The sequence below is a fragment of the Rahnella sp. ATs2 genome (assembly GCF_051851855.1).
GTDB lineage: Bacteria > Pseudomonadota > Gammaproteobacteria > Enterobacterales > Enterobacteriaceae > Rahnella > Rahnella variigena.
In genome coordinates this window covers 57,672-115,342 of record NZ_JBLYPL010000011.1, presented here as the reverse complement: position 1 = coordinate 115,342, position 57,671 = coordinate 57,672, and the positions used below count along the sequence as shown (strand labels likewise).

Here is a 57,671-nt window from a genome sequence, read left to right as displayed (position 1 = left end):
CTATCGGGCAACTGCCGGTGGCCGAAATCGGTGGAAAACCGGTAATTGATGCAGTGAATTATTACCCTGAACGCGACGGGCAGATTGCTGAACTTGATGATCAGACGACGACTACCAGCGAATATCTCGCAGGGTTTCTGCCACACGCCCAAATCACCAAAGCATTCAATGCGATTCAGATGACGGATCTCGAAAGCGACGGTTTGCCCGCTGGCGACCCGCAACGTCGTGCGCTGCCCGTCGCCGGTGATGATGGAGAAACGAAAAAGGCAGTGATGGCGCTGTATGACGCCTTTGGTTTTAACGCTGTTGACGTCGGCGCACTTTCAGAAGGCTGGCGCTTCCAGAAAGGCATGCCGGCTTATTGTGTGCGGATGACGGAGAATGAATTAAAGGCAGCGCTGGAAAGGGCGGTAAGACCGGAACCCGCAGGAAGATAAAAGCAGGGCTTTACCTTGCTCGTCCCGCTTAGCAGGGGGACGAGCTGATCGCGCTGTCAGTTGTCAGCGACGGTAACAACCCGAGTGGTCAGCGCAATCCCGGCGCTGATCAGCGTAACCAACGCGATGGTCCACGCCATCGTCCACGGCGTGCCATCACCCGCCAGCGCCAGTAATAATGAAGAAATAATCCCGCTGCCGTATTGCAACGAACCCATCAGTGCAGACGCTGAACCGGCAACATTCGGTACGGCGTCCAGCGCGGCCGCCGCCGATGTTGCCGCTATCACGCCGTTCATTGAGAAGAAGATAAACACCGTCACGACGATCAGAACCACACCGCCTGTGTGCATCCTTACGCCCAATGCCAGTACCAGTGCGGCGAGTGCGGCAACAGTTACGGCGCATTTTAGCAAAGTCTCCAGCGGGTAACGATGCACCAGCCGTCGGTTGACCACACTTACTGCCATCAGCCCGACAATATTGACCGCGAACAGCCAGCCGTAATGTTGTGGATCGACGCCGAAATAGCTGATGTAAACAAAAGGTGAGCCGGTGATAAATGCGTAAGCGGCGATGTAATAGAACGTCAGGCACAGCGTAAATCGCATATACCGCGCATTGGACAGCAGGGTGTAATAGTTTCGAAACGCGCCCGCTAACGAGGCTTTTTCACGTTTTTCTTCCGGCAGGGTTTCCGGCAACCAGATTAAAGAGATCAGCATCAGGGTGCCGATCACCGTCAGCAGCCAGAATATGCTGTGCCATGATGTTATTTTGATCATCTGCCCGCCCAGCAGCGGACCGGCGATTGGCGCGATAGCCATGATGATCATCAGCGTTGAAAGCATCTGTGCGGCACGAGTCCGGCTGAACAAATCACGGATCATTGCCCGCCCAAGCATCGGGCCAGTACAGGCACCGAGTGCCTGGAAGACCCGCCAGAAAACAATTTGTCCGATATTTTCTGACAGCGCGCAACCGACTGAACCGACAATAAACAGCACCATTCCGGCGAACAGCGGCAGGCGACGACCGAAGTGATCGCTGACCGGCCCCCAGATCAGCTGGGCAATACAAAAACCGATTAAAAAGCCGGTGATGGTCAGTTCCGCATCACCGTGTAAATCTTTTGCCATTACGGGCATCGCAGGTAAATAAATGTCGGTTGATAAGGACGTAAATGCCATTAACGCGCTGAGGATGAGGATAAAACTAAGGCCCGTTGTGTTGCGCGCAGCGCCCGGAGTCTGCGACTGAGAATCAATCATGATTTTTCTTATGAAGATAATGAAGAAAAGCGATGTTACCGGTAAATGGGCGGGGAATAATCAGGTGTAAAGGCATAAACGTTATGAATAAAATTCATGAATATACTTACTGTATTTATACAAAAATATTTTATTCTTTTACAGACATGAAAACTGTGTCGTGAGAAAAAATATCTGTTCAATATTATTGTCGTGCAGTCACTTCGAAGACGCCCCCCTTTGACTCTGCCTTCTTGAACGTCAGCGATGGTATTCATCAACGAAATATCATTGTGAAAAATATCTGGCTAGTGAATTAAATTGGTTAGTGACTTTACTTAAAGCGAATAAAAAGAGAGTGCCGCTTTACTCTCTTAAAGAGTATAATCACATTTTTATTTAGTGCGGAACTCTAGAAATAATGCATTTTGAAACAAAAAGAGACATCCTCAACGCGCATATTAAAATAATATTTGACTCACTTATTCCCTATTCAACGAAACTTTCAGTGATGGATGGTAGTGATTTTTTTATACTGATGAGCAAAATATTTCATTTGTCTATTTAGTGAAGTCTGGACATTTTCTCGTCAAAGACCTCTCTGCGGGAATGAGCATTAAAACGGTATCAGCACCTTATATTTTTGGTATGGCACAAGTGTTATATCCGGAAAAAATGGGTCTTTTGGCCATTGAGCATATTTCAGATGGTGTGATTTATCGGTTAGAAAGTCAGCGGGCCATTGAAATAATTTCCAAAAAACAATGCTGGAGTTCTCTGGCGCATTTTCTGGCATTTCAGGTCGGTTTCCTGTCCAGTCGGTACTATGATATTTCGCATAGAAGTAGCTATCTGGTGATTAAGTCATTATTGCTCGAAATGAACAATGAGCCTGATGAAATAATCCAAAATTACAGTATTGAAAAATATATCTCAGAAAGATGTTACCTTGGCAGAAGTGGAATAATGAAGATTCTCTCTGATCTGCGTAAGGGCGGATATATTGAAATAAAAAGAGGAAGGTTGATAAAAATAAATAAACTCCCTGAAAAATACTGATGACTTATGAGGGAGTCACCGATGACTCCCTCATAAACGTATTAGTCGTAGCGTATATTAAATGTCGCTTTACCATTGGCTTTACCCGCAACCACATTATCCATTATCTGGTAGTATTCAACACTGAATAATAACGAGGTTGTCCCCATCACGTCTGATGTGAAGGGGATATCTTTCCTCAACTCAACTGGCTGACTGTTATGCTTGATTCTTAGACTGATCCCTTCGGCACTGCCTGAGGTTTTATCTAATGCAATCAGTCCATTGGAAGACTTTGCTTCCGGCTCTGTGCCGTCAAATACAATACTGTATTGCATTTGGGCATCACAATTGAGATCAATTCTGAAATTTCGCTCGCCTACGCTGCTACCCGGCCCTTTAAAATCTTTAACATCAAAGCGCCCTAAATCAACGTGAATATTTTCATCGGAAAGTGTACACGCAGAGGGCGCGATTATGGTACTGCCAATATTAATGTGAGTAATATCACTCCCGCCGTCAGTCATTAATTTAGCATAACGCCCTGCGGATAAAACGCCTGCCGTTGTTTTTCGGTCATTAGTTTTAATCAACTCAAGTTTGTATTGTGTATTGACCGGAATATCACGTTGGCAAATCGTATTGTTACATTTTAAATCAAGATCCCAGGGGAATGGGTGTTCAGTTAATGATAAACGATATCCGACCCCCGGAATATTTGTACTGTAAATATTGTTTTTTAATAAATTCCCCAGATTAATCCTGGCGTTTATTTTCCCGCCCCCCTGACAGTTGAGTATCTTACTGGTTCCTCCACTGGAAGGGTCCGTCAATACCTGTTCATAAAGCACGTAACCCGCCGGACGATTGTGCGGGATCACGATATGTCCGGGTGTAAATGTTAATTCCCGCGCTTGCTCAGTCGATGTGCATTGTGCATGGCCTTGTGCGGAAAAAAAGAAAAGAAAAAATACCCCTGTAGTCGTGAGTAATCGTGACCTTTTAGTCACTGGCTTTCTTGCTGTTCCTGGCTGTAACATTATTTATCTCCTAAACACATAATCCATTAACTTCTACCATTGAGAATTTTTTTACTTTACTGTCTTTGGGAAGATCGGGAAGTTCAAACGCTGCCTTACATTGCTCATCCTCTTCATCTCCCCATTTTACGGTCACGATTCCTTTTTTTGGCATACCAATTAAATACACCAAGCCATTATCCGCAACAATACTATTGCTGCTGTTTTCACCTGCTGTTGCTGTCGCGCCGAAAGGAATTTCATGATTGTCAGGGCGCGATAATGTCATTAATACACGTTCTCCTGTTCGGACATTAAAGTCAGCTAAAACTAATGCACCATCCGTAGGGATGACATTATTCATCGTTGTGGCAATCTCTAAATTACTTCCCAGAGAATCAGTGTCGAGCCCAATTGCGTTGACACGGTAGGGCTGTATATTTGGCACGACGGCATATCCCCGGCTGTCGGTTTTAATTCCGATACCATTTGTAATCGAAATATTTTCCTGGTCAGGTATTCTGACTAATGCAATAGGCGCATCGGAAGATAATGGCTGGGAGAGTGTTACACCATAAGGATGTGCCAGTATTGCCCCCCGGATACCATAACTTAAGCGTCGGTTTGATAAAGACTCGCTGTAATTGCTGGTCAGTTCAGCAGATGCTCCTTTATAGACCGCATTAATGCTGCCGCCATCACTATCGTTTCCCACAGTGGAATTGATACCATAATTCAGGTTGTTGTCTTCAAGAAGGGTGCCATTGATTCCTGCCGTCTGGGTAATGTGGTTGGAACTGTCTGATGTCATGGAATATGTTGCCCAGGTTTGCGGCAATAAACTTTCTAAAGGTACCTGTAGATTTAAGGCGAGTTGTTTATCCGGCTTGCCGTTTTCGCTCTGTGTATAGTTATAGTTAATGCTTAGCGTCGTAGCCCCATAGCTACCGCTATAGGAAACAGAAAAATAATTATCGGGTTCCTGATCCCAATAGTTTTGTCTGTATGCATAGACTGAAATGGAACCATAATCTTTCAGAGGTTGGCTGAAACTTACTTCATAGCGGTTATGTTTTTGGTCAGATGAAGAATTTGAATCATTACTGATAATATCCAGCGCATCTTCAAAAGAGTAATAGTCTTTATCCGGGAAAAGGATAGCAGATAAATTAATTTGTGTTCCCGTGCTGTTAAGAGATTTCGCATACTTTAAACGGTATGACTCTCCTGAAAAAACTTTACCGTCAGTGCGCGTTTCAGAATGTGTTGCATCAACAGACACAGAACCGAAAGACCCCAATCCGAGGCCATAGCCAAGCTGTTGCGCTGTATATTTTTCGCTGTTGGTTATGCCACCGTATACGGTCATGTCATGTGGCAAGCCATAAAGCCCGGTAATTAAAGCAACATTTGGGTCTTGAGACGAACTACTGTCATTGTTATATTTACCCGCCATCACTTCGTATTTCAGATGTCCTTCCCGCTGCATGACAGGGACTGAACCGAAACTTTGCGTAAATTTGCGTTCACTACCGTCAGCTTCCTTAACGGTGACGTCAAGGTCTCCACCTCCCGTACTGGGAAATAAATCAGTGATCTCAAACGGACCCGCGGGGACATAGGCCTGATAAACCACATAGCCACCCTGACTGACTGTGACCTGAGCATTTGCGGTATTCGCTATGCCGCGAATAACAGGCGCAAAACCACTTTCTCTGCTTGACATCATTCTGTCTTCCGAGGCAATTTCCACCCCACGGAAGGCTAAACTATCAAAAACATCACTCTGGGTTGAATCGTCACCCAGTGTTAATTTACCTTTTATTTTTGCAATATCCTTTTGCAGGTAAGTATTGATATTATTCCATTTATCGCCACTGGAATTATGACTCCAGGTTGTGTAATTTCTTAATCGCCATGCTCCCAGATTTACACCATTACGTAAATTAAGGTACTGATCACCTTCTTCAGAACCGATATTTTTATCATGGGTTTGAGCACCGCTAAAGTCATAGCTGGTAAAAACAGTTGTCAGCCCCTGACTCCATTGTTCGGGATCAATGTAATCGGAAGGGATATTTTTCATTAAGATTTGTGGGATATTAATCATAACGCGTTGTTGTTTGAAATTAAACTTAGCGTATGCTCCTTCAATTTTCTTATCAAGATCTACAATGATGCTGTCGTCTTTAGTGTCTGCAAATGCAGGAATTTCATCAATTTTAACACCTGCTTTACGGTATTGGCTGAATGGGATCTCTGGTTCTAATTCTCCTTTTTCATTCTCTACAAAATTAATTTCATGTTGTCCGATGCTTTGTTCATTTATGTATATTTCGACGTGATATATACCAGGTAACTGTTTACCCGGCGTATTGAATCGAGACAGGTCTACCTGCTGTTCACCTTCTGGGCCATCTAATTCGAGTGCGCTTGCGTCATAATATTTTTCTGCGCTTAAGGCTAACGTCGGGTTCAGGATGATCAATAATTCAGCACACGTTATGCAGGCTATTTTACTCCAGGAATATTTTGGCCTTTTTGCGGCTTTTAGGTAGAACAATTTTGACATGATCAATCCTTTAATCTTACAGCTGCGCCTTCCTGCGATATGAATAAAAAGGGAGCAATTCTGACGTCTTGTCAGCGAGACTTCTTAAGTAAAAACACAAAAAACAAAATGCCGTCCTCATCAGTAAATGCGGACGGCATAAAAAATTAACTGAAAAATCAGAGCTTCGATGTTTCTGCCGGTGTTGTCTGGCCTTGATCGCCCAGCGTTGTCCATGAAACCGTCGCTGTGCTTGACGAATTTCCTAATTCATAAGTCATTGATGAAACAGGCGCGAGCATTGCTTTGTTTTTAATCACCAGTTCTTTGCCATCAACTTTGACTGAGGAAAATGTCAGATAATAGGGAGTTGGATTCGTGGCAACGAGTTGGTTTCCCTGCTTTTTAAACGTGATTTTTTGATAAGCGCGGGTGGCTTTATCCCCGGAGAGCGCTTCAGGACGATAAATAAGTTTCAACGTTGACTTGACTGAAAAAACCATCGTGTTCGAGTCTTTCTTTTCCGTCTCAGGTATGGACTTAATATTCAGCCAAAAGACGGACTCGTGATCAGCGGGCAGAGCGGCACCATTATGAATAATACGCAACACATTTTCTTCGCCTGCAGAAAGGCTGAAGAGGGGAGGAGTAACGATAAAAGGAGATTTAACTTTCGATTTTGATTTTTTCTTTATGGCATCTGTTGCAGATGGGGCGTCTGATAATGATTCAACCCAAGATTGGATCAGATAATTGTTGGTTTTGTCTGGGTTTGATATCTTTATGACGGAATCCTGTCTCTGTTCCTCATAAATAACACGTGTCGCACCGATTTGTATACCCGCGAAAACGAATGATGATTGGGTTAATAAAATGAGAGGCAACAGGGCCTTTTTAACAAATGACATAAAGAGATCCACAAATTGAAAAAAATAGTGAGCCTTATTTTATGAGACACCCTTTTCAGGTTGTCTCATAAAGGACTATTGTTTACGGCTATCTGTTATTCGTACAAAACAGAAATATTGGTAGCCATAACAAACTGACCCACTGCGGCATCACCTTTGGTAGAGCGAATATTTGCAGTGAAAGGCAGTTCTATTCTTGTATCACTACTGGCCGGTGCAGCCACCTGGATCGGTGTGTTAGGTGATATCTGGGTGCCATGGCTATCTTTCAGCTCAATAACGACACCGTCATCCTGTCCATGCGATACAGCAAAGTCGCCGGTTGAACCATATTCATCACCAGAAAACTGGAACTGAAAGCTGGAATAACCTGACGGGCAACCTGTCATATTGACTTTGAAGTTGACGGCCGGAGATGTTGCACCCACGGCTTTGAGAGCATTAGCATCGATATTACCCAGTTCGATAATGCTATTGTCTGTACCCGTATTATTGACATCAATTGTACAGATACTGCCTGCTAAATTTCCTTTAAAATTAACGGTACCGGTTGCCGAGGCGGTTTCCATTAAACCCAGAGTAAGTAAGATACTCAAAGGAAGTGCGATAATTTTTTTGTTCATAATATATCCGTATATTGGTGATGTTTATTAACGTTAATTATTTATGCGTAGTGGGAAAGTGTGCATCAAACATCATTCATAATGAACATTTATACCATTAGCCATAACGAAACTACCTTGATTAACCAATTCGTTTACTGCCAATAAGTTTACAGTGAAATGCATGTTAGCAGACTGTTCATCTTTAGAGATATTAGCTGCAATTAACTCTTTAGATTTGACGTTCCGACCTTCGCTGTCTTTGATTTCATAGAATACACCGGAACCCATTGACTCCGGAGCAAGGTAGTAATTGTCATTGAAAGATGAGCTGGTGCCAGCAAATTCAATTGAATAATTTGAACCACCGGTACAATTCTTAAGGCTTATAGTGAATGGAACGGCAGCTGAAGTTGCGACACTATTAGCGGTCAGCGCACTAACCGAAATGCTGCCCATATCGACATCGCCTACTGTAGAACCACTGTTATTCACATCAAGGACGCAACTACTCGCCCCTATTGTACCGGTGAAAAGTATAGAAGCAGCAGAGGCAGTATTCATACCGCCAATCATCATTAAAGCTGCAATGGATACAGGAAGTAATTTTTTGTTCATATTTAATCCTTTAATTTACGAGTAATGCCCGACGTATCTATCCGTATAAGGAATGTTTACCTACCTAAATATAATAAATACATATTATATAGAGCTTGCTAACTATAAAGACAGATTGATGTTATAGCTATAGCAATTTTCTAATTGTCCAAATTCGGATTTTAAAAAAGAATTAAATAAAACTAAGGAAAAGTTGTAATGAGACAACAGGGAAGGGGCGTGAATATTAAGCTTATTAATTAGATGAAGAGAGGTGAAACCCATCTTCCGCAATGCCATTTAATAATAAGGCGGTGCTGCAAAAGATGGGACAGAACAGTGTATTATTTAATCTCAGTCACGAAGTTCTCCCGGCTGCGGCGAACTTTTTTCAGGTTCACAAGCCAGTCGCCTTCGTGAGCACGGTAGCCCAACGGCAGCATTACTACGCTGCGTAAGTTTTTCTCTTTCAGACCGAGAATTTCATCCACGGCGGCAGGATCAAAGCCTTCCATCGGGGTGGCATCGACTTCTTCAAAGGCGGCAGCAATCAGCGCGGCGCCCAGACCGATATAGGCCTGACGTGCAGCGGCCTGATAATTTGCCTCGGTACCGCGTTCTGCCACGATGCCCAGCAGCATCTGGCGGTAGTTTTCCCAGCCTTCGTTTTTAAAACCACGGATATCATTGGTCAGGTCAAACATCATGTTGACGCGTTCCGGCGTGATGTCGTCCCATGCAGCGAATACCAGCAGGTGAGAACAGTCAGTGACCTGCGCCTGATCCCAGGACACAGTACGGATTTTGGCGCGGATATCCGGATTGGTAACTACAAACAGTTCGAAGGGTTGCAGTCCGCTGGATGTCGGTGCCAGACGAACGGCTTCGAGAATGCGTTCCAGTTTTTCAGTTTCTACCGTTTTGCTGGCATCAAATTTCTTGGTGGCATAGCGCCACTCCAGGCGTTCATTCAAGGTCGTCATATTTCATTTCCTTTGAGGTGTGTAAGGCGTGAATATTCGCATGAACCCGCACCGCAGTTTTATGGATTTGAGCCCTGCGCAGTACTTATAAGGGCTGATAAATCGCGTTCATATTCAATAGGGTTTAGGCGTATTCGTGAGCTTCGCCAGTTCTTCCATGAAGTGCTCAGAAAAAGCGGACACCAGTGGTGCAGGGCGGTTAGGCAGCCTGAGCAGGTGCATTGGTCTGGATACCGGCGCGTAATCAGGCAACACGCGACACAGCCTTCCGGCATCGATGTCTTCCTGTAACACCACGCACGAATGCATGACGATCCCAAGCCCCGATAATGCCGCCTGACGGATAGCTTCACCAGAATCGACGGTGAGTCTCGGGGAAACCTGTGCATCGACCAGCCCCTGCGGTCCGTTAAGTGGCCAGAGATGATCAGCACGCCATTGGCTGAAACTGATGCAGTTATGAGCGGACAAATCAGCCGGAGTCACGGGCGTGCCGTGTTTATCCAGATATGCAGGCGATGCCGCCAGCAGCATTTCATACGCAGGAAGCGGCACGGCGATATAGCCTTCATCCTGCAAGCTGCCAATCCGGATGGCTACCTGGAAGCGTTCCTCAATCATATCCACCCGCCGGTCGCTCAGCACCAGACAGGCATTCACGGCGGGATAGCGCTGTAAAAAGGTCGACAAGATCGGCGTCAGGATCCGCTGTCCGAACGAAACCGGTGCGCTGATACGCAACAGACCGGTGACTTCTTCGTTGAGATGCCGCGCCAGTGAATCCGCATCTTCCACAGTCGCGAGGATCTGCACGCCGTACAAATAAAAACGATGCCCGGCTTCTGTCAGTCCCTGACGCCGTGTCGTGCGGTTGATCAGCACGCAACCTGTACGCTTTTCCAGCATCTGAATATGTTTGCCCACCATCGCTGGTGTAATGCCCAGCTTATCGGCGGCTGCGGTAAAACTGCCGGACTCTGTCGCGCTGATAAAGGATTCAATGCACTTTAAGTAATCCATTGTTTCGTCCGGTGAGAATAAAGAATCACATTATAAATTTTTATTATCGAATTAATAAAGCAGACGTCACTTTATCTGCGCTATCCACATGCCGATAATCGCCGCCATACCCGTAAAATTCTATTTTAAGGAACGGCAATGCAGGCACTGGTTTTTGAAAGTACAGGTACGGCAGAGGTATTACACATGCATGAAGCGCCAGATCCGGTGCCGGCCGCCGATGAACTGCTGGTGGAGGTGACCGCTGCCGGACTGAATTTCGCCGATATTTATCGCCGTCAGGGACGTTATCCGCTGGCAGGCAATTCACCGTATATCGCCGGTTATGAAGGTGCCGGGCAGGTGATTGCCGTCGGAGAAAACGTGAAAGGCTGGAAAGCCGGAGACCGCGTCGGTTTCGCTGATGTCCCTCTGGCACATGCCAGTCATATCCGTGTCCCCGTTGAACACGCTATCCGCCTGCCGGAATGGTTGTCAGAATCCGATGCCGCAGCCGTGTTATTACAGGGGCTGACTGCCGATTATTTGCTGCACGATGTATTACCTCTGCGTGCAGGAATGCACGTCGCGGTACTGGCGGCGGCGGGGGGCGTTGGCCGCTTGTTGTTGCAGATGTTGAAACATCAGGGCATACATGCGTTTGCTGTTGCGTCGAATCAGGACAAGCAGTCTGCCTGTGTTGAACTCGGCGCAGAAGCCGCGGCCGGTTACAATACCTGGCCTGCAAAGGTGCGGGAATGGCAGGGCGCGGGCCTTGACGTGGTGTTTGATTCTGTCGGTACAACGCTGACAGAAAGTCTTGATTCGCTCAAAGACGGCGGGCGGGTGGTGTTGTTCGGTATGTCAGGCGGCGCGCTTTCTGCATTTGATCCCTCACGTCTTCAGCTAAATTCGCACGGTATATTGGGTGCCGATCTCTGGACTTATCTGGTATCCGGTGAAGAGCGCCAGCGTCGCGCAGACCGTCTTTTCGCCCTGATAAAAGACGGAAAGGTGATATTGCCGCCGGTCACTGAGTTCGCATTATCTTCCGGTGCAAAGGCTCACCGTTTGCTCGAAACCCGCAGTTTCAGTGGCAAAATTATTCTTAAGCCATAAAAGACTGCTGCGGAGAGTATTGTTAACACCAGTTGTCTCATGATAAGAAAAATCCATGCATTGCGTGGATTTTTTGTCTGTGCTCGAGCGCCTATTTTTTCTGAAAAAGTGTTCTAGAATTGAAGCACAACTTGTCTGGTAAATAGCTTCTTACTTTCTGATAAGACTTACTTAAAAGAACAATTATTCTCAAACATAAGTGGGTGCTGTTTATGGTTACGCGGCGTGACTTGATTACCTATACTTCATTTTCAATGGTGCTCTCCGCGCTGGGTTTCACGCCAGCCGTCTTTGCAGCACAAGGTTTAAAACTGGGAACTGATACACCTTTTAGCTTCGAAGGGCTCATCCAACAGGCAAAAGAAAGCGTCAAAAGTCCTTATGTTGCGCCCCAACAGGTGCCCGACAGTGCAGTGGCCAGCATCAATTACGACATCTACAGCAAGGTCATGTATAAGCCGGAATATGCGCTTTTCAATGAGGGCGTCAGTCGTTTTCCGGTGACCTTCTTTAGCGTCAGCAATTTGCATAAATTGCCGGTAAAAATGGCGGTGGTTGAAAACAAACGCGCCCGTGAGATCATCCAGAATGCGGATTATTTTATCTTCCCGGATAATAGTCAGGGTGCGCTGTCCGCTGTGAAAGGTAACGTTTTCAGTGGCTTTCGCGTGCTGGAACATCGGCAACCCCTTAACAAGCCGCCAGTGAAAGACTGGGTATCATTTCTGGGGGCATCCTATTTCCGTGCTGTGGGCGAACTCGGCCAGTTTGGGGTGTCTGCACGCGGCGTGGCAATTAACACCGTTTTTGGCGACACCAAAGAAGAGTTCCCCGACTTCACGCAGTTCTGGTTCGAATCTCCGGAGAAAGACAGCGATCGTCTGGTGGTTTATGCACTGCTGGATGGGCCGAGTGTCTGTGGTGCCTACCGTTTTGACCTGCAGCGCACCCAGGGCGTGGTGATGGATGTCGACTGCGTCCTGTTTTTACGCCGTGACGTGGGGCGTTTGGGTATCGCCCCGCAAACCTCGATGTTTTGGTTTTCCGAAATGGCGAAAGGATCCGCTTCCGACTGGCGACCTGAAGTCCATGATTCCGACGGTTTAGCGGTCCTGACCGGCAGTGACGAACATATCTGGCGGCCACTGAACAATCCCTTGCAAATCAGAGTCTCAGCATTTAGTGACAATAATCCGCGGGGTTTTGGCCTCATGCAGAAACAACGCGATCCTGAAAGCTATCTTGGCTCAGCGGGATATGAGCGGCGCCCGGATTTGTGGGTTGAACCGAAAGGTGACTGGGGCAAAGGCTCAGTACAGCTGATAGAAATCCCTACTGACGACGAGATTTTCGATAACATTGTTGCGATGTGGGTACCTGAGCAGGAAGCCAAAGCCGGCAGTGAACATCAGTTTAGTTATCGTATGCACTGGCTGGCCGATGAGCCTTATCCCTCAACACTGGCGCGCTGTGGGATAACCCGGCTGGGAAGAGGGGGCAATCCCGGCGCTTATACCGATCCTGCGGCACGCAAATTTATGGTTGAATTCCACGGCGACGTACTGGAGCAACTGCCCGCAGATGTACATATTGATGCGGTGGTCAGCGCATCACGCGGTACGCTGAAAGATATTAAGGTGAACAAACTCCCTTCAGGTAAAGGCCACTGGCGGACGTTTTTTGATTTGCACGTCGACGGCAAAGAACCGGTTGAGCTCCGGCTCTACCTCAAATCTGGCGACAAAACGCTGTCAGAAACCTGGATGTACCAGTATCTGCCGTTTACCTCGTCACCGAAACCGTTACAGGGAGTATGAAGGCTAAACCTGCATAAAAAACGGGGATGCAAATTGCATCCCCGTTGTTCATTACGCTCAGGATCAGAAGTCGTAAGTCATGGAGACTTTCAGAGAACGCGGATCACCCTGATAGATATAGGTGCCGGTACTGTCGATATTTGACCAGTATTTTTCGTTGGTCACGTTATCCACCCCAGCACGCCAGACCATATCGTTCTGGTTGATTTTAGTCCGGTAACGCACGCCGAGATCCAGAACGGTGTACGAGTCAATTTTCTTCGTGTTAGCAGAATCAGCCCATTGGGAGCCGGAATGATTAATTAGCGCGGTTGCCGTCAGACCTTCCACCGGTTTGATGTCATATTCTGCACCCAGCACCAGATTGTATCGCGGCACACCAATCGCATCTTTGCCGTTGTATGTGTCATCTTCAGTTTTGGTCATCTTCGGATCAATCCAGGTCGCGCTGCCGTTCAGGCGCAGGCCGAGCACCGGTTCGCCAAATACGTTCAGCTCGACGCCACGGTTACGTTGTTCACCGTCCATGCCGTAATAGCCATCACTGTTCAGGATGCCGGAAGGTTTTTTGATTTCAAATAACGCCAGTGAACCTCCGATGCGACCAAAATCTGTTTTTACGCCCACTTCATTCTGTTTTGAATGCGCAATCCCGGTGGTTGTACCGTAGTTTTTCGCGGTATCCGGTGCGACATCGCCCGGCTGCAAAGACTCGGTATGGTTGGCGTAGAGGGAAAGTACCTGCCACGGTTTATAAACCACGCCGTACGTCGGCATCCAGCGACTGTCGTCGTAACGCGATGAAACATCTTCTGCGCCGGTCTTATTGCTGTAGTTACGCACGACTACTTCCTGATGACGGGCACCGACGGTGAACAACACGGTGTCATCGAGCACACCCAACGTATCGCTGAGTAAATAGCCCTGAGTGCGGTTACGTCCGGTCGTCAGCGGATCGTTGTAATTGCCGCCTGACAGATTAGGTGTCGGGTTCGGGACATTCGGGGTGTCATAAATATTGGTGTTTTCTGCATTGGCACCGTAAGCCATACGCCAGGCGGTGTTATTGCGTGACGTCAGTGCGGAATAACCGAAGTTCACTTTGTGAGTGATAAATGCAGTTTCGAAATTGCCGCGAATGCCCGCCATACCGCTGAAGTTGTTGATGATGCGGTTAGTGTCCAGACGGCCAATCGTCGCCGTTCCGTCTTCATCTTTCAGGGCAGGGGACGCGTAGTCGCCAGTTTCATGCGAATGCTGTGCGCCAACGCCGCCATAGACGGTCCAGTTATCGGTGACATCGTATTCCGCTTTGGCCATCCCGAACTCAGATTCAATGTTGCTGTAAATCCAGTCCTGACTGTAGTTGTGGCTGTTGGACGGCACTTTCGGAATGAAATCCACTCCGCTGATATTCACGCCAAGACGGGCGTCGTGGAAGGTCTTCTTCTGATAGCCCATGTCCAGAGAAGTGCGAAGACGATCGCCGCGATAATCGAGCCCGAGTGACGCTGCCGTGGTACGTTTTTTCTCACCATCAATATCGGTTTCACCTTCACGGTTAACCGCATTGAGACGGACACCAAACTGATTATCATCACCAAAACGACGCCCCAGATCCAGCGTGCCGCCAACCTGTGAGGACGACGTGTAATCAACACCGACGCGGGTCAGTGGCGTGTCATCCGCATGTTTCGGTTCGAGGTTGATCATGCCGCCGACGCCGGTCGCTGCCGCGCCGTTCATCAATCCGTTGGCACCTTTAAAAATTTCCACACGGTCGATTAACGAGGCATCCATCACCTGACGGGGAACGACGCCCGGCAGTCCGCCATAGGTCATGTCATCGCCATCGAGTTCAAAACCACGGATGCGGTAGGTTTCAGCAAAGTTGCCGTATCCCTGCACGTTCTGGACGGTGGCATCATTACGCACTACATCAGCGATGGTTTTTGCCTGCTGATCCTGCACCAGTTTTGAGGTGAAGCTCATCACGTTGAACGGCACATCCATGGCGTTTTGTTCGCCGAGCATACCGAGACGGCCGCCGTGCGCCACCTGTCCATCGAGATACGCCGGAACCAGATCATTTCCGCCTGGTTTGAATTCATTATCTGGCGCGCTGACGATGGTCATGGTATCGCCTGACGCTGCTGTCGAAGAGGTCGCCGGAGCAGTCGCCGCCATCGCCGGTATACAGGTGACGCTGACAAAGAGTGCCAGCAGGCTCGGTTTGAACCCTGTGAATGTAACTGAATCGCGCATAATGTCACCCTGATATAAAAAGGACTGAGAATCATTATTATTTGGATTTGCGATTATGCTTACGACAATTTGGGATGCAAGGAAAATCTTAGGGGACTAACTTTTTTGGCTGGAATCGCCCCGTACATCATAAAAAAATCCACGGCATCGCGTGGATTTTGGTTAATGCCGAGGTTTTTAGTTTTGCCGAAGGAGCGTAATTGAATCTATTTCTTCTTATTCAGCATCGCCTGTAAATCAGCAAACGGATTATAGGTGGCAGCGCCGACATCATCTTGTGCATCCTCACCGGCTACAACCGTTGAACCGTACTGGTCGGCTTCGGTGTATTTCGAGTGCTCATGGTCATGGCAATACAGACACAATAACTCCCAGTTACTGCCATCTGCCGGGTTATTGGTATGGTCGTGATCGATATGGTGAACCGTCAGTTCACGCAGGTTTGAATACACAAACTCCCGCGAACAGCGTCCGCACACCCACGGATAGATTTTGAGCGCTTTCTCACGATAGCCGCTTTCCAGCCGCTGGTAGTTTTTTGGGATCAGTGCCATTGAGATGTTACCTGTTACGAAGAGAAAATTTTATGAGAATGCCTCTAATATATCGCGTAATGAGGGAGAGGCGAAATGAAAGAGGGAGTCGGGCGCCAGCAGCCTGATCATAAAAAGAAAAACCCACGACAATGCGTGGGTTTTAAGTTAATGCAGAAACTGAAGTGCGGTTTAGACGTTGAACAGGAAGTTCATCACGTCGCCATCTTTAACGATGTAGTCTTTACCTTCAGAACGCATTTTGCCGGCTTCTTTCGCGCCTTGCTCACCTTTGTAGGTGATGAAGTCTTCGAACGCGATGGTTTGTGCGCGGATGAAGCCTTTCTCGAAGTCGGTGTGGATTTTACCGGCAGCTTGTGGCGCGGTGGCACCCACTGGGATGGTCCATGCGCGGACTTCTTTCACACCAGCGGTGAAGTAAGTTTGCAGGTTCAGCAGTTCGTAACCGGCGCGGATCACGCGGTTCAGGCCCGGCTCTTCAATGCCCAGTTCAGCCATGAACTCTTCGCGGTCAGCATCTTCCAGCTCAGCAATATCAGACTCAACCGCTGCACAGACGGCCACAACCACAGAGCCTTCGGCGTCTGCGATTTTACGCACCACGTCGAGGTAAGGGTTGTTTTCGAAACCGTCTTCGTTGACGTTCGCGATGTACATGGTTGGTTTCAGCGTCAGGAAGCTCAGGTAACGGATGGCCGCTTTGTCTTCTTCGGTCAGGTCCAGCGCACGCAGCATACCGGCGTTTTCAAGCTGTGGCAGGCATTTTTCCAGCGCAGCCAGTTCTGCTTTGGCATCTTTATCGCCACCTTTAGCGCGTTTCTGCACACGGTGAATGGCGCGCTCACAGGTATCGAGGTCAGATAACGCCAGTTCGGTGTTGATGACATCGATGTCGTCAGCCGGATCCACTTTGTTGTTAACGTGGATGATGTTGTCGTTTTCGAAACAACGTACAACGTGGCCGATCGCTTCGGTTTCACGGATGTTGGTCAGAAACTGGTTACCCAGGCCTTCACCTTTAGATGCGCCTTTTACCAGACCTGCGATATCCACGAATTCCATGGTAGTTGGCAGAATGCGCTGCGGTTTTACAATCTCGGCCAGCTTGTCGAGACGCGGATCAGGCATTGGCACCACACCGGTATTCGGTTCGATGGTGCAGAACGGGAAGTTTGCTGCTTCGATACCCGCTTTGGTCAGCGCATTGAACAGAGTAGATTTACCGACGTTCGGCAGGCCCACGATACCGCATTTGAATCCCATGTTTTTCTCACCTTAATAGCTTAGTTATCAAGCGATTAACTCTAACCGCACGATGTAATGTCCATAATTCTCCGCATTATACACGTAAACGACATTTATCTCGATCCGCTTGTGATCCCACGTGGTGCAGGCTGCGGATTAAACCTTGCCTCAGTTCCGTCATTTTTAGATACTTGTCACAATTTTTTAACTGAGCTGGAAATATACCGGATGTCTTATGTTTAGCCTGCGTGGTTTGAAGTTGTCAGAAGTGAAGAATGAAACGCTGGCCGGATTTGTGGTGGCGGTGTCGATGATCCCGGAAGCGGTGGGGTTCTCGCTGGTGGCTGGATTGTCGCCGATTGTCGGTCTGCACACGGCGTTTATTATCGGGCTGGTGACCGCGCTGTTCGGCGGCAAACCGGGCATGGTTTCCGGCGCGGCAGGTTCTATTGTGGTGGTGCTGATGAGTCTGGCGGCACAGCACGGCATGGGATACGTCCTGTGGGCGACGATTTTTGCCGGGATCATTCAGATCCTGATTGGCGTTTTCCGCCTCGGTAAATTTATCCGTCTGGTGCCGTTGCCCGCGGTTCACGGCTTTGTGAACGGGCTGGCGATTGTCATTATGCTGGCGCAGTTACACATGATTGCCGGGCAGGGACCGCTGATGTACGGGCTGGTTCTGCTGGCGATTCTGGTGGTGGTGCTGTTCCCTAAACTGACCAAAATCATTCCGTCTTCGCTGGCTGCGCTGATTGTGGTCTCCGCCGTCGCGATTGGCTTTAATCTGCATACTTTACGTGTGGGAGATCTCGCGGATATTTCCGGCGCGTTGCCGCATTTCAGCCTGCCGGTCGCTCCGTTCAATGCTGAAATGCTGAAAGTCGTGTTGCCTTATGCGGTCGTCATCGCGCTGGTCGGTTTGATTGAATCGCTGCTGACCATGACTGTGCTCGATGAAATGGGCAATAAGAAAGGTAACGGTAACCGCGAAAGTATTGCGCAGGGTGCTGGAAATACGATTTGCGGATTGTTTGGCTGTTTCGCCGGTTGTGCAATGATCGGGCAGTCGATCATTAACTTCACGTCCGGCGGTCGCGGACGCATTTCCGGTACGGTGGGCGCTATTTTGCTGATCTTGTTCGTGGTCAGTCTCTCCGGATATATCGGTCTGCTGCCGGTTGCCGCGCTGGCCGGGATTATGCTGGTTGTCTGCTACAACACCTTTGAGTGGAGTTCGTTGCGCCGCTTGCGCCGTATGCCGAAAGCCGATGTGCTGGTGATGCTGATTGTTACCGTCATTACCATTTTCACCGATCTGGCTGTGGCGGTGATCAGCGGTGTGATTATCTCGGCGCTGGTTTTCGCCTGGCAGCAGGCGCGTATCCGTATTCGTGAGCACAAAACCAAAGGCGACCTAGCGGTATATAAACTGGACGGGCCGCTGTTCTTTGGCTCTGCCGCAACCTTTGCTGAGCTGTTTAATCCTGAAAACGATCCGCAAAACGTGGTGCTGGATTTTGCCGGTACGCGGGTGATGGATTCGAGCGGGGTGGAGGCGATTGATAAGCTGACGACGCGTTATCTTGAAGCCGGTAAAAGCATCCGCCTGCGCCATCTGAGTCATGACTGCATAAGTCTGCTTAAGAAAGCCGGACCATTCTGCTCGCATGAACTCGACGATCCGCAATATTATGTCGCGGAAGATACTCTCTGAAATCCTCATGGTGTCGCCATGAAAATGGCGCACCTCTTATGTGACTTTCCTTTGACTTTACTTATAAAAACGGCTGGCAGAAAACCAATCTGCCGGACGTCCCGCCTTGCTGATAAATGCTTACAATTCGTGGCAAAAAAACGGCCAAATTCATATCGCTGAAAATTCTGTAATGTTATACGGTTACGCTCATCTGACTGCGTAATTGCTGGCTCCGTGCCCGCGTCGCGGGTTATTTTTTCTCTGCCGGAGCAGACATGAGCACAAACAAGGCATCCGGGGCTGATGACGCCGGTAAACCTCTGCGTTTTCAGGTGGCCGCCTCCCACATACGCTGGCTGACCGGGCTTATCAACGGCATTATGGTGATCAGCAGCGTGCTGTATCTGATATTGCTGATGCTGTATATGGTTTCCCCTGACTCAGTCTGGCCTTGGGTGACCGGCAATATTATGGCTGCCCTGTGGGTTTGCGCCGCCTCCCTGCAATGTGCGCGACGCATTACCCGCTGGCGCGGGCATCAGTTTGCATCTCCGGCTGAACCCGTTTTGCCGGAAAAACCTTCCGCTTTTCTCCATCGTCTCACTGCTTCAGCCCGCGTGCGCCCGCTGTTGCGTTATGTCGATGCGCACGTGTTCTTTCAGGCACTTCCAGCATTAGCCGCATTACTGCTCATCTTTCTTTTGTGGCAACTGCCTTTACCCGCTAACGAAGCAGGGGATGCGGGATATTTTGCCGGATCATTCTTCATTCTTTGCGCATTTGCGGTGCTGGTGCTTGAACGTCACTGGACGTTAAAAAATCCGCAGGAATGGCCGGAAGCCGCAAGACTGGCACCACTGCTGCGCATGCTGATTGGCGTTTTGCTACTGAGTGCCGCCGGCGTGATGTTTGCCCGTGGCACGGCGGTCTGGCCCGCGCATTTGCTGATGCTCACGGGAATTTTGCCGGCGCTGGTGGCGCTGGAACTTTTCCTGCGCGCGCTGATGGCGCTGTTTTCGCCACCGCGTGAGGACAAAGAGCCGGAGTTTATCGCGGGCAGCCTGCTGGCAGCACAAATTTGCTGGCCGCCGCGTCCGCTGCAGTTTGTGCAGAACGAATTGCATCAGCATTTCGGCATCGATCTGCGCCAGATCTGGGCATTCCATTTTATCCGCCGCGCGCTGTTGCCGCTGGCCGCATTCTTACTGCTGACGGGCTGGCTGCTGACCGGTGTCAGTGAAGTCCCGCTGACGCAGCGTGGGATTTATGAATCTTTCGGGAAACCGGTCGCGGTCAGGCAACCTGGTTTGCATCTCGGTCTGCCGTGGCCTTTCGGGCATACGCAAAGGGTCGACAACGGCGAAGTGCATGAACTTACCACCGGCGCGGAAGAACCGGCGACGGCATCGCCGGTTGAGGTTGCCGATACCGCCGAAGGCCCCGCGCCGGAAAGCGCCAACCGGTTATGGGATTCCAGCCACAGCAGCGACAAATCACAAATTATCGCCAGCGCGGGCAATGACCGGCAGAGCTTTCAAATCATGGATATGGACGTGCGGTTTGTGTACCGCATCGGCATGAACGATGACGCAGCAATGGCGAGTTTGTATCACACCGAAAATATGCCGGTGCTGATCCGCAGTATCGCCAATCAGGTGCTGGTGCATGATTTCTCCTCCCGAACGCTCGACAATCTGCTGGGCAGCGAACAGACCCGCCTTGCCGCCGATATCGGCCAGAAAGTGCAACGCCAGCTGGATAATCTCCACAGCGGTGTGGAACTGCTGGCGACGGTGATTGAATCCATCCATCCGCCAGCAGGGGCAGCGGATGCTTATCATGGCGTACAGGCCGCGCAGATCCTGGCACAAAGCGCGATTGCCGGTGAGAAAGGACAGGCCGCGCAGCAGCTGAATGCCGCGCAGCAATTTTCCCGTCTGGCGCTGGATGCTGCCACGGCACAAAGTCATGAAAATCTCGATCAGGCGCAGGTGATGACCTTGCGGTTTAACGCGGAAAATCAGGCGTATCAGGCTGGCGGGCAGTCGTTCCTGAATGAGCGTTATTTCAGCCAGCTGACGCTGGCGATGCAACAACATCCAAAAGTTTTGATTGTCGACAGCCGTATTGGTGGCGAAACGCCGCCGGTTCTGGATCTGAGAAATTTCACCCTGCCATTTACGCCCGGTGCGGATAAAGCGGCGCATTCTGTTAAAGCGGAGACTACCCGGTGAGTGATCCCCAACATACTCAATCCCACGACCATGACCACGATGCCCAACACGTGCATCATCACGGTGGCGGACATCACCATCATCATCACGCGCATTCCGGACCCGCTGCGCCGAAATTCTGGCGGCGCGCGTCGGTTGCCATCGTGCTGGTGGCGCTGATTGCCGCGTCTGCCTGTCTGGTACAGGTGCGTTCCGGCGAAGCGATGGTGATCACCCGATTTGGTGATCCGGTACGGGTGCTGCTGAATCCCGGGCTGGCATGGCATCTGCCGGTGCCGCTGGAAACTGCCATTCCGGTAGATTTACGCATTCGTACCACGTCGAGCGGTTTGCAGGATGTCGGCACGCGCGACGGCCTGCGGATCATCGTGCAGGCGTATACCGTCTGGCAGGTGAAAAACGATCCTCAGCATGTGCAGCGTTTTATACGTGCGGTACAAAACCAGCCGGATATGGCTGCCGCGCAGATACGCACGTTTATCGGCTCGGCGCTGGAAACCACCACCAGCGGTTTTGCGCTGGCTGATCTGGTGAATACCGACGCCAGCAAAATTCGTCTTTCCGGTTTTGAACAGCATCTGCATGACCAGATTGCCCGCCAGTTACTCGACAGCTACGGCATCGAACTGGTGCAGGTTGGCGTTGAGCGCCTGACGCTGCCTTCCGTGACACTGGATGCAACCGTAGATCGTATGCGTGCTGAACGCGAAACCATCGCCACCCAGCGCTCTGCTGAAGGCAAACGTCAGGCGGCCGAAATCCGGTCTTCCGCCGAGCGCGATGCCCGCGTGATTAAGGCCGATGCGTCGGTTAACGCCGCCAATATTGAAGCGCAGGCGCAGGTACAAAGTGCGGTGATTTACGCCAAAGCGTGGGCCGGTAATCCCCCGTTGTACGATTTGCTGCGCTCGCTCGATACGCTCAACAGCGTGATCACGTCCGGCACACAGCTTGTATTGCGTACCGATGCCGCACCGTTCAGACAGCTGGTCGAAGGCCCGCCGGTTTTACCCGCCGCCAATAACGAACCACATCCATGAATCCGCTGGCCCGTTTTCAGGGCAATGCCTGGTTTCAGGCGGGAAGGATGGCGTATCTGGCCTTATTTGCCATAACGCTGATTGCCGCCGCCAGCTGGCTGTTCTCCAATGTCCGCCAGATTGAGCCGGACAAACGCGCGGTGGTGATGCGCTTCGGTGCCGTATCACGCACGGCAGGTGCCGGTCTGCTGCTGGCGTGGCCCGAACCGCTGGAGCAGGTGGAAATATTACCCGCCGCCGACAGGGTGATCGAACACCATGTTACAGCCTTGCTGAGAAAAGACATTGTGCCCGCGTGGACCAATACCGGCGGCGAGAAAAGTGACGCGGTTGCCGGTGCAGGATATTTGCTGACCGGTGATTCCGGCGTGGTCCAGCTGGATGTGCAGGTGTATTACGTCATCACGGATCCGGTGGCGTTTGTGTTACAGGGCGGGCATGTATTACCGGCGCTGGATCGCTTAACCGAACACGCGGCGGTGGCGATTTGTGCCTCACGCGACCTCGACACGATTCTGGTCGCACGACCAGAAATGGTGGGTAACAGTAGCAATATCGCCGAACGACGCGAGCGGCTGCGCGGTGATTTGCGTCAGGGCATCAATCAGCAACTCGCCGCGCTGAATGCGGCGGGCAGCAGCACCGGTATTGAAGTCATGCGTGTTGATGTGCAGTCTTCTTTGCCGCCCGCGGCGGTTGATGCTTTTAATGCCGTTCTGACTGCCAGTCAGCAGGCGGAGCAAAACATCGCCAGCGCCACTAATGAGGCGGCTCGTGTGCATCAGGACGCTGTTCAGTCGGCAGATCGCGCCTTACAGGTTTCACAGGCCAAAGCCAGTGAACAGATTGCGCGGGCTTCCACCGATACCGCGACGATTGTGCAACTGGCAAACGATCATTCTCCTGAATTGTTGTGGCGTTTATGGCGCGAGCGGATGCCTGCGATCCTGGCTCATGCCGGCAGCGTGACGGCGGTTGACCCCCATGACGACGCGCATCTGATCCTGCCGGGGCCAGACCGTCCATCCTCTCAACCCTGAGGTATTTGCCCTGTGACTTCTTTTACTTCTGAAGAACCGGCAGCGAAAAGCGTGCTGCTGACGCGTCATGAACAGCGGAGCCTGTCGGCGCAGCTGCTTCTGGCGATGACCGCGTTCGGTTTGCTCCTGTGCGGCTGGATCTGGCAGTGGCTGTTCCCGCAGCAAAGCGATGTCGGGCAGATTCTGTTCGGCGTAGCGTCTTTGCTGGTGGCGGTGCCGGTATTGCGTTCGGCGATTTACAGCTTGCGCAGCCCGAGTTTGCACGGTGTTACCGATCAGCTGATTGCACTGGCGATGCTCGGCGCGTGGGCGACCGGCGACCTGATGACCGCCGCATTGCTGCCGGGCATTATGATTTTTGGTCATATTCTGGAAGAACGTAGTGTGATCGGTTCGCAGGAAGCCATTGATGCGCTCAGCCGTCTGACCCGCAGCCGCGCACGGCGGATTTTGCCCGATGGTGAGATTGAAGAGATCGACAACCATCAGCTGCGAACCGGCGACCGGGTTGAAGTCCGCGCTGGCGACCGGCTGCCCGCCGACGGGCGTGTCATCTCCGGCAGTGCCAGTCTGGATACCGCACCTATCACTGGCGAATCCGTGCCACAGGAAGCCCGTGCAGGAGACGATGTTTTTGGTGGTGCCATTAATCTCGACGGATTGCTGTCTGTTGAAGTCACGCGAACCGGCGCGGATGCCACGCTGGGTAAAGTGATTGCGCTGATGCAAAAAGCTGAACATGCCAAACCGCCGATCACCCGTCTGCTCGAGCGTTATGCCGGGCAATATCTGGTGCTGATTTTGCTGATCGCGGCGGCGACCTGGTTCATCACGCGCGATGTCCACGCCATGCTGGCCGTGCTGGTGGCGGCCTGTCCGTGTGCGCTGGTGCTTTCCGCACCCGCGACCGCAATTGCCGGTATTGCTGTCGCGGCCCGTCACGGGATCCTGATCCGCAGCTCTGCTTTTCTGGAAGAACTGGCCGATCTCAACGCCATTGTGGTGGATAAAACCGGCACGCTGACGCACGGCGAACTGCATCTGCAACAAACGGTGCTGGAGGAAAACGAATCCCCGGATGCAGTGCTTGTTCTGACGGCCAGTCTCGGCGCGGCCAGCAGCCATCCGGTCAGCCGCGCGCTGGCGAAGTTATTTCCCCGCGAACAATATTTACCACTGGAAGAGTTTTCAGAACAGCAGGGCATGGGCGTGCGGGCGCAAACTGCGCAGGGCGAGGCATTGCTGGGTCGTCCGGCGTTTTTCAGCCAGAACAACGTCGCGGTGAGTGATGTCCCTGAGCATGACGGGCCGCTGGTCGGTCTGGCGCTGAACGGGCGTTTTCTTGGCTGGTTGCTGCTGGCAGATTCTTTACGGCCTGAAGCGCAGACTGCGTTAGCCGAACTGCGTCAGCTGGGGCTGCAACGACAGCTTTTACTGACCGGCGACCGCGCCAGTGTGGCGCATCGTATTGCCGGTGAACTGGGCATCATTGATGTGGTCGCTCAGGCTTTACCTGAAGATAAACTGCATCAGGTCTCCGCTGAAATTGCCCAGGGCTACCGCCCGATGGTGGTCGGTGACGGCATCAATGATTCTCTGGCGCTGAAGGCTGGCGTGGTGGGGATTGCGATGGGCGCAGGCGGCAGTGATATCGCGCTGGCCTCTGCCGATGTGGTGCTGATAGGCAGCGATTTACGTCGTCTCGGCACGTGTGTCCGCCTGAGCCGCGCGTGCCGCCGGACGCTGAAAATCAACGTATTCATCGGACTGGGCTGGACGCTGGTGGTGATGGCTGCTGCTGCAATGGGATTGCTCGGCGTGGCGGGCGTACTGATCGCCGCATTGCTGCATAATCTGAGCACGTTGCTGGTGCTGGGTAATGCCGGACGTTTACTGCGTTTCGACGAGCCGCTCTGAACGTCTGGATTTTGTTGTTCTGTTCATATAAAGAAAACGGGCGCAAATTTGCGCCCGCGTTTCATCTTGCTTGCCGGAAATGCGCGTTAAAGCTCGGCTTTAAAGGTATGCAGACGACGCATGGTTTTTTCCAGACCTTCCTTCATCAGCAATTCAGTGCAGCGCAATGACTCATCAATTGCATCATCAATCAGCTTCTGTTCACTGGCTGGAGGCTTGCCCAGCACAAATCCCACTACTTTGCTTTTATCGCCCGGATGGCCGATTCCGATACGCAAACGGTAGAAATTCGGGTTGTTACCGAATTTGCTCTGAATATCTTTCAGACCGTTGTGACCGCCGTTACCGCCGCCAAGTTTGATTTTCGCCATGCCCGGAGGGATATCCAGCTCATCATGCGCGACCAGAATCTCGTCCGGCTCGATGCGGTAGAACTGCGCCATCGCCAGAACCGCTTTGCCGCTGAGGTTCATAAAGGTGGTCGGCACCAGCAGACGGACGTCCTGACCGGCCAGCGACAGACGCGCGGTGTAACCAAAAAACTTACTTTCTTCTTTCAGCTGCTGGTTGTGCTGACGGGCGAGAAGATCAACATACCAGGCCCCTGCGTTATGGCGGGTCTGGGCGTATTCTGCGCCGGGATTGGCCAGTCCAACGATCAATTTAATGCTGCTCACGATTTTCGCTTCTTTATCCGGTGAGGTTTAGCGGGCTAGTTTACCTGTCGCGTTTCACTGTGCCAAACATCACAAAGAATAATTCGTGCCAGTTACGCAAAATATTGAATAGTTCATTGTGCTGACTATTAACCTTTCAAACCTATATATCTGGAAAACGTAAAGATTTGTCGTTCAATGTTCTCTCTCTGTGATCGCTGCCGCAAAGTGAACCGGATGGGACGTCTATAGTTAAAGGCAGGAAAAGACAAGACAGCAATGATGCTAAGACTATCGACAACTGGAGGTGACTTATGAAACGTAAAACCGCACGAATGATCGGCAATGGCCTGATGGGACTCGGTTTACTCACAATGGTCGGTGGTGTTGGTTATTCGATTTTGAACCAGATGCCTGAACTCGGGTTGCCGCAATTCCTGGCTCATGGCGCGATCGGCAGTATTTTCGTCGGCGCCATTTTATGGGTGGCAGGAGCGAGAGTCGGCGGGCATGAACGCGTCGCAGACCGTTACTGGTGGGTTCGCCACTTTGATTCCCGCTGCGCGAACAGCAAATCGCATCGCCATTCCTGAGTCTCTTAAACAAAGTTAACAAAGTTTTATAAACAGTGTTTTATAAACAATAAAAAACCGTTGTCGCTCGCGCGATAACGGTTTTTGCATTTCTGTTCATGGCAAAACGCATTCAGGCAAAACAAAACGCCCCTGAAACAGGGGCGTAATGATTAATGCTCGAACATCGCAGAAATGGATTCTTCGTTGCTGATGCGGCGGATAGCCTCAGCCAGCATGCCTGACAGGGTCAGGGTACGCACTTTTTTCAGTGCGCGGATTTCTGCGGACAGTGGAATGGTGTCGCACACAATCACTTCGTCGATGACGGAGTTCTTGATGTTTTCCACTGCATTGCCGGAGAAAATCGGGTGGGTAGCGTAAGCGAATACGCGTTTAGCACCGCGTTCTTTCAGTGCTTCAGCGGCTTTACACAGCGTACCACCGGTGTCGATCATATCATCGACCAGTACGCAGTCACGGCCAGCTACGTCACCGATAATGTGCATCACCTGAGAAACGTTTGCGCGTGGACGACGTTTATCAATGATAGCCATGTCGGTATCGTTCAGCAGTTTTGCCACAGCACGGGCACGAACAACACCACCGATATCCGGAGAAACCACAATCGGGTTTTCCAGGTTTTGTTGCAGCATGTCTTCGAGCAGAATAGGGCTGCCGAACACGTTATCTACAGGTACATCGAAGAAGCCCTGAATCTGCTCTGCATGCAGGTCTACAGTCAGAACACGGTCCACGCCGACGCTGGACAGGAAGTCAGCAACAACTTTAGCCGTGATGGGCACACGGGCAGAACGCACCCGGCGATCCTGACGTGCATAGCCGAAGTAAGGAATAACGGCTGTGATACGACCAGCGGAGGCGCGGCGTAAGGCATCAACCATCACGACCAGTTCCATCAGGTTATCGTTAGTAGGCGCGCAGGTGGACTGGATAATGAAAATATCTCCGCCACGTACATTTTCGTTAATTTGCACGCTTACTTCACCGTCGCTGAAACGACTGACGGCGGCGTCACCAAGGCTGGTGTATAAACGGTTGGCAATACGTTGTGCTAGTTCCGGGGTGGCGTTACCAGCAAAAAGCTTCATATCAGGCACGAGAAGAACCTCAGGCTTGCGTCCAGGGAAGACATTGGCTTTTGGTACCACCGGGCGGTGAGCGGTACCAAAGCATTATGCTCACGATACTTCTAAATCTTACTACTTAAATCTGTTGAATAATTGGCTGGCAAAGAACAGACACAAAACTGCTGTGACTCTCTACGCTTTGCCCGCAGTTCTCAACCAGACTTCGCGAAAACGGTGCAACGGCGAGATATTAACACCTTGCGCGACAAAACCCCGACTCCACGATGGCATTTTGTCCAAAACCTGACGGGCGGCAAACTCAGTGTCGAATTCTGCAAACACACAAGCACCTGTCCCGGTCAGTCGCGACGGCGCGTATTCTAACAGCCAAGAAAGTAGCTGTTCAACCTCGTAAAAACGTTTTCTCGCAATCGGTTCGCAATCATTTGCGTAAGGCGTGTCCAAAAGCACATTAACAGGGCGTTTTGGTGTATTTCTGGTCAGCTCGGGATCGCCGAAAATCACCGGCGTTGGAATACTGACGCCCGGATGTGCGATCAGATACCATTTTTCCGCTGGTTCGACCGGCTGTAAAATCTCGCCAATCCCTTCGGCGAAGGCGGCATGGCCCATCACAAATACCGGCACATCTGCGCCCAGCGTTACACCCAGTTGCGCCAGTTCAGTATCGGAAAGCCCGCAATTCCAGATCGTATTCAGCGCCACCAGCACGGTCGCAGCGTTAGAAGAACCGCCGCCCAGACCGCCGCCCATCGGAATACGTTTTTGCAGCGCAATGTCTGCTCCCTGAGGCGTGCCCGTATGCTGCTGCAATAAACGCGCGGCGCGCACCACCAGATTATCTTCGGCAGCCACACCCTCAACCGGGGTGGTCAGGACGATGTCGCCGTCGTCACGAACGTTAAAACTCAGGCTGTCACCGTAATCGACAAACTGAAACAGCGTCTGCAAATCATGGTAGCCATTCGGGCGCTGCCCGGTGATATAAAGGAACAAATTGAGTTTAGCCGGAGAAGGCCACAATTGCTGCGTCATCTCAGTTTAGCGTCCAGTTATCCATTTTCAGTTTGATACGCTGTTCGCCCTGAGTCATTTCCAGACGCTGCGGCAGGGAGGGTTTGGCGTCATCGTCATAGCTCTGATAGACCACGGTGCCCGCTTTGCCGTTCTGCGTGAATTTAACCTGAGACAGACGGTACTGGCTGTCGAGCGTGAAATCGGTGCCATCGCCTGGCAGGCCAAGCATCCAAAGACGCAGATTAGCCAGCGGGATCGACATGCCGGTCAGCTTCTGGATCATGTCATCAGGATTATCACTGGTATAGCGTTTGCCTTCATTATTGGTCAGCTGCGCAATACCGCTTTGCACTTTAAGCTCCATTTCGGTGCTGCCCAGCGGATTGGTCAGCAATAAACGGTAGCTGTCCGGGGAATATTGTTGCCAGAAGAAGCGGGCATAGACTTTCTGTTTATCGGAAAGATAAGCGAAAGAACCGCGGGTCTGATAATGCTCGAGCTGTTTAACCTGAGCTTCATGTTCACGCCACTGCGGAGAAGTCGGGCTGGTCGCCGGGCCTTTCGGCGCGTTAATCGAACAGGCGGCAAGCACTAAGCTTGCAAGAGGAAGAAGGCGGACAAAGTGTGCTTTACGCATTGGCATAACAGATAAAATCCTTTGTGCTTTGGCGAAATGGGATGCCATGGCAAATGTGGCGTGCGTCAGTTTAGCACAGCAGAAGCGTTGGATGATCTCAACCCTGCGCAGATGATCGGCGATCAATTCGTTTTGGGACAATGCTGATGTGTAAAAGGATTTAACCGAAGGTGCTGTTCGCCTTTTATTGATCTCGCGCATCTTGTAGAATGCGCAGCAGACGTAAACCCATACTATTATAAAGTATAAGCCGATAACCGCTCCCGATATGACCCTGCTTGCATTAGGTATCAACCACAAAACAGCCCCGGTGTCTCTGCGTGAACGGGTAACATTTTCACCCGAGACTCTCGATCAGGCGCTTTCCAGTCTGCTCCAGCAACCGCTGGTGCAGGGCGGAGTCGTGTTGTCTACCTGTAACCGCACTGAGTTGTATCTCAGCGTTGAGCAGCAGGAAAATCTGCAGGAACAGCTGGTTAAGTGGTTATGCGATTACCATCATCTGAGTGAAGATGAAGTCCGCAAAAGCCTTTACTGGCATCATGATAATGAAGCCGTCAGCCATCTGATGCGCGTCGCCAGCGGACTGGATTCACTGGTTCTCGGTGAGCCGCAAATTCTCGGGCAGGTGAAGAAAGCCTTTGCGGAATCGCAAAACGGTCAGGCCGTTTCCGGTGAACTGGAACGTCTGTTCCAGAAATCCTTCTCGGTGGCCAAGCGTGTCCGTACTGAAACGGATATCGGTGCCAGCGCCGTCTCTGTGGCGTTCGCTGCCTGTACGCTGGCGCGCCAGATTTTCGAATCCCTTTCAGATGTGAATGTGTTGCTGGTCGGTGCGGGTGAAACCATCGAGCTGGTTGCGCGTCATCTTCATCAGCATAATGTGCGTCACATGATGATTGCCAACCGTACGCGCGAACGTGCGCAGTCGCTGGCGACGGAAGTGAACGCAGAAGTGATCAGCCTGCAGGATATCGATTCCCGCCTCGCTGAAGCCGACATCATAATCAGTTCCACCGCCAGTCCGTTGCCGATTATCGGTAAAGGTATGGTCGAGCGTGCATTAAAAGCCCGCCGTAACCAGCCAATGCTGATGGTGGATATCGCCGTTCCACGTGATATTGAACCGGAAGTCGGCAAACTGGCGAACGTCTATCTGTACAGCGTCGATGACCTGCACAGCATCATTCAAAACAATCTTGCACAACGCAAAGCGGCGGCCATTCAGGCTGAAACTATCGTGGAGCAGGAGAGTTCAAACTTCATGGCCTGGCTGCGTTCGCAGGGAGCCGTTGAAATTATTCGTGATTATCGCTCGCGTGCTGATATTATTCGCGCCGACGCACAAGCAAAAGCTCTCGCCGCCATTGCGCAGGGCGCTGACGTCGAAGCGGTGATCCATGAATTAGCCCATAAATTGACAAACCGCCTTATTCACGCACCAACCCGTTCTCTGCAACAGGCAGCCAGCGACGGTGATGTGGAGCGTTTGCAAATTTTACGCGACAGCCTCGGGCTGGGTCAGCAATAGTTCTCCTTTTCTCACAGGGTTAAACACCACGCATGAAGCCTTCTATTGTTGCCAAACTGGAAGCGTTACAAGAGCGCCACGAAGAAGTGCAGGCGATGCTTGGCGATGCCAGCGTCATTGCCGATCAGGATAAATTCCGCAGTCTTTCCCGCGAATATTCACAGTTAACGGCTGTTTCTGAATGTTTTCTGGCCTGGCGTAAGGCACAGGAAGATTTAGAAACCGCTGAGATGATGCTCAACGATCCTGCTCTTAATGATAAAGAAATGCGCGAAATGGCGCAGGATGAGATCAAAGAGTGCAAAGCCAATATCGAAGAACTCGAAGAAAAATTACAGCTTCTGTTACTGCCAAAAGATCCAGACGATGAACGCGGTTGTTTTCTGGAAATTCGTGCTGGAACCGGCGGTGATGAGGCGGCTATTTTCGCCGGTGACTTATTCCGTATGTACAGCCGCTACGCCGAAATGCGTCGCTGGCGTGTAGAGATCGTGAGCGCCAGTGAAGGTGAGCACGGCGGTTACAAAGAAGTGATCGCCAAAATCAGTGGTGAAGGCGCTTACGGCCAGTTCAAATTTGAGTCAGGTGGTCATCGCGTTCAGCGTGTACCGGAAACCGAATCTCAGGGGCGTATTCATACCTCCGCCTGTACCGTAGCGGTGTTGCCTGAAATTCCTGAAGCCGAACTGCCAGAAATCAACGCCGGTGATTTGCGTATCGATACGTTCCGTTCATCGGGCGCGGGCGGTCAGCACGTTAATACCACCGATTCGGCTATTCGTATTACGCACATTCCTACCGGTATCGTGGTGGAATGTCAGGACGAACGTTCTCAGCACAAAAACAAAGCCAAAGCGATGTCAGTGCTGGGAGCGCGTATCCGTGCTGCTGAAATGGCGAAACGTCAGGCTGAAGAGTCTTCAACACGCCGTAACCTGCTCGGCAGCGGCGATCGTTCAGACCGTAACCGCACCTACAATTTCCCGCAGGGGCGCGTTACCGATCACCGTATCAACCTGACTATTTATCGTCTGGATGAAGTGATGGAAGGTAAACTGGACAGTCTTATCCAGCCGATCGTGCAGGAGTATCAGGCCGATCAGCTCGCCGCACTTTCAGAGCAGGATTGATGGATTTTCAGTCCTGGCTGCGTGACGCCACCGGTCGTCTGGCTGCGGGTGAAAGCCCGAAGCGTGATGCTGAAATCTTGCTCGGCTTTGTGACTGGCCGGGCAAGAACTTTCATCATGGCTTTTGGTGAAACACAACTTTCCGCTGAACAGCTTCAACAGCTCGAAACCCTGCTGGCGCGACGTGAGCAGGGTGAGCCGGTTGCGTATCTGACCGGAGAACGCGAATTCTGGTCGCTGCCTCTCTCTGTTTCTCCTGCCACATTAATCCCTCGTCCTGATACCGAATGTCTGGTCGAACAGGCGCTGGAACGTCTGCCGTCTGAACCTGTCAGTATTCTCGATTTAGGAACCGGCACCGGTGCCATCGCGCTGGCTTTAGCCAGTGAACGGCCTGACTGCCAGGTCACCGGGATTGATCTGCAACCCGATGCTGTCAGCCTGGCGCAACACAATGCACAGAAGCTAAGTATCCTGAATGCGCAGTTTTTGCAGGGCAGCTGGTTTACGCCGGTTGCCGGAGAACGTTTTGCGCTGATTGCCAGTAATCCCCCTTATATTGATGCTAAAGACTCGCATCTGTTTCAGGGAGATGTGCGTTTTGAGCCCGCGAGCGCACTGGTGGCAGATAATGCCGGTCTGGCTGATCTCGCACATATTATTGCCGCTGCACCCGCGTATCTTCAGAAAGGCGGCTGGTTATTGCTTGAACATGGCTGGCAACAGGCGGCGGATGTACAAAGACTTTTCCAGAATGCCGGCTATCAGCAGGTGATGACCATCAAAGATTATGGCGGGAATGATCGTGTCAGCCTCGGGCAATGGCAGCCATAATGACGCATCATCAATTTCTAAGAACATCACTCCTTAAGAACAACTGACAGAAAGGAAACAGACAATGGCGTCGTATGTCTGGATTAAAAATCTGCATTTGCTGACAATCACGCTGAGCATTACGCTGTTTGTCCTGCGATTTTTTTGGAAATGGGCGGGTTCTGCTATGATGCAGAAACGCTGGGTGAAGGTTGTTCCACATATTGTGGATACTTTACTGCTATTAAGTGGTATTTCGCTTATCTTCATCACACACTTTTATCCGTTCAGCCCACAGGGAACCTGGCTGACCGAAAAGATTTTTGGCGTTATTATCTATATTGCGTTGGGTTTTGTAGCCCTGAGCAAGCGACCAGTGAGTCAGAAAACCCGCTGGCTGGCCTTTATCCTGGCGCTTGCTTGCCTGTATGTGATTCTTAAACTGGCGCTGACGAAAATACCGCTGCTAATGGGATAACTATGAGTACCCTTGCTGATTTTGAATTTAACACCGCCCGGCTCAGTGCCGGGGTGATCAAAGTAACAGAATCCGTGCGTTTTGATTTTAATCCGGACGAAGTTCGCCACCAGTTGCAATTGCTGGTTGATGAAGCGCGCAGCGTCGTTCCTGCGGATCTTGATCAGGATCAGCAGCTCGAAGTGTTGATTGAACTGTTTTACCGTACCTGGGGTTTTGGTGGCGCGGGGGGCGTTTATCGCCTGTCTGACGCTATCTGGATAGACAAAGTGTTGTCATCACGCCAGGGAACCCCGGTTTCGCTGGGGGTGATTTTCCTGCATATTGCGCATGAGCTTGATCTGCCGCTGATGCCGGTTATTTTCCCGACACAACTTATCATGCGTGCCGACTGGCTCGATGAAGAAATGTGGCTGCTCAATCCTATCAACGGCGACACGCTCAATGAGCACATGCTCAATGTGTGGCTGAAAGGCAATCTGGGCGTGACGGCGGAAATCGAAGATGATGATCTAGATGAAGCGGAAAATACGCTTATCGTGCGTAAAATGCTCGACACGCTTAAAGCCGCACTGATGGAAGAAAAACAGTTTGAACTGGCTCTTCGTGCCAGCGAAACCGTATTACAGTTCGACCCGGAAGACCCGTATGAAATCCGTGACCGTGGGCTGATTTACGCCCAGCTGGAATGTGATCATGTGGCGATCAACGATCTCAATTATTTCGTTGAACAGTGCCCGGAAGACCCGATTTCAGAAGTGATTAAAGTGCAGATCCACTCGATTGAGCACAAGCAAGTGACACTCCATTAATTTATAATTACCTCTCGTTCCATCTGATAAATGTTGATAAAACAGCCGGTTGCGGCAGATTCAGATGAAGGATTTTTTACTAAAAGGCCAAAGTATGAAACATAAAGTGGTTAGCATTCAGGACATCAAAGTCGCCAACGACCTGCCGTTTGTGTTGTTCGGCGGGATGAACGTACTGGAATCTCGCGATATGGCGATGCGCGTCTGTGAACATTACGTCACCGTGACCCAGAAACTCGGTATTCCTTACGTGTTCAAAGCGTCTTTCGATAAAGCCAACCGCTCATCTATTCATTCTTACCGCGGTCCGGGCCTGGATGAAGGTATGAAAATCTTCCAGGAACTGAAAAAAGCTTTCGGTGTAAAAATCATTACTGACGTTCACGAATCCTGGCAGGCACAGCCTGTTTCTGAAGTGGTTGACGTGATCCAGTTGCCAGCGTTTCTGGCGCGTCAGACTGATCTGGTTGAAGCCATGGCGAAAACCGGCGCTGTCATTAACGTGAAAAAACCACAATTCGTCAGCCCGGGTCAGATGGGTAACATTGTTGATAAATTCAAAGAGGGCGGCAACGATCAGGTTATCCTGTGCGATCGTGGCAGCAACTTTGGTTACGACAATCTGGTTGTCGACATGCTGGGTATGAACGTAATGATCAACGCCACTGGCGGTCATCCGGTCATCTTCGACGTGACTCACGCACTGCAAACACGTGACCCGTTTGGCGCAGCATCCGGCGGTCGTCGTGCTCAGGTAGCAGAACTGGCACGTGCGGGTATGGCGGTCGGTATTGCAGGCCTGTTCATCGAAGCGCACGAAGATCCGGAACACGCGAAATGCGACGGTCCTTCTGCATTGCCGCTGGACAAACTGGAGCCTTTCCTGGTGCAAATGAAAGCTATCGATGATCTGGTGAAAAGCTTCCCGGCACTCGATACCAGCAAATAATCTGTCTCAGCCGGATAAAACAAAGGCGACCTTCGGGTCGCCTTTTTCGTTTAGTGGTGATTGTGAAGGGCATCCTGCAGGGAACTATAGAAACTGAGTTTTCCTTCAACCGGATGCATTCTGGCACGGGCCATGGTTTTCAGGGGCTGGAAGGGGATTTCGGCAAGCCGCAGTTCGGTACCTTCCGGTAAACCGTCGATATAGTGCTGCAACGCATTAACGCCACCGGCATCAAGAACAGCCACACGATCCCACAGCAAGACAATCACTTGCTTACCGGAACTGCGCGCCTGTAATTCACTGAACAGGCGCTCAGCCGCAGCGAAGAACAGCGGACCGTTAACACGCAGCACCAGCGTATTTTCCGCCGTTTCGCCAGGGACTTCCGTCAGCCGCGTCAGTTTCGCTATCCGACGCATAAACAGTAAAGACGCCATCACGATACCGGCAGTAATGGCAATCACCATATCAAACAGCACCGTCAGGCTCATGCAGGTCAGCATCACCAGAATGTCGTCTTTCGGTGCGCGGCGCAGGATATCCACCACTTTATGCGCCTCGCTCATATTCCACGCCACCATCAGCAGCAGCGCGGCCATCGCCGCCAGCGGTAACCAGGAAAGCAGCGGCGCGAGAATAAGCAGGGCGAGGATCACCAGCAAGGAGTGGATCACAGCAGACACCGGCGATGTCGCACCGGCACGAACGTTAGCGGCGGATCGGGCAATGGCCGCCGTCGCCGTAATACCGCCAAAGAAAGGGCTGACCATATTGCCAATACCCTGACCGATCAGTTCATTGTCCGAATGGTGTTTCTTGCCGGTCATCCCATCGAGAACCACAGCACACAGTAACGATTCAATTGCACCGAGCATTGCCATGGAAAACGCAGCGGGCAGCAGCGCCTGCACCAGAGACCAGCTCAGTCCGCTGCCATCGGGTTGAGTCCACGGCAGGGCGAATTGCGGCAAGATAGGCGGGATGCCGTTACCTTGCGAGCCATCCGGTAACAGGAAATGAAAGCGGGAACCGATAGTCGCAACCGGATGCCCGGCCTGCATGAAAATCGCCATTACCGCGCAACCGGCCAGCAGCGCCGGAAGATGGCCGGGAACGCGCAATCCCAGTTTCGGCCAGAGGATTAAGACCCCGAGCGTCACAATGCCAATCGCTGCATCGCCCATATCCAGCGTTGGCAATGCCATCACCAGCGCGGCAACTTTACTCAGATAATGTTCAGGCACCGTCGCCATCGTCAGACCAAAGAAATCCTTGAACTGCATCGTCCCGATAGTAATCGCAATGCCGGAGGTAAACCCGAGCGTGACGGGCAACGGGATATATTCAATCAGCCTGCCAAAACGCGCCAGCCCCATTAGCAGCAACATAAAGCCGGACATCAGTGTCGCCAGCAACAGGCCGGATAAGCCGAATTGCTGCGAAACCGGATAGAGGATCACCACGAATGCCGCGGTCGGGCCTGATACGCTAAAGCGAGAGCCGCCGAAAATAGCGATAATTATCCCGGCTACCGCTGAGGTATAAAGTCCGTACTGCGGCGGAACGCCACTGCCAATGGCCAGCGCCATCGCAAGGGGGATAGCGATAATCCCGACGGTTACGCCCGCAATGGCGTCTTTGAGTAAACGTTGAAAGGTATATTTTTCACGAAAACAGGCGTCGGTCAGAGCACTGAAAAGTCTGATGCGGCGACTTCCTGAGATATTCATAGGGCGTAAACCACCTGGGAGAAGAATTGATAATAACCCGGTATTCCTTCACCGGAAAAGTCACAGCCTACGCCGGTCTGACTTGGGTTACGTAGATATAAATCAAGACTCGATAACACTTTCCTGTGTAGTCTTCATTTTATTGTAACGGGTGGCAATGTGATGTGCCGCCAGTTATTTTACATGCGAATACGACGAAGGCATTCATCATCTATATTTATGTTAATACCCGTGAATCGACAGGTAATAGCGTGAGAGGACGCATTTAATTATGCCGGATATATTTTCGCTGACCAGCCTGTATGCGGATATTTGTGTCACGTACGCCACGCTCTCGATCAGCTTTTTTGTCCTCAGCCGCAGTGAGCCTTTTACCTTCAAAGGGTCGTACTGGAAACGCCTGGCCTTCGGCCTGGTGGCGGGCATCACGTCGCTCTATTTGCGGGGCAATCAGCTGGCGCTAACGGACAGCCTTTCTTTTAGTTTTGAAATGTTGCCGATGATTTTAGTGACTTTTTTCGGCGGCTGGCTCAGTGGGTTATCCAGTTATTTCGTGGCATTTTTCTTCAGCGGTATGTTCACGCTTAATAATCTATTTATCGCAATAATCCTCTGCACCCTGTTTTTATTCCGTGTCTGGCAACGGCGGAAACACCGTGAACTTTACATTACCATTGTGCTGATCGGTATTTTCCGTCTGGCGCTGGTTTCCGGATTGCATGGCATTAAGGTGCCATGGACGGAGCTGATTTTTTATCAGCTGGTGGCCGCATTCTGCATGATCCTTTGTTATCACGCGCTGAATTATAAAGAAATCTACATGAGCAAAGTGTTCACCATCCGCGTGAAGGCGGCGACTGATGAACTGACGCAAATTAACAACCGGGCCAGTATTGATTACTGGCTGGCGCAGCGGCAAACGCAGCGGGAAGCCTGCGGCTTAATTCTGCTCGATATCGATAACTTCAAACGGGTGAATGATACCCTTGGGCATCTGGCGGGCGATCGGGTATTAATTGAAGTAGGACGTTTATTACGTCACCTGACACGCAATGAAGATTTCGCCGGGCGTTACGGCGGCGAGGAGTTTCTGGTCATGACGTCGGCTTATGACCCGCCGACGCTGCTGGCTATAGCGGAACGCTTCCGCCAGGAAGTCGAAAACTGCGTGATCATTCTGGAAGATGGCAGGGAACTTAAAGTGACGGTGTCATTAGGCGTGTCATTGTATTTGCCGGGAATGATTATCCGCAAGTCGCTAAAACTGGCGGATTTATCATTATATGAGGCCAAACGGCAGGGCAAAAACCGCGTGGTCGCCAGCTCGATCCTGACACTGGCTACGCTCGGTACGAAACGTCATTATTCCAGAATGTAAAAAGGAGCCTTAAAAGGCTCCATGGGTTTGTTATCAGAAAGCAGATTACTTCTGCGTACCTTCTTCAATTTTCGGCGGATACTTCAGGTCAGCCGCTTTACGCATTTTTGCAACGTCTTTGGCGGTGACAGTTGCCGCTGCCGGATTTCCGAATTGCGTGCTGACATAATTACTCAGTGTCGCAATCTGCTCGTCATTCAGCTGATTGGCAAACGACGGCATCATGATTTCGCCCTTATCCATATGACGCTGCACGCCATTAAGGATAACGGAAACCTGATTTCTGTTGTCGTAAGAACCGGTACTGGTATGACTGAACAGCGACGGATACGCATGGAAGCCCTCGCCACTGCCTTCACCGCCTTTGCCGTGACAGGCTGCGCAGCTGGCATTAAACAGGGCGGCGGCTGACTGGTCGATTGTCTGACCTTCAGCACGCAGCGGATAAACGTCCTGATTTTTCTGGCCCCATTCATCGCGCGGTTTGGTTTGCTTGTCATCACCGATCGCCGGAACCGAGCGGATATAGGTCGCAATCGCGTTCAGGTCATTGTCTGTCAGATGTTGCAAACTGTGCTCGATGGCTTCAGACATCGCACCGGAAGCTGACGCTTTGCCCGCCACAAAACCGGTTTTCAGGTAAGTTACCAGTTCCTGATGCGACCAGTTGCCGATCCCGGCGTTTTTGTCCGGCGTGATATTAAACGCCACCCACGAGCCTAAATCACCGCCGGAAAACGCTTTATCGGTATCCATGCCCATGGTCAGCGTGCGCGGTGTATGGCAGGTGCCGCAGTGTTCCAGCGCTTCCACCAGATATGCGCCGCGATTCCAGTCCGCTGATTTGGACGGATCGTTTTTCAGCTCGCCTTTATCGAAGTTAAACATCTTCCACACGCGCATGCCCCAGCGCTGGTTAAACGGGAAAGACAAATCCGTTTGTGGCCCGGCGGAATGTACTGCTGGTTGCGACATCAGATAGGCTTTGATCGCCAGTACGTCTTCACGTTTCATTTTGGTGAAAGAATCGTAAGGCATTGCGGGATACAACTGCTGTCCGTCTTTGCCGACGCCTTCACGCACCGCGCGAACGAACTCATCGTCACTCCAGCTGCCGATACCAAATTCCTTATCAGAAGAAATATTGGTGCCGTAAATCACCCCGAAAGGGGATGCCAGCGGATAACCGCCGCCAAACTTCGCGGTTTTATCTGCACCCGGTGCGGTGTGGCAGGCGGTACAGTCACCGGCTATTGCCAGATACTCACCGCGTTTAATCATCTCCGCATTGCCTGCTGCATCATCAGCCCAGGCGCTGGCTGCTGCCATTAACGGCAGCGCCGCCAGCACGAATTTCATTTTCATTGCTCAATCCTCAGAAAATCAGGCCAGGCTTTTCAGCACCGCGTCAGCCATACGTAATGCCAGCGCGGTTCCGGACAGCGTGGAATTCACTGTCGAAGCAGAAGGCATAATGCCGGTACCGGCAATAAACAGGTTCGGGTGGTCATGCGTACGGCAATTTCCATCCACCACGGAATCTTTCGGTTCGCTGCCCATGATCATGGTGCCGGTAATGTGCTGGTTGTTGTCGTAAACGCCACGTTTGCTGTACACCACTTCGGTGCCGCCCATCTCTTTGACGATTTTCTGGAAGTCGAGCATCGACTGGTCATAGCCGCGGTGAACGTAGTCCGGGAATTTGTAGTGAACCTCCAGACGCGGGATCCCCCATTCGTCTTTCTCGGTCTTGCTTAGTACCACGCGGTTTTCAGGCTCCGGCAGCATTTCCAGCAGGCATTTCAGCTGAATAAAACGCTCGGACTGGTAGGTCAGTTTGTCGTTAAGCGCTTTGCCGTAATATCCCTGACGCACCAGGCGCTCGGTCAGATAACGCACCGGCGAGGTGTTGGCGACGTCGATACGTAACGCAGAGCGTTCGCGGCGGAAATCACCATCACGCAGATTATTGATACTGCCCGGGCGCATCGGGCCGCGACCGAAATACACCGGTTCATCGGCATAGAATTCAACGGAAGTACCCGGGTGATCCATCAGGTTGCGGCCAACCATACCGGAACTGTTGGCGATGCCGTCCGGGTATTTGTCACTGGTGGACATCAGCAGCAGTTTCGGGCTTTCGATGCCGTTGGCGGTCAGCACAAAGCGTTTGCCGGTGACTTTGTGGGTCACTTTGTCTGCATCGAGATAATGCACGGCCACGATTTCACCGCTGTCATTGGCTTCGATTTTGTACACCACGGCGTTGGCAATCACGCGTACACCGGCTTCAATGGCTTTGCGCGCGGAGATACCGCCGTGATATTGCGCGTCAATCGGACAGACCGGCATACAGTTGTTGTTGCCACAGCAGGCAGGACGGCCATCGTAAGGAATACTGTTGCGCGCCTGTGGGCCGATACCCAGGATGTAACCGAGTTTGGCAATGCGTTTACTGATGCGGTCGAACCCGTAAGGTAGCGGAATACCCGGCAGCGGATAAGGCTGCGAGCGCGGGGAGTCCAGCGCATCATCACCCGAAACCCCCATCTGAATTTCCGCTTCGGTGTAATACGGCTCCAGCTCTTCATAGCTGATTGGCCAGTCGCGACCCACGCCATACAGTGTTTTGATCTTCATGTCGTTTGGCAGCAAACGGAACGCCTGTCCCGCCCAGTGCCACGTCGTACCGCCGACACCGCGCAGATATTGCGCAGCATAGAGATCCGGGCCTTTCTGGATCAGATAGTTGTTATCTTTTGGCTGGAACTTCGGTTGCGGAGCCCAGGGTTTGGGCGGATACGGCTCGGTGAAATCGCCTTTCAGCGGTGACTGACGGAACAGTTCTACCGCTTCATCGCGTTTAATCACCGGCCCTGAATCGAGCATCAGCACGGAAACGCCGGCTTTCACCATTTTCAGCGCAGCCAGCGAACCGGCTATACCCGCACCAATAACAACGACATCTGCATTAAGTGCATCAGCCATGAGCAATCACCTCCGTGGAATTTTGTTGCAGTGCAGCAGGCTTGTTGACCCAGAAATTCGGTTCACCCGGCGCATAACTTGGCGGCAGCAGGTTATTTTTCAGCAACTGATAGCTGACGATATTTTCGAATCCGATACATTTCTGGCTGCCAGGCTGACCCACCACACCGAGATACCAGCCGCTGACCAGTTGCTGATACAGCTGCGCCAGCTCTGCCGGTTGCGTGGCCAGCAACTGATGCAAATCTTCACCGACAACATTTTTGTGCGTGGTGATCAGCGCTGAAAGGGCATCCAGCTGCGTGTCGAGCTGCGTATTATTTGATGACTGATGATTTTGTGACTGATGCAGCCAGCTGTAGAGCGCCTGAGCGAGGTGCGGTTCGAGCGTGTCCATGCCGGTCAGCTGTTTAGAAAGTGCCATAAAACTGTCTGGCATTGTCACAGCAGAAGCCAGCGGTGGCGCGGCATGGGCGAGGGTGGCAAATACGCCACCGCCCAGCATCTGGCTACCGATACCCGCAACCAAGACGCCCGCAGTGCCGAGTATCCACCGGCGACGAGAGAGATTGATCATGCTGAAAGTCCGTAAATGTTCCGTATAAAACGGCCACGGGCGTGGCCGTCAACAAGAAGGAGTAATTAAAAGTGCCTGTTATTTCAGGACGCTGGCCGCTTTTTCTGATGACTGATTATCGATGTCCTGCTTCGGTGTGCTGACACCGACTGCACCAACCACTTCACCGTTGATGGTCAGCGGGAAGCCGCCACCCAGTGCCACTGCGTGCGGGATTGCCAGCACGGTAGTTTCACCGCCTTGCAGGCGCTGCATGAATTTCAGCGAAGGAGCGTGATACAGCGCTGAAGTGCGTGCTTTACCGATGGAGGCCTCAACGCATCCGGCAGGAGAACCGTCCAGACGCTGGAATGCCAGTAATGAACCAGACGCATCAACAACAGCAACGCAACCGGTGCTGTGTTGCTCAGCAATAGTCGATTTAACACTGTCGATGACTTTTGCAGCCTGCGCGCTATCGAGCTGAGGATGCCCGGCGGCGAAAGCGGAAGTGGCAGAGAATAATAAAGCGGAAGCACAAATCACAGCACGTGCTGTGTGTTTTTTAACAGACATAGACTCATCCCTTGTAGCGGTAGCAAAACATTGCTTAAAAAAGATCTGGAAAAATAATTGCATTAAATCAATATCTTTAAAATTCAGTGGCGTCATGAGCTGAACACTTGATGTGTTTCTTAATGCCATGCAGATGAAGCGGGTATTGAATTTTGTTTCCCAGATGTTAATTCAATTAACAAGCGTGAAAAAGTGACGGTTGCGGGTGGTAACTAATTTTCAGGAGATTTTGTGAGGGTATTTTGGGCAAAACGGGCTTGCAGGCCTTGTTAAATAAGGACTGAACATTTTGTGCGGTTATGTACCAGATGATCCGTTTGTATTAATGAAATGTGATGAAGTTAACAAAAAAAAGCCTCCGCGACGGGAGGCTTTGCAGTAAATCGTCCGGTGTTACTGCCCCGGTTGCCAGCTGCTGCGGCATTCATCGCGGCGGAAGCTCAGAACGCGGCTGCGGTTCGAGACGAGTTTGACGTTGTAGCCCTGGAAATAAAGACAAAAGGTTTTTTTCCACGGCCCGTCGTCGGGAAGTTCCACCAGCAAACGGCCAGCCCCCAGCGAGGTTAGCTGGCCGCTGGCGCGCTGAGTGCCAACGCCAGTTCGCAGTTTGTCGCCGTCGATATCAAAGGCGGCTTTTGACTCAGGATGATACCAGCGCCCCTGGACCATCTTCAGGCAGTCATTGGGCTCGATTGGCCGGAAGTAACGTGGCGCGTGGCCGATTTCCCCTTCAATGGCATGACCATTCCAGCGCAAGCGCATCGGCATATGCGCCGAAAGTGTAATGGCCTCACCGGCATCTTCGCCCTGATACAAGTTATCGGCGGAACCGAGATAACTGGCGGTGCCGTTACTGACTTTCAGCCAGTAAGGATCGGCGATGCTGGAATACAAACCGTCCGGCAGGGCGTCGCTGCGGGCGGGAAGCGGTGATGCGAGTAATGCGGACATCACTTCCAGTGCGTGCGTATAGGCAGTGGTATCTTCACGGTTGGACACCAGCGCGATGCCCGCGTCCAGTTGCGGGTGAAGCAGGAAATAGGTTTTGTATCCTGCATGGGAACCGCCATGGCCGTAAACCGTATGTTCACCGATTTGCGACGACGTGGTTCCCAGCCCGTAGGCGGAAGGGATATTGCCGTGCAGATGGCGTTGCGCGGTCAGCGTTTTCAGCACGCCTGCACCTGGACCGCTGTCGGCCAGCAGGCTTTGCAGCCAGACGGAAAGCGACCGTACGCTGCCGGTCAGACTGCCGGAAGCCGAAAGATGTAATCCGGCGACCGCTGTTTTCCAGCCGCTCGTGTCCTGCCAGTAACCGGGCACCAGATTGGGCACAATATCAAACCAGGTTTCCGGCGCGTGAAAGGCTATATCAAGCGGACGCGCGATGTGTTCCGCCAGCAAATCGTCAAACAAAATGCCTTTTTGTCTGAGGATTTCTTCCACCAGCCGGTAACCGGTATTGCTGTAGGAAATCTCGGTGCCAGCGGGGAAATTCAGCGCGCCGTCCTGCGCGAGAAATTCCATAATCGCCTCCGCATCGCTGACGTTATAAACCGAAATCCCCAGCAGGGAGAGCGTTTCGCGTACATCTGGCAACCCGCCCGTCATGTCCAGTGCCTGACCGACAGTCACTTCAGACATCGGCGGTTTCAGGTCAGGCAGATACTGACCGAGGCGGTCTTGCGTTGAAAGTCCGGCATCACTTTTCAGTAAGGCCAGCGCCGCGAAAATATGCTTGGTGACTGAAGCATAGCGAACCACGGAATCAATGCTGAAGGGCTGCGAAGTGGTCAGATTGGCCAGGCCACCGGTGGCGAAACCGCGCAGTGTTTTACTGTCGAAAAGAGTGATTGCCCCGCCGGGCTCACCGGGTTTATCCCAGTTTTGAGTAATGCGTTTTGCTGTCGCCTCAGCGGCTTGCCACTGTAAATCAGAGGTCATGAGAATCTCCACAGACTGTCTATCAGTGAATAAGAGGGCAGCCGGACTGCCCGTGAGACCGGAATAATGTCCGTTTGTGCAACGGTTATTCTGGCTCCTCTAAACTGAGACTTAACGATCGTAGTTCTGCTGTATGCGGGTGGGTGACGTTGCCCGTCCGTAAATCGTCTGCGCTCAGAAGCTCGACCATTTCACCACCAATCATTACGCCAATGCTGGTGCAAAGATGCGTTACCACGGCCAGATTGTGGCTGACGAGAATATAAGTCAGTTTCCGCCGTTCACGCAGGTCGCTTAGCAGATTGAGGATCTCCGCCTGAACCGACACATCCAGCGCCGAAGTCGGTTCATCGAGCAGTAAAATTTCCGGTTCCGAAATCATTGCCCGCGCAATGGCGACACGCTGACGCTGTCCGCCGGAAAGCTGATGCGGGAAACGAAAACGCACCGCCTGCGGCAGACCGACTTCGCTCAGGGCATCGGTTATGCGCTTCTCAATGTTGAGAAAACCATGCACGATCAAAGGTTCGCTGAGAATGCGGTCGATGGTCTGGCGCGGATGCAGCGAACCGTACGGATCCTGAAACACCATCTGCACGCGGCGGAAGAAGCGTTTCTGGCGTACCGGCAGTTGATCTTCACCGCCGATTACCATTTCTCCTGACCATGACTGATTCAGTCCGGCCAGCGCGCGTAAAATGGTCGATTTTCCGGAGCCACTTTCGCCGACAATCCCGAAGCATTCGCCCGGCGCAACGCTAAAACTCACGCCTTTGACCACTTCGGTCTCGCCAAAAGCAATCCGCAGATTGTTCAGAATAATTTTGCTGTTATCTGCATCCTGATAGAAAAGAGGGGATTGGTCAGTCATGAGGTTTTCCATGCTTCGTCACGCACCAGAACCGGCAGTCTGTCACGCGGATGTTTCAGCGACGGCAGACATTCCAGCAACCCGCGGGTGTAAGGATGTTGTGCTTTCAGCAGGTCGCCCGCCTGTAATGTTTCGACGATACGGCCTGCGTACATCACAGCCACGCGGTCGCAGAATTTGGATACCAGCGGCAAATCGTGGCTAATCAGGATCAGCCCCATACCGCGACTGGATACTAAGTCATCCAGAAGGCGTAAAATCTCGGCCTGCACGGTGGCGTCCAGCGCGCTGGTCGGTTCATCGGCAATCATCAGTTCCGGATCCGGTGCCAGCATCATGGCAATCATTACGCGCTGGCCCATACCGCCGGACACTTCATGCGCATAGCGTTCGGCGACTTTATGCGGGTCGCGGATACGCACCTGATCCAGCAATTCTATGGCGGCGTTCATCGCCTGTTTTTTCGAACCGCCTTTATGCGTCTGCCACGCTTCCGCCACCTGTTTACCAATGGGCATGACCGGATTGAGCGAGTATTTCGGATCCTGCAAAATAAATCCGACGCGTTTGCCACGTATCTGCCGCATCTGCTTTTCACTGGCGTTGCGCAAATCAATACCGTCGAAAGACAGCGTTTCAGCACGGCATTTTGCACTTGAAGGCAACAGGTTCATCAGGCAACGTGCGGTCAGGGATTTCCCCGAACCGCTCTCGCCGACAATCCCGAACTTTTCTTTACCCAGTGACAGCGAAACGCCGCGAACTGCGTCGAAACTGCCGCTGTTGGTCTGAAAGGTAATATGCAGATCTTTGATATCAACCAGCATCATTTCTCCTTAGGATCGAGGACGTCGCGCAGGCCGTCGCCGAGGAAGTTAAACGCCAGTGAAGTGACAAAAATCGCAATGGCTGGGATCAGCGGCACCCACCATTCGCTGAACAGGAAACGGCGTGCAGTGGCAATCATTGCGCCCCATTCCGGCGACGGCGGCTGAGCGCCCATCCCCAGAAAACCCAGGCTGGCAGCGGTGATAATGATCGAACTCATATCCAGCGTGATGCGCACCACCAGACTGGGCACGCACAGCGGCATGATATGGCGAAGCACAATACGCGCCGGTGTCGCGCCGGTCAGGCGGCAGGCGGCAATATAATCCGTGCCGCGCACCTGCATAGTTTCAGCGCGGGCGAGACGGGCATACGGCGGCCAGGCAGTAAGGGCGATCGCCAGAATGGCACTTTCGATACCAGGCCTGAGTGCAGCCACAAAGGCCAGAGCCAGGATCAGACGCGGGAATGCCAGGAAAATGTCGGTGATGCGCATCAGAATACGGTCAAGCAATCCGCCTGCGTAACCGGCCACGCAGCCGATCAGCAGGCCAAGCGGGGCAACAATCGCCACCACAATAATCACCATCCCAAGCGTGATACGTCCGCCATAAAGAATACGGCTCAGGGTATCGCGTCCCAGTTCGTCGGTACCCAGCCAGTGCAGGGAAGACGGTTTTGCCAGACGGTGTGCCAGATCCTGCGCACCCGGATCATAACTGGTCAGCCACGGCGCACAGATGGAAATCAGCAGGACGATCAGCACGGTGAACAGGCCGGTGACGGCCAGCGGATTTTTGCACAGACCAAGCCAGATGCGGTAACGACGGCCCCAGACGGCTTGTGTCCGGGTATGCGGCGTATCGGCCAGCAGCCAGGCACGGCTGCCCGCGCGGGGTTGAGGTGTGACAGGAAGAGTGCTCATTTTACGCGGGGATCCAATAGTCGGTAGAGAAGGTCGGCCAGCAGGTTAAGCAGCACGTAAATCGCGCCAATCAGCAGCGTGGAGCCGATCACCGGGTTCATATCCGCATTCATCAGCGAGACGGTGAGGTATTGCCCGAGGCCGGGCCAGGAGAAGACGTTTTCAGTCACGACTGCGCCTTCCAGCAAACCGGCATACGTCAGTGCAAGCACCGTAATCAGCTGTACGCCGACCGTCGGGAAAGCATGTTTCCAGATGACGCGTTGCGCAGAAAGCCCTTTCGCGCGGGCCGTTATCACATATTCCCCGCCGAGTGCGTTGAGCATAAAAGTACGGGTCATGCGGGTGATGTAAGCCATGCTGAAATACGCGAGGATCAGCACCGGCTGGGCCATATGCGCAAGAGCATCCCAAAATGCGCCCATGTCACCGGCCAGCAGAGAATCAACGGTAAGCAAACCGGTGACTTGCGGGATCATGTCCTGATAAATGATGTCCTGACGCCCAGGTCCCGGCGCGATACCCAGCGCGGAATAGAAAATCAGCAGGCTGAGCAGCGCCAGCACAAACACCGGCAGGGAGTGACCGGCCAGACACACCACGCGGATCGTCTGATCAATCCAGCTGCCCTGACGCGTTGCCGCCCAGACGCCCAGCGGAATACCGACAATAGCGGCGATAATAATGGCCGCCGTCGCCAGTTCCAGCGTTGCCGGGAAAAAGCGCGCGATATCGGTGGTCACCAGATTGGAGGTCAGGGCAGAACGGCCTAAGTCACCGTGAAATACCTGACTGAGATAATGGAAGAACTGCATCCAGAGGGGCTGATCCAGCCCCATTTCATGACGAACCCGTTCGACGACTGCCTGCGGGGCATTATCGCCAACCGCAGCCAGAACCGGGTCTGTCGGCATCACGCGACCGATGAAAAAAGTCACCACCGACAGACCAAACAAAGTAAGACAAACGCTGATGCAGGTACTCAGAAATCCTTTGAGTCTCTTGCTCACGCTTTAACAACCTTCTCGTAAGGGCTGGTGCTCATTACTGTTAATACCACGCCGGAAATCACGTTTCGGCAGGCGGCGGTCATGGTGGGTTGCAACATGATGGCAAACGGGCTGTTTTCCATATGTCTGGTCTGCAACTCTTCGTAGAGTTTGATGCGGGTGGCCGGATCAGACTCTTTCAGCGCTTTGGTGCTGAGATCTGAAATGTCTTTATCCTGCCAGCTGCAACGCCATGCCAGCGTGCGGCTCTTGGCTTTGTCGGTGTTATCCGGGTTGCTGCAGAAGGCTTCTGCATTGGAGTTCGGATCAAAGTAATCCGCGCCCCACTGGGTCATCGCCAGTTGCTGCTGGCGCGCACGCATTTTAGTCAGCACCTGACGGCTTTCGGCAGCCAGCAGCGTGACTTTAATCCCGACTTCGGCGAGGTTAGATTGCAATGCCTGCACGATGTCAGAAGAAGGCGAGGCGGAGTAGTGATCGAGGGTGATTTCAAAACCGTTTGGGAAACCGGCTTCGGCCAGCAGCGCTTTGGCTTTTGCCACATCACGTTTGTACATAATGGTATTCACCGCCGCAGGGAAACCTTCCGGCAGGAAGCTCTGGTGGATTTTGTGGGTCAGCGGCACGATATGCTGCTGGATGTTTTCGTAATCGATGGCCCATTTGATCGCCTGCCAGACCTGCGGTTTGGCAAGATTCGGATGCGCGGTATTGGCAGAAAGCATAAAGGTGCCGGCAATGCCTTTCTGTACCAGCGTGAAGTTTTTGTCCTTCAGCAGAGGACGTAACTGTTCGGTGGTCAGGTTACGCGCGATATCGATATCGCCTTTCTGCAACATGAGCAACTGGGCAGAAGGGTCGATGATGTGACGCATGATGATGCGCTGGATTTTGCCTGCGTGCGGGTTGTTTTTGTTGCTTTCGAGAATCACGGATTCGCTGACTTTCCAGTCGCGCAGTTTGAAAGCACCAGAACCGGCGCTGTTTTTCTTCAGCCAGGCGTTACCCAGATCGTCACCTGCCTGATTGGCCAGGCAGGCAGATTTTTGCACGATACTGCCCACGTTCGCGGTCAGGCAATACAGCAGGAAGGATTCAGAAGCAGGTTCGGTGGTCTGGATCACCAACGTTTCGGCGTCCGATGCGGTAATCAGGCTGTCGACGTTGTCTTTGGTATAGCCAAACTGGTTGATGATGTAGGCCGGGCTCTTGTCGAGTTTCACCACACGCTGCAGGGAAAATGCGGCGTCTTCGGCGGTCACAGGTTTTCCATCGGCCCATTTTGCTTTCGGGTCGAGTTTGAACGTGAAGGTTTTTTTATCGTTGGAAGCGGTCCATGAAACAGCCAGATCGCCTTCGATTTCATCAGGGGAGGCCAGTTTTGGTTTCACCAGTTGCTGGTACATATTGCCGGTAATTTCACTGCCCACGGACTCGAAGCTTTCATGCGGATCAAGGCTGGTAATGATATCAAGCTGGATAGCCATCACCAGAATTGAGGCCGGTGTGGCAGCAAACACAGCATCGAATTTCAGGTAGGACAGAACAGGTATTGCGGAAAAACCGGTAACAAATTGACGCCTGGTAACCATAACTACTCCCATCGTGTTGATATATAAAAGTAAAATTAAAAATTACGTTGGCCAACCCTTGACTTAACTCCGGGCAACTGGCTTAAATGAAAAACCGTTGCTTTACACATCCCGACGTTTCATATCGAAAAAACTAATGTGAAGCGTACTGTGCTTGTTCTTTGCTGGTGCAATTTCACGCGGTGAGTGCACCCTGTCGGAACAAATCTCCGTTGTCTTAGCCATGCTCAATCAAAGGTAGACCTTTTTTATGAATAACGTAGCGCACGGAACTGAAGAATTAATGCCGGTTTTTGATGGACATAACGATGTTTTGCTACAACTTTGGAACGAACATCGTCAGGATCCTGCACAGACATTCCTTCAGGGACCCGCCAGCGGACAATTAGACCTGCCGCGCTGTCGTGACGCAGGCTTTGCCGGCGGGCTTTTCGCCGCCTGGGTGCCTACTCCTGAAGTAGATCTAGCAATTAGCGTGCCTGATCGTACTGTGGACACCCGTTTTCTGCCGGAAGGTACTCAAAAGCATCCTGATTTTTCCCCGACACCTTCTTTCGATTTTGCACGTGACGTCACATTTGGCATGATGGCGTTCCTGCTCAGAATCGAAGAACAGTCGCAGGGAAAGGTGAAAGTTTGTCGTACCGCGCAGGAAATCAGACAGTCGATAGATAACCATGCATTAGCTGTGGTTATGCATATTGAAGGGGCGGAAGCGATAGATGAGGATTTATATAATCTGGATGTGCTTTACAGCATGGGGCTGCGTTCTCTCGGGCCAGTCTGGAGTCGCCCGAACATTTTCGGCGAGGGTGTGCCATTCAAATACCAGACATCGCCGGACACCGGACCGGGGCTGACCGATGCGGGTATCCGGCTGATCAAAGCCTGTAACCAAAAACGCATCATGATTGATTTGTCACATCTGAACGAAAAAGGCTTCTGGCAGGTGGCTGAACTGAGCGACTCGCCGCTGGTGGCCAGCCATTCCAATGCGTTCAGCATATGCCCGATGTCGCGTAATCTCACTGATAAACAGCTTGGCGCAATCAAAGAGAGCAGCGGTTTTGTCGGGCTCAATTTTGCTGTGCCATTCCTGCGTGAAGACGGCAAACGCAGCGACGATACCGGCACAGACATTATGGTACGTCATGTGGATTATCTGGTTGAACATCTGGGTGAGGATGGCTTGGGCTTCGGTTCGGATTTTGACGGGGCATCGATGGCACCGTTTATGAAGGACGTACGCGGTCTGCCGGTGCTGGTTGAAGCACTGCGCAAAGCGGGGTATGGCCAGGCGTTGCTGGAGAAAATCTGTTACAAGAACTGGATTAATGTGCTGGAACGTACCTGGGGGCAGTAAGGCTTCGGGAAAAATGTTCGCGGCAAAAGAAAAGGCAGCCATTTCTGGCTGCCTTTTTGCTGTTTCGGGCTCAGACTTATTTGAAGAAGTCTGCGCTGATGGTGAGGTTACCACCGCTTTTGTTCTGCCACTGACGAGTGATGTGGTAGAACTTGGCGCCTTTGGCAGCTGCACGGTTTGCCACTTCCTGTGAAACATCCGTGGTGCTGTTGAAGTGACCGGTGAAGGTCGTGGAATCAAACGGCACCATCTGAGCGGCGGTCACGTCATTCACTTCCTGAATTTTCGCGCCGTTGGTTGCTGTGACGGTGTAACGTTTACCAGTAGACGACTGTGTTTCGAAGAAACGGCCGACTTCACGGCTTGGACTGCCGGAAGATGCTACGCCTGGGATCTCAACTTTCTTCGCTTCTGCGCCACCGGCTGCCAGTGCTGCACGGCCTGCATCAGAATCGGCAGGAATAGCATCAGGTGACTGAACCACGCGTTTTGGCGCATCTTTCTTATAAATAAACGCAGTGATGTACTGGTTGCCGCCGCTGTTGGCATCAATCTGGCGGACGATGAAGAAGGAATAAGCCCCTTTATCTTTCGCCGCTTTTGTAATGGCATCGTTAACGTCTGGCTGGCTGCGATAGAAACCGCTGACAGTCACAGTATCAAAAGGCTCAAGTCCATAAGCGACGTCTTTCGGCAGCTCTACCACGCCATTAATGACGCGATAATGGGGATCTTTGCTCACTTCCGGCGCATCTTTTTTATAGATATCTGCCACTACACGCCAGTTACCGCTATTGTTAGTGCTGTTGGTATCTTGAATATAAAAATAATCTGCACCCAGCGTATCGGCACGGCGGGACACGGCATCAGCCGCATCGCCCAGCGTGTTGAAACGCCCGGTAATAACAATGCGATCAAAAGGCTTAATGGCTGCAGCTTTCTGTGGGCTAATTTCCTGCGCGGCATGTGCAGCCGACAGCGCAGAAACAGAAAACAGGGCCGATGCGATGATCGTTTTTGTCAGCTTCATAAAAAATCCTTTCACCTTGCGCAGTAATGTTGAAACGTGCTGAATTCTTGATGTGTAACAGGTTAGCGGCCGATTATTGCATGTAACAATGCCGAGTGTCTCAGCAATTTATGGCAATAATGCGTGCGTCACCGGCGATAATAGCGACTTTTTTTACCAGGTATAACTTATATAAGTTTGTTGAATAATCCAAGTAGTGAAATAAATGTTAATTATTCACTATTTTCTAACTTTTATGCCCGTTCTGAGCGGGTTAAGGTAGAGAAACTCTCAGTGATAGATCGGGTTTAAAGCAGGTTATCAGGTGGATTAAAGGCCTGTTTACTCAGGTTTGCAGCAGGTTTGCGGCCCATATCAATTTTTTTATTATTAATTGTCTGACTATCGCTGTGATACGTAGATTATTGATTAGATATTCAGTAGGTTATAAGCGGCCTGAAAAAATACAAACCGGGGTTTACTGTTAACCGGCAGGCGTGAAGTTGAATTGTTATGACGATGACACAAATCATCAATGAAAAGGGTGAAGGGAATACTATGCGTATTGGTGTACCAAGAGAGCGGTTGACCAATGAAGCCCGGGTTGCAGCCACGCCGAAGACGGTGGAACAGTTGCTTAAACTCGGCTTTACGGTCGCTATCGAACAGGGAGCGGGTAAATTAGCCAGCTTTGACGATGCAGCTTATGAACTGGCGGGTGCATCTGTCGTCAGCGGCGATGATGTATGGCAATCAGATATCGTGCTGAAGGTGAATGCGCCTGAAAACGATGAAATCGATAAATTACAAGCAGGCACCACGCTGGTCAGTTTCATCTGGCCTGCGCAAAACCCTGAGTTGATTCAAAAACTGGCTGACCGTCAGGTGACGGCAATGGCAATGGATTCTGTGCCGCGTATTTCCCGCGCACAATCTCTTGATGCCCTGAGCTCAATGGCTAACATCGCGGGTTATCGCGCGATCGTGGAAGCCGCGCATGAATTTGGTCGTTTCTTTACCGGGCAGATCACTGCTGCGGGTAAAGTGCCGCCGGCGAAAGTCATGATCATCGGTGCCGGTGTGGCTGGCCTGGCTGCCATTGGCGCAGCAGGAAGCCTCGGCGCTATCGTCCGTGCTTTTGATACCCGTCCTGAAGTGAAGGAACAGGTAAAAAGTATGGGTGCGGAGTTCCTGGAACTGGACTTCGAAGAAGAGGCGGGCAGCGGTGACGGCTACGCAAAAGTGATGTCAGAAGCCTTCATTAAAGCGGAAATGGCGCTGTTCGCAGCCCAGGCCGAAGAAGTAGACATCATTGTGACCACCGCGCTTATCCCGGGACGTCCTGCACCGAAGCTCATCACCAAAGAGATGGTCGCTTCGATGAAACCGGGCAGTGTGATTGTCGATCTGGCAGCCCAGACGGGCGGTAACTGTGAACTGACGGTTGCAGACCAGATTACCACTACAGAAAACGGCGTGAAGATTATCGGTTATACCGATTTGCCAAGCCGCCTGCCGACGCAGTCCTCCCAGCTTTACGGCACCAATCTGGTTAACCTGCTGAAATTACTGTGCAAAGAGAAAAACGGTGAAATCGAAATCGATTTTGAAGATACCGTTGTGCGCGGTGTGACCGTGGTGAAAGCCGGTGAAGTGACCTGGCCGGCACCGCCGATTCAGGTTTCTGCTCAGCCGCAGGCTGCGAAAGCCGCTGAGCCGGTAGCAAAAGCTGAAGTTAAGCCCGCGTCTCCGTGGACCAAATTCATCATCATGGCCGTTGCCATTGTGCTGTTTGGCTGGCTGGCGAATGTGGCGCCGAAAGAGTTCCTCTCTCACTTTACGGTGTTTGCGCTGTCCTGTGTGGTCGGTTACTACGTGGTGTGGAATGTCAGCCATGCGCTGCATACGCCGCTGATGTCGGTCACTAACGCCATTTCGGGGATTATTGTGGTCGGTGCCGTACTGCAAATCGGTCATGGCGGATGGGTCAGTTTCCTGTCCTTTATTGCCGTACTGATTGCCAGTATCAATATTTTCGGCGGATTCACCGTCACTCAGCGCATGCTGAAGATGTTTCGTAAGAACTAAGGGGAATATATGTCTGGGGGTTTAGTTACAGCAGCATATATTGTTGCCGCTATTCTGTTTATTTGCAGCCTTGCCGGGCTGTCAAAACATGAAACATCAAAACAGGGTAACATTTTCGGCGTCACCGGGATGGCCATCGCGTTAATCGCGACCATTCTTGGACCTGACTCCGGTAACGTTGGCTGGATCATCGTCGCCATGGTGATCGGTGGTGCGATTGGTGTTTATCTGGCACGTAAAGTCGAAATGACAGAAATGCCTGAGCTGGTTGCCATTCTGCACAGCTTCGTGGGTCTGGCTGCGGTTCTGGTGGGCTTTAACAGCTATCTGGATCACGGTGCGGTGCCGATGGAAGGCGTGATGGAAAACATCCATCTGACCGAAGTATTCCTCGGTATCTTCATCGGTGCGGTGACCTTTACCGGTTCGATTGTGGCGTTTGGTAAACTTCGCGGGATTATCTCTTCCAAACCGCTGGCTTTGCCGCATCGTCATAAACTGAATCTGGCTGCGCTGGTTGTTTCTTTCCTGCTGATGGTGATGTTTGTTCGCACCGAAAGCGTCGGTCTGCAGGTTGTTGCATTGCTGATCATGACCATCATCGCTCTGGCGTTCGGCTGGCACCTGGTGTCTTCCATCGGTGGTGCGGATATGCCGGTTGTAGTGTCCATGCTGAACTCCTATTCCGGTTGGGCAGCGGCGGCAGCGGGCTTTATGCTCAGCAATGACCTGCTGATCGTCACCGGTGCGCTGGTGGGTTCTTCAGGTGCAATTCTGTCTTACATCATGTGTAAAGCGATGAACCGTTCGTTTATCAGCGTGATCGCCGGTGGTTTCGGTACTGATGGCTCTTCTACGGGCGACGCTGAAGAAATGGGTGAGTATCATGAAGCAAGCGCGGAAGATGTGGCTGAGCTGCTGAAAAACGCCAGCTCAGTGATCATCACCCCGGGCTACGGCATGGCGGTGGCTCAGGCACAGTATCCGGTGCATGACATTACCGCCAAACTGCGCGCTAAAGGCATCAAGGTTCGTTTCGGTATTCATCCTGTTGCAGGGCGTTTGCCGGGCCATATGAACGTTCTGCTGGCTGAGGCGAAAGTGCCTTATGACATCGTGCTGGAAATGGACGAAATCAACGACGATTTCAGCGATACCGATGTTGTGCTGGTTATCGGTGCAAATGACACCGTGAACCCGGCGGCACAGGAAGATCCACGCAGTCCAATTGCGGGTATGCCGGTGCTGGAAGTGTGGAAAGCGCAGAACGTGATCGTCTTCAAACGTTCAATGAATACTGGTTATGCCGGTGTGCAGAACCCGCTGTTCTTCAAAGAAAACACTCAGATGCTGTTTGGCGATGCAAAAGAAAGCGTTGAGAAAATCCTGCGTGCTCTCTAATTCCTGAGCCGCAATGAAAAAGGCCAGTCAGTTGACTGGCCTTTCTTTTGTGCGCGATTCAGCGATTATTCTCAGACAGTATTCTCACAGATTACTCGTCGTCATCCTCTTCTTCGTCATCGAATGTCAGCGGACATTCAAAATCATCCGGTTTGATGGCCAGCAAATCGCATTTCAGATGATCGATCACCTGTTCCGTGGTGTTGCCTAAAAACGCCGCAGAAAGACCGGTACGGCCAATCGCACCGAGAACAACCACACCTGCCTGCAAATGCTCTGCAAGGTCAGGAATGACTTCTTCCGGTAAGCCTTTTTCCACGTGTGTGAATTTTTCGTCAAGCTGGAATTTCTGTCGCAATGCTTTCATCGCAATCAGATGCTGACCGCGGATAGCATCGTTATAGACGCTTGGGTCAAAGTCAGGAAGTTCGATGGCAATATTAATCGGCGTGACCGGATACGCGCCGACCAGATGGACTTCCGTCTGATTAACGTGTGAGGCCAGCTCGATGGTTTCTTTCACCAGTTTGATATTGAGCGGGTCGTGATAGGGTTCTTCACTGGAAAGGTTAACGGCGACAACGGCTTTACCGCTTTCAGGCCACGGCTGGTCTTTGACCATCCAGACCGGGCAAGGGCACTTGCGCAGTAAATTCCAGTCCGTAGGCGTGAAAATGACAGATTCAAGACGGTCATGTTGGTGGGCCATTTTCAACAGTAAATCATGATTACCGGCAATCACTTCCTGAATGATGGCTTCGAAAGGTTTGTTGTGCCAGACCACTTTAACGTCGATCGGAATACCCGCTTCGACATAGTAGCGACACTGTTCTTTAATCCATTCTTCCCGTTCACTGATTACGCTTTGCCGCATACCGATTCGCTCATCTGGCGAAAGCATGGTGGTCATTTCATAGGAGAAATCATAAATCGACAAAAAGGCTTTGATGCTGCCGCCGTTACGTTGCACCAGATAAACGGCACGACGAAGCGCGGGTTGGTCATCCTGATTGGGGTCGATAGCAACGAGTAAATTCTGATACTTAGCCATGGGGACTCCTTAACACCTGTAAGAGAACGGCGGTCAGTGTATTAAGTACAGAGTAAACCAAGATTAAGCAATCGGATAGCGGAGAAATTGAGTCGGATCAACAAATTATTCCTTGATGATCCGACGCAATAATTGTCAGGCGGGAGCCTGACAGATCAGGCAGAGACCGGCGCGGACTGACCGGCTAACTGAGAAAGCATTTCATGATTCTCAATCGTGATGTATTTACCTTTAACACTCAGCATTTCTGATTTCTGGAAACGGCCGAGCAGGCGGCTGATGGTTTCTACAGTCAGACCGAGGTAGTTACCGATATCGCCACGTGTCATCGTCAGGCGGAATTCGCGCTGAGAGAAACCACGCTGAGCGAAGCGGCGGGAGAGGTTATAGATAAATGCCGCCAGACGTTCTTCGGCATTTTTCTTCGAAAGCAACAGGATCATATCCTGGTCACCTTTAATCTCACCGCTCATCAGACGCATCATTTGCTGACGCAGATTCGGCATTTTACCGGACAAATCGTCCAGGGTTTCGAAAGGAATTTCGCAAACCATTGAGGTTTCCAGCGCCTGAGCAAAGCTCGGATGCTGCAAGCCACCGATAGCATCGAAGCCGACTAAATCGCCTGCCAGATGGAAACCGGTAATTTGCTCGTCACCTTGCTCGGTAATGGTGTAGCTTTTGATAGTCCCGGAACGAATGGCATACAGGGATTTCAATTCATCACCGGCTTTAAACAATGCCTGACCTTTTTGGATCGGCTTTTTCCTTTCGATAATGTTATCGAGCTGATCAAGTTCATGCTCATTAAGCGTGAAAGGAATACAAAGCTGGCTAATGCTACAGTCCTGACAATGGATCGCACAGCCACCAGATTGGATACGTCGAATAATACGCTTTTCCGGGATCATAAGAGTCACTCTGGCAATATTGATATGGGTCAATTTTAACATCTTTTACGCCGAGTGATAAGTAGCTTAAAGGAGCGAAAAGAGCGAAATGTTAAAAAACCCCGATTTTAAAAGGTTTTTTTTAAATAAAAAATTGATCTTCACATGCAATTAAGCCGAACTGAGAATCAATGAGCTTTAAATCAGGATCAATTTATTGATGGGGGGAATATTTAGTGCGGAGAAAATAAAGGCTTTAAATCAATTTATAGCAGGCTAAGAATGAATTTTTTCGCCCGTTTTGCTTTATTTTAGCCCTGATGAATCCTGAAATATGCGGCAGAGGATTATGGCATAAACACTGAAGCGGATCGACTTTGATACCCATTCTCCTCACAACCGCTTACAATGCTCCCTTCGTTTAGCATTCGTTTACTTTTAGGAAAGG

49 protein-coding genes (1 of these 49 only partly in view) are annotated in these 57,671 nt (G+C 51.5%); 20 read left to right on the top strand and 29 right to left on the bottom strand.

Going from position 1 to position 57,671, the window contains the following annotated elements:
* Positions 1–440: the 3' portion of an NADPH-dependent F420 reductase gene (locus tag ACJY2G_RS13980; RefSeq protein WP_430320187.1), read on the top strand. The gene continues 205 nt to the left of window position 1, outside the view; the window shows 440 of its 645 coding nt (coding positions 206–645); the start codon falls outside the window, past its left edge; its stop codon occupies positions 438–440.
* Between the two features lie 56 nt (positions 441–496).
* Here ACJY2G_RS13980 and ACJY2G_RS13975 read toward each other — a convergent pair whose 3' ends face one another.
* Complete coding sequence (locus ACJY2G_RS13975) at positions 497–1,711, bottom strand: multidrug effflux MFS transporter (RefSeq protein ID WP_439291844.1); 1,215 nt, start codon at positions 1,709–1,711, stop codon at positions 497–499.
* A 588-nt stretch (positions 1,712–2,299) separates the two neighbouring features.
* On the opposite strand from ACJY2G_RS13975, the gene ACJY2G_RS13970 reads away from it, so the two are divergent.
* Entirely contained in the window at positions 2,300–2,749 is a 450-nt protein-coding gene (locus ACJY2G_RS13970) for a helix-turn-helix domain-containing protein (RefSeq protein WP_439291843.1), read from the top strand.
* Positions 2,750–2,790: 41 nt separating this feature from the next.
* Here ACJY2G_RS13970 and ACJY2G_RS13965 read toward each other — a convergent pair whose 3' ends face one another.
* From ACJY2G_RS13965 to ACJY2G_RS13935, 7 genes are all read right to left on the bottom strand, one after another.
* On the bottom strand, positions 2,791–3,768 hold the full coding sequence (locus ACJY2G_RS13965) for a fimbrial protein (RefSeq protein WP_430320189.1): 978 nt from the start codon (positions 3,766–3,768) through the stop codon (positions 2,791–2,793).
* Between the two features lie 10 nt (positions 3,769–3,778).
* Positions 3,779–6,319 (bottom strand): fimbria/pilus outer membrane usher protein, encoded by a 2,541-nt coding sequence (locus ACJY2G_RS13960; protein ID WP_439291842.1) that lies wholly within the window; start codon positions 6,317–6,319, stop codon positions 3,779–3,781.
* A gap of 158 nt (positions 6,320–6,477) precedes the next feature.
* Positions 6,478–7,206 carry a fimbrial biogenesis chaperone gene (locus ACJY2G_RS13955; protein ID WP_430320191.1) on the bottom strand — a complete coding sequence of 243 codons (729 nt, stop codon included), beginning with the start codon at positions 7,204–7,206 and terminating at the stop codon, positions 6,478–6,480.
* Between the two features lie 95 nt (positions 7,207–7,301).
* The gene (locus ACJY2G_RS13950; protein ID WP_120162508.1) at positions 7,302–7,829 is read right to left on the bottom strand and encodes a fimbrial protein; all 528 of its coding nucleotides are present in this window, start codon (positions 7,827–7,829) and stop codon (positions 7,302–7,304) included.
* A gap of 72 nt (positions 7,830–7,901) precedes the next feature.
* Complete coding sequence (locus tag ACJY2G_RS13945) at positions 7,902–8,426, bottom strand: fimbrial protein (protein ID WP_439291841.1); 525 nt, start codon at positions 8,424–8,426, stop codon at positions 7,902–7,904.
* A gap of 323 nt (positions 8,427–8,749) precedes the next feature.
* Positions 8,750–9,388: an NAD(P)H-dependent oxidoreductase gene (locus ACJY2G_RS13940; RefSeq protein WP_120162510.1), complete on the bottom strand. Its 639-nt coding sequence runs from the start codon at positions 9,386–9,388 to the stop codon at positions 8,750–8,752.
* A 114-nt stretch (positions 9,389–9,502) separates the two neighbouring features.
* Positions 9,503–10,408 carry a LysR family transcriptional regulator gene (locus ACJY2G_RS13935; RefSeq protein WP_430320193.1) on the bottom strand — a complete coding sequence of 302 codons (906 nt, stop codon included), beginning with the start codon at positions 10,406–10,408 and terminating at the stop codon, positions 9,503–9,505.
* 138 nt (positions 10,409–10,546) lie between these two features.
* Here ACJY2G_RS13935 and ACJY2G_RS13930 point away from each other — a divergent pair, with 138 nt between their 5' ends.
* Complete coding sequence (locus ACJY2G_RS13930) at positions 10,547–11,506, top strand: quinone oxidoreductase family protein (RefSeq protein WP_439291840.1); 960 nt, start codon at positions 10,547–10,549, stop codon at positions 11,504–11,506.
* Between the two features lie 212 nt (positions 11,507–11,718).
* Positions 11,719–13,323, top strand: coding sequence for a glucan biosynthesis protein (locus ACJY2G_RS13925; RefSeq protein WP_439291839.1), 1,605 nt, complete (start codon positions 11,719–11,721; stop codon positions 13,321–13,323).
* A gap of 63 nt (positions 13,324–13,386) precedes the next feature.
* Here the strand turns inward: ACJY2G_RS13925 and ACJY2G_RS13920 are convergent, their stop codons facing one another.
* The 3 genes from ACJY2G_RS13920 to ychF form a co-directional block, all read right to left on the bottom strand.
* Positions 13,387–15,588: a TonB-dependent receptor gene (locus ACJY2G_RS13920; RefSeq protein WP_439291838.1), complete on the bottom strand. Its 2,202-nt coding sequence runs from the start codon at positions 15,586–15,588 to the stop codon at positions 13,387–13,389.
* A gap of 206 nt (positions 15,589–15,794) precedes the next feature.
* Positions 15,795–16,142 (bottom strand): HNH nuclease YajD, encoded by a 348-nt coding sequence (gene yajD / locus ACJY2G_RS13915; RefSeq protein WP_112288719.1) that lies wholly within the window; start codon positions 16,140–16,142, stop codon positions 15,795–15,797.
* Between the two features lie 171 nt (positions 16,143–16,313).
* Positions 16,314–17,405, bottom strand: coding sequence for a redox-regulated ATPase YchF (gene ychF, locus ACJY2G_RS13910; RefSeq protein ID WP_112288718.1), 1,092 nt, complete (start codon positions 17,403–17,405; stop codon positions 16,314–16,316).
* A 217-nt stretch (positions 17,406–17,622) separates the two neighbouring features.
* Here ychF and ACJY2G_RS13905 point away from each other — a divergent pair, with 217 nt between their 5' ends.
* From ACJY2G_RS13905 to ACJY2G_RS13885, 5 genes are all read left to right on the top strand, one after another.
* Positions 17,623–19,104 (top strand): SulP family inorganic anion transporter, encoded by a 1,482-nt coding sequence (locus ACJY2G_RS13905; RefSeq protein WP_430320197.1) that lies wholly within the window; start codon positions 17,623–17,625, stop codon positions 19,102–19,104.
* A 257-nt stretch (positions 19,105–19,361) separates the two neighbouring features.
* Positions 19,362–21,320: an SPFH domain-containing protein gene (locus tag ACJY2G_RS13900; RefSeq protein ID WP_430320198.1), complete on the top strand. Its 1,959-nt coding sequence runs from the start codon at positions 19,362–19,364 to the stop codon at positions 21,318–21,320.
* Positions 21,317–22,360, top strand: coding sequence for a protease modulator HflC (gene hflC, locus ACJY2G_RS13895; protein WP_430320199.1), 1,044 nt, complete (start codon positions 21,317–21,319; stop codon positions 22,358–22,360). Before ACJY2G_RS13900 ends, hflC begins: the two co-directional genes overlap by 4 nt.
* Entirely contained in the window at positions 22,357–23,400 is a 1,044-nt protein-coding gene (gene hflK / locus ACJY2G_RS13890; protein WP_120162518.1) for a protease modulator HflK, read from the top strand. The genes hflC and hflK overlap by 4 nt, the downstream gene beginning before the upstream one ends.
* Positions 23,401–23,412: 12 nt before the next feature.
* Positions 23,413–25,317 carry a cation-translocating P-type ATPase gene (locus ACJY2G_RS13885; RefSeq protein ID WP_439291837.1) on the top strand — a complete coding sequence of 635 codons (1,905 nt, stop codon included), beginning with the start codon at positions 23,413–23,415 and terminating at the stop codon, positions 25,315–25,317.
* A gap of 86 nt (positions 25,318–25,403) precedes the next feature.
* Here the strand turns inward: ACJY2G_RS13885 and pth are convergent, their stop codons facing one another.
* Positions 25,404–25,994, bottom strand: coding sequence for an aminoacyl-tRNA hydrolase (pth, locus tag ACJY2G_RS13880; protein WP_037034067.1), 591 nt, complete (start codon positions 25,992–25,994; stop codon positions 25,404–25,406).
* A 293-nt stretch (positions 25,995–26,287) separates the two neighbouring features.
* On the opposite strand from pth, the gene ychH reads away from it, so the two are divergent.
* A complete protein-coding gene (gene ychH, locus ACJY2G_RS13875; protein ID WP_112288712.1) occupies positions 26,288–26,566 on the top strand; it encodes a stress-induced protein YchH in 279 nt (92 codons plus the stop codon).
* Between the two features lie 152 nt (positions 26,567–26,718).
* On the opposite strand, the gene prs is transcribed toward ychH, so the two are convergent.
* The 3 genes from prs to lolB form a co-directional block, all read right to left on the bottom strand.
* Complete coding sequence (gene prs / locus ACJY2G_RS13870; RefSeq protein WP_013575591.1) at positions 26,719–27,666, bottom strand: ribose-phosphate diphosphokinase; 948 nt, start codon at positions 27,664–27,666, stop codon at positions 26,719–26,721.
* 162 nt (positions 27,667–27,828) lie between these two features.
* On the bottom strand, positions 27,829–28,692 hold the full coding sequence (gene ispE, locus ACJY2G_RS13865) for a 4-(cytidine 5'-diphospho)-2-C-methyl-D-erythritol kinase (RefSeq protein WP_430320201.1): 864 nt from the start codon (positions 28,690–28,692) through the stop codon (positions 27,829–27,831).
* Between the two features lies 1 nt (position 28,693).
* Positions 28,694–29,317: a lipoprotein insertase outer membrane protein LolB gene (gene lolB / locus ACJY2G_RS13860; RefSeq protein ID WP_120162521.1), complete on the bottom strand. Its 624-nt coding sequence runs from the start codon at positions 29,315–29,317 to the stop codon at positions 28,694–28,696.
* A 262-nt stretch (positions 29,318–29,579) separates the two neighbouring features.
* On the opposite strand from lolB, the gene hemA reads away from it, so the two are divergent.
* From hemA to kdsA, 6 genes are all read left to right on the top strand, one after another.
* A complete protein-coding gene (hemA, locus tag ACJY2G_RS13855; protein WP_120162522.1) occupies positions 29,580–30,842 on the top strand; it encodes a glutamyl-tRNA reductase in 1,263 nt (420 codons plus the stop codon).
* 32 nt (positions 30,843–30,874) lie between these two features.
* On the top strand, positions 30,875–31,972 hold the full coding sequence (gene prfA / locus ACJY2G_RS13850; protein ID WP_129638275.1) for a peptide chain release factor 1: 1,098 nt from the start codon (positions 30,875–30,877) through the stop codon (positions 31,970–31,972).
* Positions 31,972–32,805, top strand: a complete 834-nt coding sequence (gene prmC / locus ACJY2G_RS13845) for a peptide chain release factor N(5)-glutamine methyltransferase (RefSeq protein ID WP_430320202.1) — start codon at positions 31,972–31,974, stop codon at positions 32,803–32,805. The genes prfA and prmC overlap by 1 nt, the downstream gene beginning before the upstream one ends.
* A gap of 64 nt (positions 32,806–32,869) precedes the next feature.
* Entirely contained in the window at positions 32,870–33,262 is a 393-nt protein-coding gene (locus ACJY2G_RS13840) for a SirB2 family protein (RefSeq protein ID WP_112288706.1), read from the top strand.
* A gap of 2 nt (positions 33,263–33,264) precedes the next feature.
* Entirely contained in the window at positions 33,265–34,074 is an 810-nt protein-coding gene (gene sirB1 / locus ACJY2G_RS13835) for an invasion regulator SirB1 (RefSeq protein ID WP_112288705.1), read from the top strand.
* Positions 34,075–34,168: 94 nt separating this feature from the next.
* Positions 34,169–35,023, top strand: coding sequence for a 3-deoxy-8-phosphooctulonate synthase (gene kdsA, locus ACJY2G_RS13830; RefSeq protein ID WP_120162524.1), 855 nt, complete (start codon positions 34,169–34,171; stop codon positions 35,021–35,023).
* A 50-nt stretch (positions 35,024–35,073) separates the two neighbouring features.
* Here the strand turns inward: kdsA and dauA are convergent, their stop codons facing one another.
* Positions 35,074–36,753 (bottom strand): C4-dicarboxylic acid transporter DauA, encoded by a 1,680-nt coding sequence (gene dauA, locus ACJY2G_RS13825; protein ID WP_129638273.1) that lies wholly within the window; start codon positions 36,751–36,753, stop codon positions 35,074–35,076.
* Between the two features lie 271 nt (positions 36,754–37,024).
* Between dauA and ACJY2G_RS13820 the strand changes: the two genes are divergently transcribed.
* Positions 37,025–38,131 (top strand): GGDEF domain-containing protein, encoded by a 1,107-nt coding sequence (locus ACJY2G_RS13820; protein WP_430320203.1) that lies wholly within the window; start codon positions 37,025–37,027, stop codon positions 38,129–38,131.
* A 45-nt stretch (positions 38,132–38,176) separates the two neighbouring features.
* Here the strand turns inward: ACJY2G_RS13820 and ACJY2G_RS13815 are convergent, their stop codons facing one another.
* The 10 genes from ACJY2G_RS13815 to ACJY2G_RS13770 all read right to left on the bottom strand — a co-directional run bounded on the left by ACJY2G_RS13815 (position 38,177) and on the right by ACJY2G_RS13770 (position 49,421).
* Positions 38,177–39,496 (bottom strand): c-type cytochrome, encoded by a 1,320-nt coding sequence (locus ACJY2G_RS13815; RefSeq protein WP_430320204.1) that lies wholly within the window; start codon positions 39,494–39,496, stop codon positions 38,177–38,179.
* Positions 39,497–39,514: 18 nt separating this feature from the next.
* Positions 39,515–41,119: a GMC family oxidoreductase gene (locus ACJY2G_RS13810; RefSeq protein WP_430320205.1), complete on the bottom strand. Its 1,605-nt coding sequence runs from the start codon at positions 41,117–41,119 to the stop codon at positions 39,515–39,517.
* Positions 41,112–41,696, bottom strand: a complete 585-nt coding sequence (locus ACJY2G_RS13805; RefSeq protein ID WP_430320206.1) for a sugar dehydrogenase complex small subunit — start codon at positions 41,694–41,696, stop codon at positions 41,112–41,114. Before ACJY2G_RS13805 ends, ACJY2G_RS13810 begins: the two co-directional genes overlap by 8 nt.
* A 78-nt stretch (positions 41,697–41,774) precedes the next feature.
* Positions 41,775–42,251 (bottom strand): GlcG/HbpS family heme-binding protein, encoded by a 477-nt coding sequence (locus ACJY2G_RS13800; RefSeq protein WP_430320207.1) that lies wholly within the window; start codon positions 42,249–42,251, stop codon positions 41,775–41,777.
* Between the two features lie 393 nt (positions 42,252–42,644).
* Complete coding sequence (locus ACJY2G_RS13795; protein WP_430320208.1) at positions 42,645–44,195, bottom strand: serine hydrolase domain-containing protein; 1,551 nt, start codon at positions 44,193–44,195, stop codon at positions 42,645–42,647.
* An 85-nt stretch (positions 44,196–44,280) separates the two neighbouring features.
* Positions 44,281–45,066: an ABC transporter ATP-binding protein gene (locus ACJY2G_RS13790; protein ID WP_112288696.1), complete on the bottom strand. Its 786-nt coding sequence runs from the start codon at positions 45,064–45,066 to the stop codon at positions 44,281–44,283.
* On the bottom strand, positions 45,063–45,893 hold the full coding sequence (locus ACJY2G_RS13785) for an ABC transporter ATP-binding protein (RefSeq protein WP_095922004.1): 831 nt from the start codon (positions 45,891–45,893) through the stop codon (positions 45,063–45,065). The genes ACJY2G_RS13790 and ACJY2G_RS13785 overlap by 4 nt, the downstream gene beginning before the upstream one ends.
* On the bottom strand, positions 45,893–46,819 hold the full coding sequence (locus ACJY2G_RS13780) for an ABC transporter permease (protein ID WP_430320209.1): 927 nt from the start codon (positions 46,817–46,819) through the stop codon (positions 45,893–45,895). The genes ACJY2G_RS13785 and ACJY2G_RS13780 overlap by 1 nt, the downstream gene beginning before the upstream one ends.
* Positions 46,816–47,829: an ABC transporter permease gene (locus ACJY2G_RS13775; protein WP_112288693.1), complete on the bottom strand. Its 1,014-nt coding sequence runs from the start codon at positions 47,827–47,829 to the stop codon at positions 46,816–46,818. The genes ACJY2G_RS13780 and ACJY2G_RS13775 overlap by 4 nt, the downstream gene beginning before the upstream one ends.
* Positions 47,826–49,421, bottom strand: coding sequence for an ABC transporter substrate-binding protein (locus tag ACJY2G_RS13770; protein WP_439291835.1), 1,596 nt, complete (start codon positions 49,419–49,421; stop codon positions 47,826–47,828). The genes ACJY2G_RS13775 and ACJY2G_RS13770 overlap by 4 nt, the downstream gene beginning before the upstream one ends.
* 250 nt (positions 49,422–49,671) lie before the next feature.
* Here ACJY2G_RS13770 and ACJY2G_RS13765 point away from each other — a divergent pair, with 250 nt between their 5' ends.
* Complete coding sequence (locus ACJY2G_RS13765; protein ID WP_439291834.1) at positions 49,672–50,784, top strand: dipeptidase; 1,113 nt, start codon at positions 49,672–49,674, stop codon at positions 50,782–50,784.
* Positions 50,785–50,860: 76 nt separating this feature from the next.
* Here ACJY2G_RS13765 and ydgH read toward each other — a convergent pair whose 3' ends face one another.
* A complete protein-coding gene (gene ydgH / locus ACJY2G_RS13760) occupies positions 50,861–51,814 on the bottom strand; it encodes a DUF1471 family protein YdgH (protein WP_112288690.1) in 954 nt (317 codons plus the stop codon).
* A 537-nt stretch (positions 51,815–52,351) separates the two neighbouring features.
* Between ydgH and pntA the strand changes: the two genes are divergently transcribed.
* Together pntA and pntB are read left to right on the top strand one after the other, a co-directional pair.
* A complete protein-coding gene (gene pntA / locus ACJY2G_RS13755; RefSeq protein ID WP_112288689.1) occupies positions 52,352–53,881 on the top strand; it encodes a Re/Si-specific NAD(P)(+) transhydrogenase subunit alpha in 1,530 nt (509 codons plus the stop codon).
* A gap of 9 nt (positions 53,882–53,890) precedes the next feature.
* Positions 53,891–55,282 (top strand): Re/Si-specific NAD(P)(+) transhydrogenase subunit beta, encoded by a 1,392-nt coding sequence (gene pntB / locus ACJY2G_RS13750; protein ID WP_129638265.1) that lies wholly within the window; start codon positions 53,891–53,893, stop codon positions 55,280–55,282.
* A gap of 91 nt (positions 55,283–55,373) precedes the next feature.
* On the opposite strand, the gene uspE is transcribed toward pntB, so the two are convergent.
* The gene (gene uspE / locus ACJY2G_RS13745; RefSeq protein WP_112288687.1) at positions 55,374–56,333 is read right to left on the bottom strand and encodes a universal stress protein UspE; all 960 of its coding nucleotides are present in this window, start codon (positions 56,331–56,333) and stop codon (positions 55,374–55,376) included.
* Between the two features lie 155 nt (positions 56,334–56,488).
* Positions 56,489–57,244, bottom strand: coding sequence for an FNR family transcription factor (locus ACJY2G_RS13740; RefSeq protein WP_013575564.1), 756 nt, complete (start codon positions 57,242–57,244; stop codon positions 56,489–56,491).
* Positions 57,245–57,671 lie beyond the last annotated feature (427 nt).

Excerpts from the sequence above, each read along its gene's own strand:
- ACJY2G_RS13975 (WP_439291844.1), bottom strand. The coding sequence starts at position 1,711 with ATGATTGATTCTCAGTCGCAGACTCCGGGCGCTGCGCGCAACACAACG.
- ACJY2G_RS13970 (WP_439291843.1), top strand. The coding sequence starts at position 2,300 with ATGAGCATTAAAACGGTATCAGCACCTTATATTTTTGGTATGGCACAA.
- ACJY2G_RS13965 (WP_430320189.1), bottom strand. The coding sequence starts at position 3,768 with ATGTTACAGCCAGGAACAGCAAGAAAGCCAGTGACTAAAAGGTCACGA.
- ACJY2G_RS13960 (WP_439291842.1), bottom strand. The coding sequence starts at position 6,319 with ATGTCAAAATTGTTCTACCTAAAAGCCGCAAAAAGGCCAAAATATTCC.
- ACJY2G_RS13955 (WP_430320191.1), bottom strand. The coding sequence starts at position 7,206 with ATGTCATTTGTTAAAAAGGCCCTGTTGCCTCTCATTTTATTAACCCAA.
- ACJY2G_RS13950 (WP_120162508.1), bottom strand. The coding sequence starts at position 7,829 with ATGAACAAAAAAATTATCGCACTTCCTTTGAGTATCTTACTTACTCTG.
- ACJY2G_RS13945 (WP_439291841.1), bottom strand. The coding sequence starts at position 8,426 with ATGAACAAAAAATTACTTCCTGTATCCATTGCAGCTTTAATGATGATT.
- ACJY2G_RS13940 (WP_120162510.1), bottom strand. The coding sequence starts at position 9,388 with ATGACGACCTTGAATGAACGCCTGGAGTGGCGCTATGCCACCAAGAAA.
- ACJY2G_RS13935 (WP_430320193.1), bottom strand. The coding sequence starts at position 10,408 with ATGGATTACTTAAAGTGCATTGAATCCTTTATCAGCGCGACAGAGTCC.
- ACJY2G_RS13930 (WP_439291840.1), top strand. The coding sequence starts at position 10,547 with ATGCAGGCACTGGTTTTTGAAAGTACAGGTACGGCAGAGGTATTACAC.
- ACJY2G_RS13925 (WP_439291839.1), top strand. The coding sequence starts at position 11,719 with ATGGTTACGCGGCGTGACTTGATTACCTATACTTCATTTTCAATGGTG.
- ACJY2G_RS13920 (WP_439291838.1), bottom strand. The coding sequence starts at position 15,588 with ATGCGCGATTCAGTTACATTCACAGGGTTCAAACCGAGCCTGCTGGCA.
- yajD (WP_112288719.1), bottom strand. The coding sequence starts at position 16,142 with ATGGCACTGATCCCAAAAAACTACCAGCGGCTGGAAAGCGGCTATCGT.
- ychF (WP_112288718.1), bottom strand. The coding sequence starts at position 17,405 with ATGGGATTCAAATGCGGTATCGTGGGCCTGCCGAACGTCGGTAAATCT.
- ACJY2G_RS13905 (WP_430320197.1), top strand. The coding sequence starts at position 17,623 with ATGTTTAGCCTGCGTGGTTTGAAGTTGTCAGAAGTGAAGAATGAAACG.
- ACJY2G_RS13900 (WP_430320198.1), top strand. The coding sequence starts at position 19,362 with ATGAGCACAAACAAGGCATCCGGGGCTGATGACGCCGGTAAACCTCTG.
- hflK (WP_120162518.1), top strand. The coding sequence starts at position 22,357 with ATGAATCCGCTGGCCCGTTTTCAGGGCAATGCCTGGTTTCAGGCGGGA.
- ychH (WP_112288712.1), top strand. The coding sequence starts at position 26,288 with ATGAAACGTAAAACCGCACGAATGATCGGCAATGGCCTGATGGGACTC.
- ispE (WP_430320201.1), bottom strand. The coding sequence starts at position 28,692 with ATGACGCAGCAATTGTGGCCTTCTCCGGCTAAACTCAATTTGTTCCTT.
- lolB (WP_120162521.1), bottom strand. The coding sequence starts at position 29,317 with ATGCCAATGCGTAAAGCACACTTTGTCCGCCTTCTTCCTCTTGCAAGC.
- hemA (WP_120162522.1), top strand. The coding sequence starts at position 29,580 with ATGACCCTGCTTGCATTAGGTATCAACCACAAAACAGCCCCGGTGTCT.
- prfA (WP_129638275.1), top strand. The coding sequence starts at position 30,875 with ATGAAGCCTTCTATTGTTGCCAAACTGGAAGCGTTACAAGAGCGCCAC.
- prmC (WP_430320202.1), top strand. The coding sequence starts at position 31,972 with ATGGATTTTCAGTCCTGGCTGCGTGACGCCACCGGTCGTCTGGCTGCG.
- ACJY2G_RS13840 (WP_112288706.1), top strand. The coding sequence starts at position 32,870 with ATGGCGTCGTATGTCTGGATTAAAAATCTGCATTTGCTGACAATCACG.
- sirB1 (WP_112288705.1), top strand. The coding sequence starts at position 33,265 with ATGAGTACCCTTGCTGATTTTGAATTTAACACCGCCCGGCTCAGTGCC.
- kdsA (WP_120162524.1), top strand. The coding sequence starts at position 34,169 with ATGAAACATAAAGTGGTTAGCATTCAGGACATCAAAGTCGCCAACGAC.
- dauA (WP_129638273.1), bottom strand. The coding sequence starts at position 36,753 with ATGAATATCTCAGGAAGTCGCCGCATCAGACTTTTCAGTGCTCTGACC.
- ACJY2G_RS13820 (WP_430320203.1), top strand. The coding sequence starts at position 37,025 with ATGCCGGATATATTTTCGCTGACCAGCCTGTATGCGGATATTTGTGTC.
- ACJY2G_RS13815 (WP_430320204.1), bottom strand. The coding sequence starts at position 39,496 with ATGAAAATGAAATTCGTGCTGGCGGCGCTGCCGTTAATGGCAGCAGCC.
- ACJY2G_RS13810 (WP_430320205.1), bottom strand. The coding sequence starts at position 41,119 with ATGGCTGATGCACTTAATGCAGATGTCGTTGTTATTGGTGCGGGTATA.
- ACJY2G_RS13805 (WP_430320206.1), bottom strand. The coding sequence starts at position 41,696 with ATGATCAATCTCTCTCGTCGCCGGTGGATACTCGGCACTGCGGGCGTC.
- ACJY2G_RS13800 (WP_430320207.1), bottom strand. The coding sequence starts at position 42,251 with ATGTCTGTTAAAAAACACACAGCACGTGCTGTGATTTGTGCTTCCGCT.
- ACJY2G_RS13795 (WP_430320208.1), bottom strand. The coding sequence starts at position 44,195 with ATGACCTCTGATTTACAGTGGCAAGCCGCTGAGGCGACAGCAAAACGC.
- ACJY2G_RS13790 (WP_112288696.1), bottom strand. The coding sequence starts at position 45,066 with ATGACTGACCAATCCCCTCTTTTCTATCAGGATGCAGATAACAGCAAA.
- ACJY2G_RS13785 (WP_095922004.1), bottom strand. The coding sequence starts at position 45,893 with ATGCTGGTTGATATCAAAGATCTGCATATTACCTTTCAGACCAACAGC.
- ACJY2G_RS13780 (WP_430320209.1), bottom strand. The coding sequence starts at position 46,819 with ATGAGCACTCTTCCTGTCACACCTCAACCCCGCGCGGGCAGCCGTGCC.
- ACJY2G_RS13770 (WP_439291835.1), bottom strand. The coding sequence starts at position 49,421 with ATGGTTACCAGGCGTCAATTTGTTACCGGTTTTTCCGCAATACCTGTT.
- ACJY2G_RS13765 (WP_439291834.1), top strand. The coding sequence starts at position 49,672 with ATGAATAACGTAGCGCACGGAACTGAAGAATTAATGCCGGTTTTTGAT.
- ydgH (WP_112288690.1), bottom strand. The coding sequence starts at position 51,814 with ATGAAGCTGACAAAAACGATCATCGCATCGGCCCTGTTTTCTGTTTCT.
- pntA (WP_112288689.1), top strand. The coding sequence starts at position 52,352 with ATGCGTATTGGTGTACCAAGAGAGCGGTTGACCAATGAAGCCCGGGTT.
- pntB (WP_129638265.1), top strand. The coding sequence starts at position 53,891 with ATGTCTGGGGGTTTAGTTACAGCAGCATATATTGTTGCCGCTATTCTG.
- uspE (WP_112288687.1), bottom strand. The coding sequence starts at position 56,333 with ATGGCTAAGTATCAGAATTTACTCGTTGCTATCGACCCCAATCAGGAT.
- ACJY2G_RS13740 (WP_013575564.1), bottom strand. The coding sequence starts at position 57,244 with ATGATCCCGGAAAAGCGTATTATTCGACGTATCCAATCTGGTGGCTGT.